Source organism: Nostoc sp. JL31 (assembly GCF_017114965.1).
Lineage (GTDB): Bacteria > Cyanobacteriota > Cyanobacteriia > Cyanobacteriales > Nostocaceae > Nostoc > Nostoc punctiforme_A.
This window is the reverse complement of record NZ_JABXKO010000022.1, coordinates 1-57,671: the sequence shown is the minus strand read 5'-3', so window position 1 is coordinate 57,671 and position 57,671 is coordinate 1. Positions and strand designations below refer to the sequence as shown.

Below are 57,671 nucleotides of genomic sequence, written 5' to 3'. Positions count from 1 at the left end.
TCACAATTAGAATCTTTTGACTTAAATAGCCCTCTTTTGTCACTTTCAGAAAATAATAATCGAAGCAACATTCTGAAACTTTTATGTAGCCCAGCTTTGAGCTTTTATTTTCTAACAGTAACTCAAATTTGTAGCCAAAACCTGGAGATGTAAGCCCTGAAAGGCTTTCAGCGATTGGGTTCTACCAAAGTGACAAAAGAGGGATAGTTATTCAATAGGCGATCGCCACTTTAACTAGAGTGTGCGATCATCTTCATTTTTACACTTAAAACTTCTATTTTCAAGCAACTATTCTATACTCTGTATCGTCTGACTCAGTATCCATATTTCTTGAAATACTTATTTAATTGTGCCAAGAGATAATACGGTGATTAGACTATTTATAGTCTATAAGTAAATATGCGTAAATAATCGAAGGTTTGCAGAGAGAAATTTAGCCCTTAATTGTTCGCGTAGCGTCTTTTCGGCGCAGTCTCTTGTAGAGAAGAGAGAACTGAAGCCCTTGTGATAAAATAATCTTAAAATTTTTACATTACTTAATCTACTTTGTTTCATTCTCGCCTACTTGCCTACTTCGTTTGACAGAGATTTTTTGACCATGACTATATAACTAAGGTAATGGTTTTTACAAAAAACCTAAAAATTGGGAACCTCATGCTTCAGTAAATGTCTAATTAATTAACAGTAAAAAACTAATTGTGACTGGAGTTAAAAATTAATGTTTACTTTAAATTGTTGGCAATCTAGAACAGCTGCACTTATGGCTTTGAGCGTCACAGTCGGTACTGTAGCGCCTTTCATTACAGCTTCGCCATCTTTAGCTCAAACTACTTTTTCTGATGTTTCATCTAACTATTGGGCAGCACAATTTATTCAACAATTGTCACAGCGAGGTGTAATTGCCGGATTTCCTGATGGTAGCTTCCGCCCAGAAGAACCGGTGACACGCGCTCAATTTGCCGCGATGGTCAACAAAGCTTTCCAAAAAGCACAGCAACGGCAGCCAATCAGTTTTGCTGATGTGCCTAGCAACTATTGGGCATCCAGTGCGATTCAGCAAGCTTATACCATTGGTTTTTTGTCTGGTTATCCTGGAAATCGCTTTGAACCTAACCAGGCTATTCCTCGCGAGCAGGTTTTAGTTTCCCTCGCTAACGGTCTAGCATATACTCCCAGTGGCAATACCGAAAGCACTCTGCAATACTTCAACGATGCCTCTAACATCGCTAGCTATGCCCGTAGCCCGATCGCAGCAGCAACCCAAAAGCAAATTGTGGTCAACTATCCGAATGTGAACTTCTTGAATCCAACTGCAACCGCCACTCGCGCCCAAGTAGCAGCTTTTATCTACCAAGCATTAGTTAGTTCTAATCAAGCCTCAGCAATTAACTCACCCTATGTTGTGGCTGTCGGATCTACTACTCCAACATCTGCATCAGTCACAATTCCCCAAGGGACTGCTATTGCTGTGAAGTATGACAAGGCAGAAAAAATTCTGGTAACAAAGGATGAAACATCGCCCTTGACATTGACAGTATCTCAAAACGTGGTTACGCAAGATGGATCTGTAGTGATTCCTGCTGGTAGTCAGGTTATTGGTCAACTCAAACCTGCTACGGGTGGTTCTCAATTCGTTGCCGAGAAACTGGTTTTGCCCAGTGGTCAAGAGTATCAGCTGAACGCTACTTCTGACGTTATTACCAAAACTGAAACCGTCAAGAAGGGTACTAGTGTTAGTTCAATTATCAAGAATACTGTATTGGGCGCAGGTGCGGCAACTGCGGTATCTGCTGTCACTGGCGATCGCGCCATTGCCACAGAAGAAGTCTTGGGTGGTGCTGGTATCGGTGCATTGGTTGGTCTGTTCTTCGGCAAGAATAGTGTTGACTTAATCGCCATTGACCCAAATACCGATTTACAAATGACAATCAATCAAAATTTGTTGGTTTCACTAAGATAGTCATTAGTCATTGGTCATTAGTATTTACAAAAGACAAATGACCAACTCTCTACTTCAGTGATTAGCCATTAGTCTTTACAAAGGACAAATGACAAATGACAAATGACTAATTTTGAACTTCCGGCAACCAAATAATAAACGTAGTTCCTGGCGCATTGGGTGAAGTGAATTTAGAGTTGATTGCAGGGCTGAAAACCTCGATTTCACCCTGCATTTGCTCTATTAATTGTTTAGCGATCGCTAACCCCAAACCTGTGCCGGGGATTTCTGTTTGCGCTTGTACACCGCGATAATGCCGTTCTCCAAGATGTTCTAAATCTTGGGGTGGAATGCCAGGCCCGTTATCACTAATAACTATTCCCTGAAAATGAGCTTTTTCTTGCCCCGCCTGAATTAAAATTTTGCCACCAGTGGGAGTGTATTTCAAAGCATTATCAATAATGTTAGTTAACACCTCTCGTAATGCTTTGATATTGGCACGTACTAGGGATGAATTCTGTTGAATTTCTGTTATTAATTTTAGCTTTCGCTCTTGGGCGATCGCTTTGGCTGATATTAATAATGGTTCTAATATATCTGCTAACGAGCAGTCAACTGCTTTATCTCCCGTTCCCGGTAATAATAGCGGCGGTTTAGCGTCTTTTTGGATAGTTGCTTCTACAAATACTTCATCTTCTGGTAGATGTAGTGGTGCTAAATCTGCCTGTGTCAAGTCAATTACTTGTTCAAATTGTTGCAGTAATTCTTTAAGGCGATCGCTTTCTCTGACAATACTATTTGCCACATCCCGGTTAGCGTCTGCTGGTCGTAGTCGTTTCAATAGCAGTTTGCCAAAAGTTCGTAACGCCGTTAATGGGTTACGAAACTGATGCAACAGGTTATCCAGCAAATCCCGCTGTTTTTCTTGGAGAATTTGTTGCTCGCGTAACTGCTGCTCAAACCATGCTCGCCGCTGATCTAAAATACAAGCGATCGCTAATGTTTGGGCTATCCGTTGAATCTGACTTTGTTCGTGTTCATTCCATACCCGGTCTTTCCTACCTGTCACTAGTAACCCCATCATCACACCCTCATAAATCAGAGGTAAAACAATTTGGTTGCCACTAAGTAAGTACTCCTCTTTGAGATCGGGTTGAGACGCATCTGGTATCTCAGACTCCCGTGACGAAGTTGGAGATTCTGAACCTGCTGTCAATAACCTTCCCTGATGATTGGGTAATATAAACGCATTTCCAAGTTGAAGTTGCTTGTATGCCGTCGCTTCAATAGTTTCCTCTCCTGGCGGCAATAATGCTGTTTCCGGGTAAATCACCACAGGAATCAGTTTGGCATCGCCGGACGGAGTATCTACCAATTCTTGTGTTAGGTACACAATACTTAAAGTTGCTCCCAGCCCTTGGGTTAGTAGCGCTATTTGCTCTCGACACAGAGCAAGAAAATCGGAACTGGCAGACATTAACATTTTTTAGCTCTTGCTCAAGATTATAGATTTTGAGGCATGATGTAAGAGAGGATACTTAATTTTTACCTCATTCATTTAATAAAGCTTAACTAAAATTTTCTTAGAGATGGTTTGTACTAGGAGATTATATTCTTAGGTGATTTTATTTTCTCTATGTTTCAAAGATATTAACTTTCTTATATTAAAAGGTTAAAAACTATTGATATTCTGAACTAGAACCTATATAATGACGACGGATTTTGTAGCTATCACTACAATCTATAGCTTGAAAGAGGAGGACAATAGATTGGCAAGGAGACGCAAAAGGAAGAGTCGTCGTCGTCAGGAAGGACGGCGCATTTTGGAGCATGTGCCTCAATATAGCATCGAAAGTGGCGAAGAAAAGCCTGTAACAGCAGCTAGAAGATTCATTCAAGCTGAAGGGATTTTGCCACCAGCGTTGCTACTTGTAAAGCGAAATGAACACACTACAGATCGTTATTTCTGGGCAGAAAAGGGGCTGTTTGGTGCTCAATACGTAGAGGAAAATCATTTCTTGTTTCCTAGTTTGAGGGTGTTAGAACCTTCACCAGGTCAAGAACCTCTTGCTTTAGCTAGTCGGTGAACCATAGATGGTCATCTTGGGCATTGAATGTGGCTCCTGACTATTATTAACTGGCAAAATTGCTAAGTTTATGCAAAATTTAATTTTTTTTTAGTTTGTAGCTGATTTGCCAGTAAATCTAGTCCAGGTAGTTGGAAAGTGAACCTGTTTCAAACCACGCTAGATTGCATGGGTTGATACTAATTTGATGATGCAGAAAGGAGTGGGTATAGAGCCAAGCGTGTCTAAAAGTGCTAGTGAAGTTGCGCTCTTATGCCGTAGATGGTTAAAGTTTGCTCTGTCAATGAATTTAAGTTGATGAATTTAAATTTTTTCCCCACGACCAAAGTCGTGGGGAAAACTGACAAAGCAGCAATCTTGATTTTCTTCTTCCTACTTTCCATTACCTAAAGAGTAGGTCAGGTCAGAAGTCTGCATATCATAGTTAAGAGATGGTCGCAAAAATCAAAAATTATTTCCCAGGCTTGAGCTGTAGAGTCCTCTGCAACTCACCGAGTTCATCTCGATGGGCGACTACAGTGATCTTACTTGAGGAGGTTTGTTCGCTCTGAGTTGTTTCTACTTTGAGCGACACCTTCTCAAGTCTTCCAGATTTTTTCCAATAAAATAGACCACTTAAAGGCGACAGCAGTACCATCGCCAGAACAAGGGTACTGAGGCTAGGAAAAAGCAGGGATGTAACCAGAGATAGACAAACAATCCCAGTCGCTGCCAGTAAAGTTAGAAATATAGCTAAGAACCAACTGGGGCGAACATTACCTTCAAAAGTTACCTGATTTTGTTCTCGGTTTACGGCTGCAACTCGGTAAGACCGCGATCGAAAATACTCTTTTAATTGAGACATTAAAACAGCTTCATCTTGCTCAGATACTAGTTGAGCCATTTCTGTGCGGTCTTTAGTCGAGGCACGAATAAAGAAAAACAGCCCAACCGATAACAACAAGGTTAGCAGGAACGTAGAAGGCAGAATAGCAGTATCCATAACTAATTGTTAGTGTTTGACTGGAGGAGACTTATTCATTATCAATGATTCGTTACTTTTTCCTCCCGTTGATGTAGTGTTGCCAAAGAAAAGCTAAATCCTGAGCTTGAACTTGCCATTCGGGAGAAACTTGGTACATCCGCCTGGGGCGTCCCCGTCCTTCGAGTTTCTTCCAATATCCAGTGATTGCACTTTGGTCTTCCAGAAATTTAATTGCACTGTAAAGTACGGTATCTGAAAGCCGATAGACGGGATACTCAGTTTCTAATTGCTCGATCAACTCGGTTCCGTAGGATTCACCTTGTAATAAAACAGACAGTATGTAACAAACTGCTAGTTCCTGACAAAGGTAAGTTGGCGGAGGATTCTCAAAAAATTGATATATATCCTCAAGTTTCATGGTTAGTGAATGGCTAAAAAAATGTCTTAGGGTAAAGTCTACAATCCTTGTAGCCAGTATACAGTGCTACTACTACGTGAGTAATACATATAAAGCTACTTAGACTAGATATCCATTGCGTAAACATCAAACAATTACCCACGCCTGTGAAGTTGTGGGGCGAGTTTGCGAGTTTTAAGGGCACAAAACAATGTACCCTCACTCAAGCTCGATACGGTGTGGTGAGGAGCGAACAGACAGTGAGAGAGTCACTATCTTGGTGTTAACTGATGCCGAGCTGCTTAGAACTGCTTAAGCAATAAAATGCCATCGAAGAAATTTTACAGGTAAAATGCTATTTTGTCTGTAAAACTTAATAAACACTTTGTTTTACAGTGATTTTCCCAATGTAAATTCTCAAATCTTCAGCGAAGGGATATATCTGGGATCAAGCTGCTACGTCAGTAGACACACTTAAGCAGTAACTATTTCTGATTTCCTCGATCGCAGAATTTCTTGTCTTATTTGGCAAGTGTAATAGTAAATTGATCAAAGAAGGCGCTACATACTAGGGGAAAGAAGACAGGAGAGGGGAGACGTAGGGAAAGAACTCTCCGTGTCCTCGCATTCTTTCGTCCTCTCATCCTCGTCTTCTTTTATCAAGCACCCAGCATATTAGCGATCGCTATGTCACAAACTCCCGATGCCCCATCATCTTCCTCAACTCTTAGGGCAATTGCCCAAACTTTTCGCCTTACAGGTTGGATTAGCTTCTGGATTCAGCTAGTACTAGGCGTTGTTTCTAGCATAATTGTGCTACTGTTCGCCATCTTTAATCAAAGAACTGGCAGTCCTAGTAATAATCCTGGGACTGGCTTTGGTGTATTTTTAGCAATTTGTGGACTGGTTGTTTTAGGTGGGGGGATTTATTTAGCTTACCGTTACACGAGAATTGGCAAGCAATTGGAATCCTCCAATCCCAGCAACCGCCCTCGGAAAAGCGAGACTGTGCAAGTATTACGCTTAGGTGTGTGGGTGAATTTAGGAGGAACCCTAGTGACCCTTTTGGGGGCGCAAGCGATCGTTGGCACACTGGTAGCGCGATCCATATCTCCACAAGCGATAACTACCCAATTTTTTGACCCTACCCGAATTATTAGCGGTCTAGATATGCTTGTAGTACAGGCAAACACCAACACCGTCTCAGCCCACTTTGCAGGGCTGGTGGCGTCACTTTGGTTACTCAATCGCATTAACCGACCTTAAAAAAGGGAGTCAACCCCTTCAGGGAATTCAAAATTCAAAATTCAAAATTATTATCCCCATAAATAAATTTAGGGGCTTGAAATAAGGATAAATTATTTCTCATGCTTCGTATCTCGAAATAAATCTTTTTTCTTGTCCATAAATAAATTTAGGGGCTTGTATCCTTTTCTGTTTTGGTCAGAAGAAAAGGTAATAGTCAAAAATTAGCAATTTCTTTGACTTCTTTTCTCCTCTTTTTCAGCGGTAGCAATAATTCAAATATGTTGATTGAAGTTTTCCGAAATTATTAAATTAGAGTGTGGATAATAATACCAGTTATATTAGCACCCATCTAAAGAGTGATATTAGAACCGTTATCAGGGTGAATTAATCTTTATTAGAGGTCTTACACTATGAAAAAACTAGAAATTTGGAAGTTTGGTATACAAGTACTTTTTAGCACATTGATGATTGGATTATGTAGTTCCCTAATCTTTATGGAACGCGATAATAGCCAAAATCAGGCAGTGTACTGGAGTGGTTTATCAGGTGTACTTGCCTACTGGCTACCCTCACCTGCAAACACTCAGGAGTCTAGAAAATCAGAAGATTAATCCCAAATTTTGGATTTTCAATTTTTCTAGCCCTGCCAATCTTGCCAGGGCTAGAAAAATTGAAATGCTTGCTTTTCTGCTCACACGAAGCCAAAATCAGTATATGCTGATGTGTTGGCAGGTAGATAATAGGCTAAAAACTGAGAAAAATCTGTGCTGGATATCAAGCAAATACGGGAAAATCCGCAATTAGTTCAAGAACGATTGAATAGTCGTAGTGGTAAATACGACATAGAACCGATATTACTGTTAGATCGGCAACAACGGGAACTTGAGGGGACGCGTAGTCAACTCCAAGCCCGTAGCAACGAAATTGGTAAAATTTTCGGTCAGAAGATTAAATCTGGGATCAATCCTCAAGACCCAGAAATTCAAGCTTTGCGGGATGAAGGTAACTCTGTAAAAGTGACGTTGAGTCAACTGGAACCCCAAGAAAAAAACCTCAAAGCCGAAATTGCTCAACTTGTGTTGGCACTTCCCAACTTGCCAAGCGACTCTACACCCCTTGGAAAGAATGAGGAAGATAACGTAGAAGTGCGCCGTTGGGGTGATCAGTACATTCCCCAAAATCCGAATATTCTCCCTCACTGGGAAATTGGCGAAAAGCTGGGTATTCTCAATGTTGAACGAGCTGTAAAAGTTGCCCAAAGTCGATTTGTGACATTGATGGGCGCTGGTGCGGCATTGGAGAGGGCATTAATTCAATTTATGCTGAGTCTCCATACTCAGGCTGGGTATGTGGAAGTCAGTCCACCGCTGTTAGTTAATACTGAGTCTTTGACGGCGACCGGTCAGTTACCCAAGTTTGCGGAAGAAAGCTTTAAATGCGCTGATGATGATTTATGGCTGATTCCGACAGCTGAAGTTCCAGTTACAAATCTCTACCGGGGTGAAATTCTCGCTGCTGAGGATTTGCCTATTTACCACTGTGCTTATACTCCCTGTTTTCGCCGCGAAGCTGGTAGCTATGGGCGTGATATGCGGGGATTAATTCGCCTGCATCAGTTCAACAAGGTGGAAATGGTGAAATTTGTCGAACCTAGTACGTCTTTTGATGAACTGGAGAAATTGGTAGGGAATGCAGAAGCAATTTTACAGGCGTTGAAGTTGCCATACAGAGTAGTAAATTTAAGTACTGGAGATTTGGGATTTGCCTCTACCAAAACTTATGATTTAGAGGTTTGGTTGCCCTCTTCTGGCAAATACCGCGAAATTTCTAGCTGTTCCAATACTATAGATTTCCAGGCGCGACGGGCTGATATTCGCTTTAAAGAGGCGGGGAAGAAAGGCACTCAGTTCGTACACACTCTGAATGGTTCGGGTTTGGCGGTGGGAAGGACGATGGCAGCAATTTTGGAGAATTATCAACAATCTGATGGGACGGTGAGGATACCAGAAGTCCTGCAACCTTATTTTGGGCGTGAACTTTTGTAATTTGTCCTTAGTCTTTTACCAATGCCCAATGCCCAATGCCCAATTAGAATGGAGATAACTATAGCTTAATATCTTCACTAAATTTACTCTATGTCAGTTTTAGCAGCGATCGCAGTCTTGGCTGTTTTGATCTTGGTACACGAGTTGGGACATTTTGTTGCAGCACGTTCTCAAGGCATTCTCGTTAACCGTTTTTCTTTGGGTTTTGGCCCAGTTCTTTTGAAGTACCAAGGTTCACAAACCGAATATGCTATCCGCGCCTTTCCTTTGGGCGGCTTTGTGGGCTTTCCTGATGATGACCCCGATAGCGATGTTCCACCCAATGACCCAAATCTGCTGCGTAACCGTCCAGTTTTAGACCGGGCTATTGTCATCAGTGCCGGAGTGATCGCAAATTTAATATTTGCCTATTTGGTGCTGGTTCTGCAATTGGGTATCGTTGGTATTCCCAAAGAATTAAACTATCAAGCTGGTGTGATTGTACAGCCTGTTAATCAAGAATCTGTTGCCTATCAAGCAGGAATTCGGGAAGGAGATATTATTCTGGCTGTTAATGGTCAAGAACTCCCGGCTTCTGATAAATCAACTCCTTTGCTGACAAAAGAAATTCAAACTCATCCCAATCAGCAAATAGAACTGAAAATTCTGCGCGAAAATCAAGAACAAACCCTGAAATTAACACCAAAGCTAGGAGCCGATGGCAAAGGTGTAGTTGGTGTGGCACTTAGTCCAAATGCTACAGCAGTTTATCGCCGTCCGAATAGTCCTTTTGAAATTTTCGGTCTTGCTGCTAACAGGTTTCAACAATTATTTGTTGGGACACTGAGCGGTTTTGGACAGTTGATTACCAATTTTCAACAAACTGCTGGACAAGTTTCTGGGCCAGTTAATATCGTCAAAATAGGTGCGAAATTAGCTGAGGACAATAGTGTAAATCTGTTGTCTTTTGCGGCAATTATCAGCATTAATTTGGCTATTATCAATATTTTGCCTTTGCCAGCCTTGGATGGCGGACAACTGGCTTTTCTGCTGATTGAAGGCTTGCGCGGTAAGCCTGTACCGTCCCGGATTCAAGAAGGTGTAATGCAAACTGGTTTGGTATTACTCTTAGGCTTAGGAATTTTTCTGATAGTCAAAGAAACTACCCAATTAACTAGCCAATTGGAGTGGGTACAAAAATTGTTCCAGTGAGCATTACCCGCAAATCGTTATCTAAAAAGCAACGGGCAATAGAAATTTTAGCTCGTCTGAAGCGTCTTTATCCAGATGCTACTTGCTCTTTGAACTACTCAACGCCAGTACAATTGTTGGTGGCAACGATTCTCTCTGCTCAGTGTACTGATGAGCGAGTGAATAAGGTGACACCAGCTTTATTTGGTAAGTTTCCTGATGCTGAGAGTTTAGCGATCGCTGACTTGGTAGAATTAGAAAGTTTGGTGCGTTCAACTGGGTTTTATCGCAATAAAGCCAAGAACATTCAAGCCGCCTGTCGGATGATTGTCACTGAGTTTAACTCTGTTGTCCCCAACCAAATGGAGCAATTATTAAAGCTTCCTGGTGTGGCGCGCAAGACAGCAAATGTCGTTCTGGCTCATGCTTATGGTATTAATGTTGGCGTGACAGTAGATACTCACGTTAAGCGCCTCACCGGACGTTTGGGTTTAACTGAAGCAAAAGACCCGGTTCGGATTGAGCAAGATTTAATGGGTTTATTGCCTCAGCCTGATTGGGAAAATTGGTCAATTCGGCTGATTTATCACGGTCGTGCTATTTGTAAAGCACGCTCTCCCGTCTGCATTGCTTGTGAGCTTGCTGATTTATGTCCTGCTGCAAATAAGCCAGTGGTTGTCGGATAAGCGACACAAGTAACCCCAGAATTGATGGAGAGACTGTAGAATGGAAAACGGTGTCTTTAAATAAGTTAGAGAATATATGGCTAAAAAGAGCATGATTGAGCGCGAGAAAAAGCGCACTAGGTTGATAGAAAAGTATGCTGACAAGCGGGAAGCTCTTTTGGAAGAGTTCAGAAGTGCAGCATCTCCTTTGGATAAGCTAGAAATCCACCGGAAGATTCAACAGCTACCCCGGAATAGTGCGCCTACCCGTCACCGCAACCGTTGCTGGTTGACTGGTCGTTCTAGAGGTGTTTACCGCGATTTTGGGTTGTCTCGGAACGTACTGCGAGAATGGGCGCATGAAGGTCTTTTACCTGGAGTTGTTAAGTCTAGTTGGTAGTCAAGAGTCATTAGTCATTAGTCATTGGTAAATAACAAAGGACTAATGACAAAATATTATTGACCACAACACTTATCAATTCCCAGACTTTCTAAGAGTAGATCGCTGACGGCGTTGGCGATCGCAAACTCTCCGTAGAAGCTATTGGAAAAATCATAGGACTGCATCTCTGTGACAATGGCAATTACCAGAGAACCAAGGTCATTTTCTCCTTCCATCCGTTGACGCACAAAAATCTGTGCGGCTCGTTGGGCAATATTTTGGTTGACTGCTTCGGGGATAAATTCTGTATCTAGCCACCGTTGTAAGCGTTCTCGTAACCATTCACCTTCGAGTAGGGGGTTTTCGGGCGGTGGTAGGGTGATGGGTGGAATTGGTTGAGTCATTTTTTTTAACGCAGAGGGACGCGGAGGGAAACGCAGAGGAACGCTGAGGTTGACTCTTAGCATCAAATTGCGTTTCTAAGAGTGTTTTTTTATATTTATTTATGCAATATGATATCGCCGCTATTGTTGAGGGCTATGCCCAAGGCTATTTTCTCATGGCTGATGAACGCGATCGCCTGAGTTGGTACGGAAGTCGCGATCGGACTTTTATTCCTTTGGATGAGCGGTTTCGCTACCCCAAGTCTTTACAGCGCGTTCTGAATCAAGAACGGTTTACTGTGGCAATTAATCGGGACTTCCAAGCTGTAGTGGCTGGCTGTGCTGACAGAGAGACAACTTGGATTTCACCGGAATTGGAAAAGATTTACTGGCTACTTTACCAGAAGGGTTACGCTTACAGTTTTGAAACTTGGCAGGGTGACGAATTAGCTGGGGGAATTTTAGGGATTGTGATTGGTGGGGCTTTTATTGGCGAGTCGATGTTTTACCGCATTCCCGAAGGTTCAAAGGTGGCGATGGTCAAGTTGGTAGAAAAATTGCGTCAGAGGGAATTTGTATTTTTTGATGCCCAAATGATGAATCCCCATTTGGAAAGGTTTGGCGCTTATCGGGTTGGGGATAAAGAATATCAATATTTACTTCAGCAAGCGTTGCAACGTGCTTGTAGCTTAGTATAATTTTATAAAAAAGCCTCGGATGTGATTGTTACTGATGTAGTAATGGCGGGAATGAAGGTATTGCTATAAAAAATGTTTCAATCATTAGAATAGCGATCGCGCCCATTTTGTTTGGCATGGTACAGTGCTTTATCTGCTGAGGCAATGAGTGTATCTGGCTTGATATTCCAAATGGGTATGCGAGAGGTAATTCCTAAACTAACGGTGATGATATTCTTGACATCAGACTGTACATGAGGAATAGCCAGAGCATGAATTGCTTGCTGAATACTTTGGGCTACTTTAATCGCTCCCGTTAAGTCAGTATTAGGCAAGAGTACCAAAAATTCTTCTCCACCATAACGCGCCACTAAATCGGCAGGACGATAAATTGTCTGTTGAACTCTTTGCGCTATCCTCATTAGACAATCATCGCCTGCAAGATGACCATAGTAATCGTTGTAAAGTTTGAATTTATCAACGTCAAACATAATCAGTGACAGGGGTTGTTGTTCTCGTGCAAGGCGTTTCCATTCTGCTTTTAGTCGTGCATCAAAGCAACGACGGTTAGCCACCTGAGTCAAGCCATCTAAATTTGCCAGTTGTTCTAGTTTCTGATTGGCATCTTGGAGAGCCAATTCAATTTGTTTACGTCCAGTAATGTCGCGTATGGTAATAGCAAAACCATCATCTAGTTTGACTGCAACAAAGTGATACCAGCAAGAATTGCCTAATGGATGGTAAAAATCCCGTTTTAAAGCTTCCCCCGTTTCAACAAGATTAACAAAGTGATTAAAGAGTTCTGGTTCTAGATGGGCTAAGAGTTTTTTGAGTACTAATTTGCCAATCATCTCTTCACATTTGCTTCCGAAGGCTCTAGCAATGACAGAGTTCACAACTAAACAACGAAAATCCTCAATGTACCCGGTTGTAGGGTTGCGAACAGCTTGCATAGCGGCAATACCATCTAGTGAACTATTCAAAATACTGGCTAGCATTGCCCTGGACTGATACAGTATCTCTTCTGTTTCCTTACGCTTAATATTTTCTTGTTCTAGAAGCCTTTGCTGACGTTGAATGGTTAATTGATTTTCTAGGCGCGCTACAACTTCTTCCATCTGAAAGGGTTTGGTGATGTAATCTATGCCCCCTGACTCAAAGGCTATCACTTTATCGAAAACATCATCTAAAGCACTAATAAAAATAACCGGAATGGTGCGTAGAACTTCATCTGCTTTCAGAGTTCTACAAACTTGATAGCCATCCATTTCTGGCATCTTGATATCTAAAAGAATAATATCTGGTCGCTTCGCCTTTACTGTTTTTAGTGCCATCCGCCCACTTGTGACGCTGCGAACAGTGTAGCCGAGTTTGACCAAAGAATCACTTAATAAATGTAAATTCTTGGGACTGTCGTCTACTAAGAGAATATTACCTTTATTTTCTTTATCAGAATCAAGATTCATTGCTTCTCAGGGGTTCGGCTAAATCAACCAATTCCTCAAATTCAAATTGACGAGCAAGTTTTGTTAAAGATTGAATTAAAAATGTTTCTGTTTTGGGAATATCTCTAATTAATTCTATGACCCGATTAGTATTTGCTTCTAAAGCAGCTTTATAGAATTGATTAATCCACTCTGGAGACATACAAATTAGATTGTTGGATGTTAAAGAAGTTTTTTCTATATATTCCAAGTTTGAATAATTATTTTCAGCAAATATATATTTGACACCAAGATGTTTGGCTAGTGTGTCAAAAATTGTATGTTCTGCAAAAGGTTTGCGGAGAAAGTCATCACACCCTGCTGAAAGGACGATCGCTTTTTCTTCTTCTAAAACACTTGCCGTCAGAGCAATTATAGCTGTAGCATTCCCCTTTGTAGTGGACTTGATATATTTTGTAGCTTCGTAACCGTCCATGACAGGCATTCGCATATCCATCCAAATCAGGTGGGGTTCCCATTCATTCCAAATAGCGATCGCTTCTTTGCCATTACTAGCTTCTTTCATCTCAAACCCTAACGGTTGTAAAAGTTTAATTAATAATTGGCGATTAATCGCTTTATCATCTACTATTAATAATTTATATATAGGTTGTCCTGGTGCAAGTTCTAAGACTTTTGGATGTACTTCTAAAGTATTTATATTGGTTGGCTGGCCTAATTTTGCTTGAATATAAAATTTAAAAGTTGTCCCGATTCCTAATTTACTTTCAACAGAAATATCTCCTCCCATTAACTGAATAAATTTGTGACTAATTGCTAAACCTAAACCCGTTCCTTCTTGGGATTCTTTTCCAGCTTGGGCTTGGGAAAAAGCATTAAATAGTTTGGGTAATTCTGTGGCTGCAATCCCCACTCCTGTATCACAGACTTTAAAATCAAGAGTTAAAATATCTGTAATTTCTTCACTAGTATTATTTACTGTTAAACTAATTGTTCCTTTTTGAGTAAACTTAATGGCATTACTAATCAAATTAATTAATACTTGCCGAAGTTTTAAATCATCTGTGCAAATATAACATGGGACATTTTCACCACGTTGAAATATTAAATTTAAGCCTTGATTACTTGCCTGTAAATGTAGCATATCTTCTAAGTCATCCAGCAAGCGATACAAGTCAAAATCTCTGGGGTTAAGAGTAGTTTGACCCGCTTCTATTTTTGATAAATCGAGAATATTATTAATGAGCGTTAATAAATAATCACCACTATGATAAATTATCCCCGCATTTTCATAATGCTCGGCAGGCAAGTTTTTAGCACGTAACATTAATTGAGAAAAACCTAGAACAGCATTGAGGGGCGATCGCAATTCATGACTCATATTAGCAATAAATAAACTTTTAGCTTGATTTGCTACTTCGGCTTTTTCTTTAGCAATGGCTAACTCTGCTGTTATCTCCTGTACCCGTTGTTCCAAAGTCTCAAAAGATGTTTGTAGCTGAAGTGCCATGTTGTTAAACGATTTTGCCAGTTGACCTATTTCGTCTTTTGAGTTATTTTTAGCGCGAATATCTAAGTTACCTGCGGTAAACTGGAAAACTATATTGGTAAGATAAATTATTGGCTTAGTCAGCAGTTGCCCAATGACAAAAGCAATGATTGTCACTACTCCAGCGATCAATGCAAATAGAAAAATTGTGTCACGAATTTGCTTTTCTACAGGTGCTAGAGCAACAGCAAGGGGTCGTGCAAACAACACAGACCAAGGTTTATATTGCAAACTAGCGATCGCAATCAAATTAACCTGATTTCCTGTTGCTGACAAAGATGCAATTAAATAAGACTGTTTATTATCCAATGCTTGTTTAAGTTTTGACTCATTAGTTGCCAATTCTTTGAGAGAATAATTAGGCAAACGACCTTCCCATTGCAGTTGAGTTACAACATCATCAGGCAGAGGTACAATTGATTTAAACAGCAGTTCTGGTGCAGTACTATGTGCCAGATAAATATTATTGTCATCTAAAAGAATCGCAAAAGATTTTGCTCCAGCCCGTTCAGTTTGTCGAGTTACAAATTGCTGAACAACAGTAGCATTATATGAAACACGCAATATCCCCAATATATCTCCCTTGGCATTGCGAACTGGACTGCTAAAAAAGAGGGTAATAAGATCGGGAATTGTCGGCGATCGCTTCATGCTAGAAACAAAGGAGAAACCAGTTTGTAGCGGTTTTTTAAAATAATCTTGAACTGATTCATCTTTGCCAATATTCAGTGTACGTGTATCCAATACATTTTTACCGTTTAAGTCGAGCAAAGCATAAGAGAGAATATTGAGCATATCTTTGCGACTGAGACGGATTAATGTTTCTGTCGCCAATTGCATTTCGGGGCTGCCATCTCGCTTTTCTGGAGTAAGGCTGAGGTAGCGTGCCAAACCTGGTAAAATTGCCTCTACGCGCACGGCATTGAGATTTCCATCAATAAAGGCATCTATTCTGTTAGCGGTTTCGTTAGCCGCCGCAGATAGGGCTTGTCGGGCGTTGTCAGTTAGTGCTTTTTCGGTTGTCTGTTTGTTGACAAATGCCAATAACAGCAACGGAATCAAGGCAACAACGAGAAACGAGGCGATTAACTTTGTACGGATGCCGCCCAAAAAGGAGTGCTGCATAACTTCAAACTAGAGGGGATTCAAGAAGGAAGAATTGAACAAACTTTTTAGCTCAGGAATACGTGTAATGTTTCCAGAGCGAATAAAAAAGTCTGCATATATCTTGGCCGTTTTGTAAATGGAGTTAGGGTTGCTAGATTGAAAATATTTTTGATTTTCACCTAAATCAGTTAGGTTTATTCCCTCTAGAGAGAGAGTATTGAGCGGAATTTTTAACGCTTTGCTGACGATCGCGTTTCCTTCCTCAACATTTGCTTTCCAGTAGGTCGAGGCTTGCAGCCATCCTTGCACAAATGCACGAAGATCCTCGGGGCGATCGCGGATTGTCTCACCGCGAAAGATAATCAAATCTAAAATCAAGCCAGGGGTTTGTTTGCTCGTAAATAGGATATTTCCCCCTAATTTCATCGCTTCAGAGAGATGGGGTTCCCAAGTGTGTCCGGCTTGAATAGTATTATTTTTCAGGTGTTGAGGGATTTCTAAAGCCTCTAATTTAACCAAGTTCAGATCATCACTGGTTAAGTTGGCAGTTTTCAACATTTCAGTCACAAAAAGTTCGCTAAAACCGCCTAGATTTGCACCCAGCTTTTTCCCTTTCAAATCAGCGACGGTTTTAATTTTTGATTGGGCGACTACCACATCTGCTCCTATTGATTCATCTATAACGATCGCCCCTTGTATATCTGGATTTGTGGCACTCAAGATTATAAAATTTCCCAAGGACGATGTAATCCCATCATACTTACCCGCATTGAAGTTTGCTTGTTCCAATTGGGGGTATTGTTTATGAATTAGTTCTACATCTACCCCTTGGGCTTTGAAGAATCCTTTTTCTTGAGCAATTATGCCTGGAAACTCTCCAACAAAAGATGCAAATGTCACTTTCAATGGAGGGCGTTTTACTTCAGTTGGTGCTGAAATATTACAAGCAAGTAGTAAACAGGGAGTAATGAGGAAAATTCTAATGTATTTGAGTAGTTTCAGCATAGAATTTTTGATGTTTTTTAATTATTGTTAATCAAAGATTCAGCTAAACAAACTAATTGTTAAAATTTAAATTGTCGTGTAAATTTCGTCAGAGATTGTATTAAAGGAGTTTTGGTTGTTGGAATTGCTTCAAGATTGATAAATGCTGATAGCAAGGGCTGCTTGAGAATTTCATTCATAGGTATTGTTTTGCAGTCGCCCCAACAAGGGATAATGGTTCAAATCAATGAAAAAGACTGTAATTGCAAATAGAGCGATCGCTCTTTTCTACTGTTATATTAGTCTTTAAATAATTCTGCGCCTAATCACAACTGTATTTCAACAGGTTGAGATGGAGAATTTGTTCTAGCTCCCACAGAATCACAAGTTGGTCATCTCCCCCAGAGGCAAGGGTTTTACCATCAGGGCTGAAGGCAATTCCCCACACACCACGCTCATGTTTAAGAGTTCTGATTAAAGTACCATCTAGTTGCCAAAGCTTGACGCTAAAATCGCCACTGCCAGAAGCGATCGTTTGTCCATCTGGGCTAAAGGCAACTCGCCACACCGCAGATTTATGCCCTTTAAAAATGGTCAACAATTTACCATCGATCCTCCAAAGACGGATAGCGCCATCAATGCCAGCAGCGACTATCAGGCGGCTATCGGGTCTGAAGCGAACGCTATGTATGGTTGCAGTATGTGGTAGCGTTCTCACCAGTGTTCCATCCCGCTTCCATAGCTTGACTGTGCGATCGAGATGAGACAATCCACTGACCATCAGCGCTAAAATCAACGCCTAAGACAATCCCTTGATGCCCTGATAAGTGATTGAATTCATCAGCACCGTAGACAGCTTGTTCTAATACTTTGCGGGTTTGGAGATCCAGGGCATTGGCATCTGCCAAATTTTGCAGATCGAGCCGTTGAAATTTCTGTCTGGCTCGGATTGCTTGTACCAGTGCATCTAAGCGTTGATTGGAATTAAAACTCCCATTGGAAGCAGATGCGATCGCCCGTACCTCACTCAGCGATGCTTGCCCTGCGGCATAGAGTGTTGTGAACCCCAAGATAATAACTGCTACTATAGCCAAACTTACCCCTAGCAGGAGTCGTCGCTGAAGGCGGGCGCTCTTTTGTTCACTCGCCAATCGCGCTTCAGTTTCTTTGAGTCGTTCCACTTCCAGTTTTTGCTGGACTTCTCGACGTTCCAATTCTTGGCTGGCTGCTAAAAATCGATAGTCCAAATCGCTGAGACTTTTACGCTGAGTCCAGTCCAAGACCTGTTGTAAAGCATTACCCCGTAGCAGGCGTGACTCATCTTGAAAGCCCGATGCTACCCAAGCATTGAATGGCTGTGAATAAGGGCGCAGATTGTCTAACTGCTTTAATACCCATTCAGCATTAAAAATACTGCGGTAGATGGGATTTTTAATTCTGAGATAGCCGTTGTGTTTCTCGACCAATCCCGATAGTAAAAGCTCTGTCTGTTCTCGGCTATCATCGGTAGGCACGGGAGATATTGGAGGTAGAGGATACCAAGAGTCGCTAGTATTTTTATTCTTTGCGTCCTCTATTTCCTCTGCTTGCAATACCTGCTGATAAAGACTCAATAACCGTCCAGCTTGTTGTTGGTTAAAAAGTAGGCGATCGCGAATCGTGCGCAGGTGTTCGGGTTCATCTTGTGATTCCCAGTGTTGGATAATGTGCGATCGCACCAATTCTTCTACCCAATACGCCTCAGTTTTTGGGGATAGGATAATTTTCCGCTCTGATGTATTTAAGGCAGTTTGGAGAACTAATTGACAAAGTTTTTGAGTTAGAAACGGTTGCCCCCCTGTCCAATAGATCACCTCTTGCAGCACAACGGTTGGCTGATTGCTCCCTGTAACCCATTTAGCAATGGGTTAGCTTCATGCAATCGAAAGCCGTATAACTCTATAGCTGTCCCAATGTTAAAAGGTGTCCGGCGTTTGTCAGCAATTAAGTCAGATGGACTGGCGACTCCAAACAATGCAAATCCCAGGCGTTGAAAATTCGGATCGTAATTCAGGATTTAGAATACTACATCCATGCCACACTATCCCGTTCGTGAAGTCTCTTGTAGAGTAAGACGGTGAGGAATGGGTATGGAGTAGATGCGATACCTACGGCGGGCTACGCCTACGCAGATGCAGAAACGCCGGCGCAATGGTTTGCCTTTCGCAAAGACTATAATTTACTGATTTTAAATTGGATGTTGACCAAAGCCAGTGGGTTGATTAAATCCGCCAAATTTCTCAAAGCAATTTCGTCTTTGTCTAACCATCGCTAACCTTGACCCGGAAAACATGGCAGATTACTTGAATAAGTACCAAAAGTCTGACAGGAAAACCATACTAATGAGAATTTGGACTACTACTGCTGTGCTAGCTGCTTTTTGGCTAATATCTGGGATTATCGTTTCTGAGCCAATCAATGCTACTTCTGTTTTGGTAGAAAATGCCATATCATCTCCGACGCCAACGAATGCAAAACAGATTACTGTCAGTAACACCGAGTTTGGTCTGAAGAGAGTTGACTCCAAAGGAAACGTTACTATTTTCCAGACAACAAGAGTGCCACTTCAGGAAGGAAACATCTACGGGTGGCGGATTAAACTCAAAAACTACCAAGGTGAAGTGAAATGGCGTGAAGTCTTGTATTTACCAAAACCTCCAGAAACTTGGGGTACAGATAATGGTGAAGATTTCTCAATATCAGCAGACGGCAAGACATCTGTAACACGGCGCACACAGTCGGCTCCAGAAGGTGTAATCGAGAATTTTTGGACAATCGCCCCTGGCGATCCGGCTGGTAAGCATAGAATAGAAGTCTATATTGATAACCGTTTGATCGGTACTTTCCAGTTTGAAGTTATTCCAGTTAAGTAGAGATGAAGGGCATTGGGCATTGGGTATTGGGCATTGGGCATTGGGCATTGGGCATTGGGCAGAGGGGCGGAGGGGCGGAGGGGAAAAACTTACTGCAACTTCTCCCCTGCTCCCCTGCTCCCCTGCTCCCCTGAAGCTGAGAGTATCTTAGAGATAGAAGTTTGATTCTTGTTAGGTGGCGATCGTGAATACAGAGGAATTCCTGCGATTGATCGAAAAACAGCGTCTATGTCCTCAGACACTACCAAAAGGACTGCAAGCAATGTGGTATGACAACAAAGGTGATTGGAGCAAGGCTCATGAAATAGTTGCAAATGCCAGTGATGCTGATAGTGCCTGGGTTCATGCTTATCTGCACCGCAAAGAAGGCGATTTGAACAATGCCCATTTCTGGTATCAACGCAGTGGTCAGCCAGAATTTTCAGGAGAACTAAGCCAAGAATGGGAACAAATAACTTCTGTATTGCTAAAGAAGGTCAACGTGACGCATGAATGCTGAAGAATTAAAAAGGCGTTTTGCCGCAGGAGAAAGATATTTTCCAGCCGTCAACTTGAGTGGGGACAAGCTGATTGAAGCCGATTTGCCTGGAATTAATTTATGGGGATCTGACTTGAGTGGAGTTAACTTAGCTAAAGCTAAACTCTGGGGAGCAGATTTGAGTAGTACTAATTTAGCCAAAGCGAATTTGACCAGAGCTAATTTGAGCGGTGCCAATCTGAATGAAGCAAATCTTCGAGGAGCAAAACTCAACTATGCCAAGTTGTATGGAGCTAATCTGACTGGTGCTTACTATGATGAAAGTACGCGGTTTTCTAGAGGTTTTGACCCGATCAGTAGAAATATGCGGAAGGTGTAGGGAGCAGGGGAGCAGAGAGCAGAGGAAGAAGAATTATTAATTATTGATCAATTCTCAATGCCCAATGCCCAATGCCCAATGCCCAATACCCAATCTCCTTCAAATAACTGATAAATGTTGATGCGAACTATCCAACATAGACGATATCAACATTTGTTCAAAGACTTTGGAAAGAGCAGTTTGAAAACGCTGACGGTGTTTGATTTTGAAAAAAGGTCGAACTATTTCTGCGTAGGCGCAGCCCGCCGTAGGCATCGCACCGTTACCTTCTCTATTATCAATAACTCGAATTGCCCGCAGAGTCCCCAACTGGATTTCTTTTTTTACCATCAACTCAGAAATTCCAGTTGCGCCTACGCCATTTTCAATCGCGGCTTTTGCCATCTCACCACTGGTAAACACTAAAATTACATTCAGTTCGCTGAGATTGATGCCCCAATTTTGCAACGCTTCCTCAAACCTTTGCTGGGTTCCAGATTCGCGCACCCGCATCACCCAAGGAGTTTGGGTTAGTTGACTTAAATCAACTTCTCCCCACTCAAACCAAGGGTGTTTTTGACCGACCACAATTTGCAAGCGATCGCTCGCAACTATTTCGTACTCTAGAGTATTCTGAAGCGCTGGCTTTACATCACCTTCCACCAAACCTAAATCAAACTGTCCCATCGCTGTACCAACACAAATCGTTTCTGCATTGGCAAGAGTACAGTCAATCTGGATACCAGGATATTGGCTCTTAAACTCACTAATCTTACTTGGTAGCCAGTAGTTACCAATTGTCAGACTCGACCCTAATTTCAATTCACCCCGTTGCAGATTGTTCAATTCTCGCAATCCCCTTTCTGTCAAGGAAACTTGATCGAGAATTTTCTGCGCTTCCACTTGCAGTAATTTACCCGCTTCAGCAATCTCGATATGGCGACCAATCCGATGGAATAGTTTCACACCGTATTCTTGTTCTAGGTTGTGGATCGCTGCACTGACGGCAGGTTGTGTAATATAAAGCTCCTCTGCTGCGCGAGTAAAGTGTAAGTTCTGCGCCACAGCCAGAAATATTTTTAGCTGCTCAAGCGTCATTCCTGCCATTTATCGTATCCCTAAGACTTGGTGTCAAAATTTTAATCACTTTCATTTATCATTTTGACAAATAAAAGCATTTGATTCTATCGGTTAGTTTGACTAAAGTATAAATCAAAGCTTCGGCACGGACTCAAACGGCCAAGTAAAGAGCAGGGGGAGATGAGGGAGAGTAACCAATGCCCCATACCCAATGCCCAAGAATGAAAATAAGGACATCAACAAATGAGCGAATTAGGAACTGCAATTACCACAGGGATTACCGCATTCACTGCCACCAACATTGATGATATTGTCATACTGACGTTACTTTTTTCACAAATAACTAAAACGTTTCGCAGTCGTCACATCCTTGCTGGTCAGTATCTCGGTTTTGCAGCATTGATCGTTGCTAGCCTTCCCGGTTTCTTGGGTGGACTAATCATACCGCAGGACTGGATTAGACTACTTGGGTTAATGCCAATAATCATTGGTGTGAGCAGTTTACTAAAACGCGAAGAGGATTCACCAGAGGAAGCCGAAGAAGAAACTGAGCCGTCTTGTCCCTCTATAGTTAGAAGTTTTGTCTCTCCGCAAACTTGCAATGTCGCTGCGATCGCCTTTGCTAATGGAAGTGATAATATCAGCGTCTACGTGCCCCTGTTTGCCAACTCACAATTAGATAGTCTGCTGGTAATTACAGGTGTATTCTTTACCCTAGTGGGTGTATGGTGTTATACCGCTTATAAGTTAACCTACTTGCCTGCGATCGCCAACTTTTTAACTGAAAATGGCAACACTTTTGTACCTTGTATCTTGATTGGTTTGGGCGTGTTTATTGTCACGGAAAATGTTAATTGGACTCTTTTATCTGTAGTTTCTAGTTATATATTCTCATTGATTTTAGGTTTCAATACTCAGCCATCAAGTGAAGAACAAGAAAAATTAATTGTCTAATAAAGATGTGCATCATTAATTTTCTGAGCAAAATTAATTGCAAACGGCAAAATATCTTACCCATCAACAGGAATCAAAACATGAAAATCTGGAAATCTCTGCTAATTGTCTTAATGATTGTTGCTAATCTCGCCTTTGCTCAACCTTCTTTTGCTGATAGACCAAAATTTAGCAAAAACCCTGATTACATCGAAGTCACTAAAGCTCTTAAGCAACTCTCTCAGACAAAAGATACTCAAACTCAAGTTGAAGGTCTCACACCAGAAGAAATAAAAAAAAGAACTGAGGAATTAACACTGCAAAAATATGCTTTAGAGACGGGAATCAATTGGGGTCAGTGCAACAACCAAACAGGTAATACCATAGCGGTATACGGTAAAAGACCAAATGATGAAGACAATGAAGATGCCGTATACGAGAATGGTCTATATTTTCTAGCTGATGGTCAATCCACAAAAAATAACTGGGATTGTGATGGCATCTATCTACCAAATGATGTCCAGGTAGCAAATTTTACTTCTAGTCCTAATGGGCAAGGTGAAGAATTGACAGGAGCCGCTGCTCTGAAGATCCTTGATGGAACTCAGTTGGTAATTAAGAGGAATCCAGATACTGCTGCGATTGAATTGAATGTCCCGACTGTAAAAGTTCTAAACAGCAAAGAGGCTAACTGGTTTATCCCAGATATATCGCAGGATCTCATAAATACACGAGTTCCTAATGCGCCTAGCAATCAGTCTTGAAATAGAACTGCATAGTCTATTTTTGAATGATTGTTCTGAATTTAAATAGGGTAACAGCCAAAATCAGAGAAAAACAGGACAAACACTGGTGAAACATCTCTCTGATCTTGGCTATTTTTTTTTTGAATTTATCTATCCTCAATTTTAGGCTTGTTTTATTTTGATATCTGCATTAAAATAAATTTTGGAAAAAATGTACAATTACAACAGGCATATTTCATTAGCGCAACTATTGTGCTGGGTGCAAGTCATCTGGAAAGAGATTTTCTACTACCTTCGCATTTTTTTGATAAGAGCCGCTTTGGGGATAAGGGTGTTATTGATGCAGTTAAAATTGAAACCTACAGAAGAAGAAAAAGATAAAAAAAAGCCAGGACGACTGAATCCGTCCAGAATCCGAGATCACTTGGCAAATGAGCGTACCTATCTCGCTTGGATGCGCACAGGGATCGCTCTTTTAGGTTTTGGTGTTGTTATTGTACGTTTGCGTGCCTTCCATGTACCTTTAGTACCCCGTCCTGGCAACGGCTGGAAGTTAGGTTTAGTCTTCTCGCTGGTGGGTTTAATCACGGTGTGGCTCTCAACAGTACATTATTTTGCTGTGCGTCGTGATATCGAAGAAGATACTTACGAACCAACAGACCGTTGGGTGTTGCTGTTCAGTCTTGCTGTGATGATTCTCGGAACTGGGGTAATCTATTTTGTTTTTACAACTTCCTTAGATCCAATGAGTCCACTTATCCCTGAGTAATAAGATTTTTAAAATCGCACCTTATACACCTCGAATAATTCCCCTGATTTATGCGTTACGACTTTAGCACCAGCGGCCTTAATCGTTTTTTCCCACTTAGCCAAAGGCTCTAAAAACACCTCAGCACCCAAATAGGTTTCCAGAACTGCCCAATCTTCTGCTAAGGGCTGTTCTGGGTTGAGGATATCAAACACAAAATGTCCACCTGGTTTTAACACCCGCTTCACCTCTGCTAGTACAGCATCCCAATATTCAAGGGGAAAATAGCAGCTGAATCCGGTGGCGATCGCTAAATCAAATTGCTCTGATGGATAGTTTAACTGATGAGCTGCTCCCAACTCAACACCTTTGAACAGCTTAGAATTCAACTGTGGCCCACGAGAATTAAGGGTATCGCGCGCCACATTACTGATTTCTTGCCCATAAAATAACGCTTGCCAATCCCGCCAAGGATAGATTAAAAAGCTGATCCCACAGCCAATATCTATACAGTGCTGGTTTTTTTGAGGTTTAGCAATTTCCCAGAAAGGGGAAGCAATTCTCCCTGAGAAACTTCCAGAAATCCACTCACGGAATATCGGCATCGCTTGTACTTCTGCTGGGAGTTCAAAGGTTTCACGTTGATATTCGCGGTTAAAGCGATAGGCTATTTGGGCTAATCTTTCGTCCCAGTTGCTTGATTTGGGTGAACTAAAGAGATTTTGAAACTGAGAATCGGACTTTTTAGACATTTAGGTTTTTACTACTCTTTCTAAGAATTGTAGTCAAATTCGCCAAGCGATCGCCTACGGCGGCTGGGTACGCCATCGCACCCCCATCCAATCTCCTGCTAAAGTTTGTCCTAAGTCATGGGTACTAATGACCAATGACCAATGACCAATGACCAATGACCAATGACCAATAACTAATGACTAATGACTACTCAACTTTTTCATACCAGATACCTACTTTCTCAAAAGCACCATAAGCAAGCTTCAGAAAATTCACTATTCTCTGTTTTCCAATTATCCCAAATTCTTTATATTCTCTAGCCTCTGCAAAAGTCAGGCGATTTTGGTCAATTATGTTTCTTTCTCTGTATGCTAACTTCGGAAAATCTATAACTTTTATCTGATATTTATTTACTATGTTCTGATAGTTGGAGTCTGACTCTAGATGCTCCCAATCATCACACAGCCCTAAATTCCTCACCAGAATATGAGGGATTTTGTCACCGTAGGTATTCACTGACTGAGCAAACAGGTTGATGCTGTCGTATCCTCCTGTAGATACAAACCATTTGCAAAACATCACTCCCTGCGAACTTCCTAGTTCAAGTAATTGATTAGATTCAATCCACCCTTGTACTGCTCTATGCGATTGTGCAGCTAAATTCACAATTACTGGCTTCTCTATCGCCCACTCAAATATTCTATCTGCCTTATTTGCCTGTCGTTCATTCTCACTAAACACAGCATATTTACATATCTCCTTATATACCCCTGCTACATCTGGATTCGATCTATCTGTCTCCACTGGTATAAATGGGATTCTCTTATCCAAACAATACTGAATCATTGTCCTGGCAAAGAGAGATTTTCCTACCCCGCCTTTTTCACCATCCACAAAATGAATCGTCGGCATTACAGCCACCTCTAATAGTTATTAAAGTCTGATATATCTTTCCCAAACTAAGAACTTTTTGGCCATTGCCCCCAAATATTTTGGTGGTTTTATGAGAAAGTATAACCGTGATTTGGATATATTCCAACAGTCTCATTTTACACAGGCGAAGTCCGTCTGCGCGGACTAAGACAAAACAAGGGGCTTAAGCCCCTTGTTATAACCTGCGGAAGCAGGTTTTGTTTAGACGTGGTTTCTAACCATCTTTTCGCCGCGATATTAGCCTAAATCGAAAAGCAAGATTTCGCCGCCGATGTTGGTGCTAATTTCTAGCTGTTCTTCACCGTTGATTTGTACACCATCACCGGCTCTGAGTTCTTCACCATTTAAGTTAACTATGCCTTGCGCTATTTGTAACCAGGCATAGCGACCAGGTTTGACTTGATAGTTAACAACATCACCTGACTCTAAAACAGATGTGTATAAATCAACATCTTGGTGAATTGTCACAGCACCATCGCGCCCATCTTTAGCAGCAATTAAGCGTAATTTGCCGCGCTTTTCTTCGAGAGGAAAAGATTTTTGTTCATATCTTGGCGTTATTCCTTCTCGATCGGGAAGAATCCAGATTTGTAGTAAGTGTAGTGGTTCAGTTGGTGAGGGATTAAATTCACTGTGGCTGATTCCAGTTCCAGCACTCATAATCTGGGCATCACCAGGGCGAATCACTGAGCCAGTACCCAAGCTGTCTTTATGCTCTACAGCACCTTCTAAGACGTATGTGAGGATTTCCATGTCACGATGGCTGTGGGTAGGGAATCCAGCACCAGGGGCAATGCGATCGTCGTTAATTACCCGCAGAGAGCGAAATCCCATACGGTTGGGATCGTAAAAACTACCGAAGGAAAATGTGTGATAACTATCGAGCCAGCCCATTTTCGCGTGACCACGGGCATTGCGATCGTGAATTAAGTGGGTAATTGTATTTTGAGACATAAATTTACCTCGTTGTTAATTGTTTTTAGAAGAATTTAGAATTCAAAGTTTAGACTTCTGATTGATTAGACCTAATTTGTAACTATTTAAATAGTAAAGTATATACACATAAAATGAAAAGTACGCACTTAAAAGTGGCGTACTTACCAAAAAGATACTGTGAAATTTGACAGATGTTTTTAATTGAATAAAATACAATCTTGGAAAACTAAATTACTACAATTTAAATTTTTGCACAACAAGATTAGCTGCTAGGGCGTGTTATATACTTCTCAAAAATCCGATCGAGGTAACGTGAATTCCACGACTTATATAATGTCTGTCTAATTCGCTGAATAAATGCCCTCACCCTAAATCCCTCTCCCTGTGGGAGAGGGACTTTGAATTTAGCTCCCCTTCTCCCAATATTGGGAGAAGGGGTTGAGGATGAGGGCGAATTTTGCATTTGTGCAAGAGTTCTAATAACCTTTGCCTAGTTTTACAACGTAAAAGTGCCCCTTTCCGAGTCGGAGAGGGACACTTTTGAACTTTAGTTCTAGGTAGAGAATTTTGTAGAACTCACATTAAGATACCGTTATCATAGGGTTCGTTAAACTTTAGTCTAATGCACCCTATTAATGAATTAAGTGTCTCTCAAAAGTGCTTACTTTACACCAGCAGGTATCTTTTGAGTTTTAGTAGTAGCCGCTTTGCCATTCTCTGCTTTAATTTCTGCTACTTGCAGATGAGCTTCTAAGAACCAGAGTCGTTTGTCAATGGTGCGGGAAATTTCGGTGTAAAGGTCAGCAGTATCGAGGTCGCCTAATTCATCAGTTTTATCGATCGCGTCTCGGAGATGTTTAGCATAAAATGCGTAACGATCTGACAAGGCTGTTACATGGTCTTTACCATCCAAAATATCTAAGGGATATTCTGGCAGGATCGAATTACTAGCTGCGGCGCGGGCTGTTCCAAAAGCGTATCCGCCTAAAGCTGTAACGCGTTCAGCTACCATATCGATGTATCCTTCCAATTCCCCAGCAAGTTCATCAAATAATAGGTGTAGCTGGTAGAAGTCAGTTCCTTTTACATTCCAGTGCGCTTGCTTTGCTTGGGTTTTTAGATCCGAAGTAGCTGCCAAGGTTTGGTTGAGAAGTACCACGATTTGTACTCGCGCTTCGGCGGGAATATCAATGCGGGTAGGGTACAGACGTGATGTAATGGTGTTGTCGCTCATAGTTCTACGTTAATGCCTTCTGCATCTAACTTTACAGATTTTGGTTGCCTGTGCGAAACTCTCTGACGACAGATTATATTAATGGCTGAATGTGTTACTGTATATGACTATTAGTCAGATACGATGGTTATCTATGGTATTGAATGTACCACCGAAAAGGCGATCGCGAATTACGTCATTGTGCAAAAAGTCATGGGGAAAACCCAGTTCAATTTGACTCACTTCATCTAATCGTTGCAGATGTTCTGGTGAGAGGCTGACTTCTATTGAAGCTAAGTTATCTTGAAACTGCGTTAATTTACGTGCCCCAACGATCGGAATAATCACACCACTTTGAGCGCGTAACCAAGCTAATGCTACCTGTGAAGGTGTATGGTCAATTTCTGCCGCAACTTGACTAACAACTTGAGCGATCGCTAAATTCTTCTCAGAAATCCCTCCGCCCAAAGTTTCGAGTCGTCCTTGTTCAGCGCCTCCTTGAGGAGACCGATTATACTTGCCTGTCAACACACCACCACCCAAGGGCGACCACGGTGTTACTGCTAAATCGAAGGCTTTAGCCAGCGGTAGCAAATCTCGTTCTGGTGTTCGCTGAATCAAACTATACTCAATTTGGAGGGCGACAAACTGCGTCCATCCTTGATAATGGGCGATGGTATTTGCTTGGGAAACGATCCAAGCGGGTGTGTCAGAAATGCCGATGTAAAGTACTTTACCTTGACGCACTACATCATCAAGCGATCGCAAAACTTCTTCAATCGGTGTTGTGAAATCCCAAGCGTGCAACCAGAATAAATCAATGTAATCGGTATTCAGCCGTTTCAGACTACCTTCCAAAGATTGAATTAAATTCTTGCGATGGTTTCCACTGGCGTTAGGATCGCCCTTTTTCTCATTCATCCGCAAGGGAAAGGAATATTTTGTCGCAACTACAAAACGTTCGCGTTCTTTAGCAATCAACTCGCCGACAATTTTTTCACTGCTACCATCGGTATAACCGTTGGCGGTATCAATGAAATTTCCCCCTGCTTCTGCATAGCTATCAAAAATTTTACGACTTTCGTCAACAGATGCACCCCAACCCCAATCTTCACCAAAGGTCATGGTTCCCAAGGAGAGTTCAGAGACTCTTAACCCGCTTTTGCCCAAGAGTTTGTATCTCATGAATATTTTCTCATTAATGAAAAAACTAAGCAAATACCATTCCAAAGGCATGATAACTGGAAACTGGGAGCGATGTTTGACTTAATGCATCGACCTGCAATGTTAATACATAGACCTGCAATGCCAATGCATCGACTTGCTATGTTAATACATCGACCTGTTATGTTAATGCATCGACCTGTTATGTTAATGCATCGACCTGTTATGTTAATGCATCGACCTATTATGTTAATGCATCGACCTATTATGTTAATGCATCGACCTGTTATAGCAATCCTATTTGAGTTGTGAAAAATATAGATTAGGAAACGAACCGCCAAGGACGCCAAGGATACAAAGGAAAGAAAAAAGAAAGAGAGATAGATATAATTTTCACGAATGATTTAGGACTGCTATAAGTTTATCGGCAATCCCAAACAACCAACCTTTACCGTTTGTCAATTAGTTAACGGTGTGTACCAGCAACAACAATATCGCTTAGGAGATACTATTTCTTCTGATGTCTTGCCAAATTTACAACTTAAGCTAGACGACATTATGCATATTTGAACTGGGGATTGGGGGCTGGGGATGATTCGGTGAGGTAAAAGCGATCGCTACAGTTTTCTAAGCTAGAATACCAAAGCTGTGTTTAGACACATCTAACTTATCATTGCCAAAGAGCCATTATTTTTATGAATTACTACGTAATCTACGACGGGAATTGTAATCTCTGCGTTAGCCTGGTGCAATTGCTAGAAACCTTAGACCAAGGAAAGTTATTTCGCTATAGTCCCATGCAAGATGAGCAGACACTTTTACAGTGGGGAATTTCAGCCCAAGATTGCGAACAGGGAGTGATTTTAATTGATGGTAATGAACCTCAGAGACGCTGGCAAGGCAGTAATGCAGCAGAAGAAATTGGGCGGTTATTGCCAGCAGGAAGTATATTTGTAGACGCTTATCGAGCATTACCGGGGATGAAATGGGCAGGCGATCGCTTTTACGAACAAATCCGCGATAACCGCTATGCACTCTTTGGTAAACGTTCTAATACATATCAATCATCGTACTGTCTTGATGGTAGCTGCAAGCCGTAGGTAGTAAAGGTGAAGGTATTCCCAGTCTGAGGCAGGAAGCAGAGGGCAGGGGGAGCAGGGAGCAGGGGGCAGGGGGATGAAGGGAAACCCCATAAATAAATGTATTGGCTCTGAGACAAATACGCATTATTTATCGTCGCACTTTTCGCTCAAAATAAATATTTTTTCCTTGAGCATAAATACATTTATTAGCTCATAACCCTAGAGTGCGGGGGAATTCCAGCATCTTTCTCCCCCTGCCCCCTGCCCCCTGCTCCCCTGCCTCTTTGGTCATTAGACAGAATTTTTTCTGGTAAAAAATCCGCCTCCAGATGCTAGCAAAAAGTCTGCTAGACCAACCATTATGCTATCTGGCGTGTTTGTAAACATTGTGCAATCAATGACATTTGCGATCGCCACCGGAAAGGGCGGGTACGCCATCGCGCCGCAATTTGGCACAACAAACTGAACTGACGGGAGGATACTGCGTGAAAATTGGTGCTCAATACTTGGGTAACGGAGAGTGTGAATTTACAGTTTGGTCTCCGCTATTAGATAGCGTCACGGTAAAAATTTTGACGCCAGAACAGCAGTTAATTCCCCTCAAGCCTCAATCTGAGGGATACTGGCACACGAAAGTCAACGATGTATATCCGGGTACGCTTTATCGGTATGTCTTGAATGGCCAAGACAACTTTGCCGATCCGGCATCGCAGTATCAACCGGAAGGGGTGCATGGGCCGTCGCAAATTGTCGATCAACATTTTGAGTGGACTGATGAAGGGTGGACTGGGATTCCTGTAGAGTCGATGATTTTCTATGAAGTTCACGTTGGGACATTCACCCCAGAAGGAAGTTTCACCGCGATCATTCCCCGTTTACCAGAACTGAGGGAACTGGGAATTAACGCCATTGAAATCATGCCCATCTCCCAGTTTCCGGGAGACACTCATGTTGAGGCAACTCTTGCATATCGCAACTGGGGCTATGATGGCGTTTATCCTTATGCTGTCCAAAATTCCTACGGTAGTCCAGCCGAACTCAAGCAACTGGTAAATGCTTGCCATCAAAATAATATCGCCGTTGTGCTGGATGTGGTGTATAACCACTTTGGGCCAGAAGGCAACTATATGAGTCAGTTCGCGCCCTATTTTACTAAAACCTATAAAACGCCGTGGGGCGAAGCACTGAATTTCGACGATGCCCATAGTCAGGGTGTGCGAAATTATTTTATCGAAAATGCGCTTTACTGGTTGGGTGAATTCCACATTGATGCATTGCGCCTGGATGCCATTCAAGCAATTTACGACTTGGGGGCGAAGCATTTTTTATGGGAATTGGCGGAAGCAGTTCATCATTTTTCACAACAAGGGCAAAAATGGAAACGCCATCTAATTGCTGAAAGTGACTTGAATAATCCGCAAATAATTCGTCCGGCCGAATTGGGTGGATATGGTCTTGATGCTCAGTGGAGTGATGATTTTCACCATTCATTGCACACACTGTTGACAGGCGATCGCCAAGGATATTATCAAGATTTTGGGCAGTTGGCTGATTTAGCAAAAGCTTATAGTGATACTTTTGTCTACGATTGGAAGTACTCGCCCGATCGCAAACGGTTTCATGGCGTATCTTGCCGCGATCGCCCTCTGTCACAGTTTACAGTCTGCATTCAGAATCACGATCAAATCGGCAATCAAATGAAAGGAGAACGCCTCACCCAGCGGATCTCTTTTGAGGGATTAAAGTTAGCTGCTGGGGCTGTGTTGTTGTCACCTAACTTACCCTTATTATTCATGGGAGAAGAATACGGCGAAACTGCACCCTTCATTTACTTTGTCAGTCACTCCGATCCCGATTTAATTCAAGCAGTTCGAGCCGGACGCAAACAAGAATTTGAAGCATTTCACTATGCAGACGATCCCCCAGATCCCGAATCGGCAGAAACTTTCCTCAAGTCTAAACTTAATTGGGAATTACGCAATCAAGGAAAGCACAAAATTCTGTGGGATTGGTATCGTCAGTTAATTAATTTACGCAAGACGCATCCAGCACTTCTCAACCAAGACCGCAATTTCATCGAAGCGACTAGCGATGAAGATAAGAAGTTGGTCATCGTGCGCCGTTGGTGCGAATCAAGTGAACTAATATTTGTGATGAATTTCAATTCGTCTCCAGTGACAGTGACTCTGCCGTTTAAGCATAATGCTAATAAGTTGTTGGACTCTGCTGATACCTCATGGTCTGGGCATGGTTCTGAAGCTGCTGAACATTTGTCTGTGGGCCAAGAAGTGAAATTGCAACCTACTAGTTTAGTACTCTATGAAAAAGGATAAGGGAGAGAGTTAGAACTTAAAGTTTCAGCCTCATAACTTCAAGTTTCAAGCAAAAAGGCTCAACTTTCGAGCTAAAAGGCTTAATGTTTGAGCTAAAAGGCTTAATGTTTGAGCTAAAAGCCTTAAGGTTCAAGCTAAAAGCCTTAAGGTTCGAGCTAAAAGGCTTAATGTTTGAGCTAAAAGCCTTAAGGTTCAAGCTAAAAGCCTTAAGGTTCGAGCTAAAAGGCTTAATGTTTGAGCTAAAAGCCTTAAGGTTCAAGCTAAAAGCCTTAAGGTTCGAGCTAAAAGGCTCAACGTTCAAGCTAACAGGTTGTTTGAAAAGTGGTTGGCTGTGATTTTAGGTACTTATTGATCCCCCCTTAAAATTTACCCCACCCTAACCCTCCCCTTGTAAAGGGGAGGGAACTATATTTTTTGTTTCCCCCCTTTATAAGGGGGGAATAAGGGGGGTAATACACTTTTGCTACCGTGAAGAGGACTTTTCAAACATCCTATAAAAGGCTCAACGTTCAAGCTCAAAACCTCAAACTCCCCCATTTCCCTCATTCCCTTTACTCTCCACTCAAAAAAAATATGCGAATTCCCACCGCCACTTATCGAATTCAGTTTACACCTCAGTTTGGCTTTGACAACGCCAAAGCGATCGCAGCCTATCTAGCAGATTTAGGTATTTCTGATTTATACGCCTCCCCCATTTTCAAAGCACGATCCGGGAGTACACACGGCTACGATATAGTAGATGCCACTCAACTTAACCCAGAATTGGGAACTAATGAATCCTTTGATGCATTAGTTGATGAAATCCAATCCCTTGGTATGGGCTGGTTACAAGATATTGTGCCCAACCACATGGCTTATAGCAGCGAAAACGATTACTTGATGGACGTATTGGAACACGGCCCAGATTCCAGCTATACCGACTACTTTGACCTTTCTTGGAATGCTCCCTTTGGCGATCGCCAAGAGCGAATTCTCGCGCCACTACTGGGAGATTTCTATGGTGCATCCCTGGAAAACGGACATATTCAACTGCAATACGAAGAAAACGGTTTAACCGTCAACTATTACAGCTTGAAATTGCCGTTGCGGTTAGAATCTTACACAAAATTTATCACCTATAATTTAGGGAAACTCACGCGTACACTGGGACGCAATCATCCCGATTTTATTAAACTATTGGGAATTCTCTACATTCTCAAAAGTGTGCCTTCAGAAGTTGCAGGAAAACAGCGACAAGACCAAATCGCATTTATTAAAGGATTACTTTGGGAACTCTATAATACAAACGATGCTATCCGCGAGTTCATTGACGAAAATATCGAAACTTTTAACGGAGAACCCGGTAATTCAGAAAGCTTTAACCTCCTAGATGAATTACTGAACGACCAGTTTTACCGCCTCGCCTTCTGGAAGGTTGGCGCAGAGGAAATGAATTACCGTCGTTTCTTTACTGTCAATGAACTGATTTCCGTTAAAGTTGAAGAACTGCGGGTTTTTAATAATACCCATAGCTTAATTCAAAAGCTGGTTGAGGAAGGCAAATTTACAGGTTTACGCATCGATCATATTGATGGACTTTATAACCCAATCCAGTATCTCGAAAGGCTGCGGGAAAAGACAGGAGATGTTTATATCACCGTCGAGAAGATTTTAGAACTCACCGAAGAACTGCCAGAAAACTGGAAAATTCAAGGTACGTCTGGATATGACTTTTTAAATTATGTAAATGGGGTATTTTGTCAAACAGAAAATGAATTATCCTTTGATAAAATTTACCAAAACTTTATCAGTTCCAGAGTAGATTATGCATCGGTAGTAAAAGATAAAAAGCACCTGATTTTGGAAAAGAATTTAGCAGGTGATATTGACAATCTGGCTCTTTTGTTAAAGAACGTTTCCAGCAAATATCGCTATGGCAATGATTTTACATTGAATGGATTAAAAAGAGCGATCGCCGAAGTTTTGACACTGTTCCCAATTTACCGCACCTACATTACCCCCGATGGAATTGGAGATAGCGATCGCGCTACGATTCAAGAAGTAATTCGCCAAGCCAAAGAACAAGCGCCCCTATTGCAAAACGAACTGACCTTTATTGAAAAGTTAATGCTGTTAGAGTTTGATAATTCTCTGACTCAAACAGAACGCGAACAGTGGATATATTTTGTCTTACGGATGCAGCAATACAGCGGTCCGCTAATGGCAAAAGGCGTAGAAGACACCACATTATATGTTTACAATCGGTTGCTGTCGCTGAATGAAGTCGGGGGAAATCCTGGTCATTTTGGCATCAACTTAGCCAAATTTCATGCATTTAACAAACAGCATCAAGAAACCTGGCCTCACACAATGAACACCACAGCTACCCACGACACCAAACGCGGCGAAGATGTGCGGGCCAGATTGAATGTCCTCTCAGAAATCCCCGATGAATGGGATCAGCAGGTAAATACCTGGAGTGCGATTAATCGGGGACATCGTAGCGATCGCCACGGCTTCGCTATACCCGATCGCAACGATGAGTATTTTCTCTATCAAACCCTAGTAGGGGCGTTTCCTTTTGCCGAACAAGACCATGCATCCTTCGTGGAACGAGTAAAGGACTATATAATAAAGGCAATACGAGAAGCGAAGGTGCATACAGCCTGGTTACGACCTGATAGCGAGTATGAGGAAGCTTGTACCTCCTTTATTGAGAAAGTACTAAATCCTGCTATCTCTGGCGAATTTCTAGAAGCCTTTCGTCCCTTTCAAGCGCGAATTGCAGAGTATGGTATCTTCAATTCCCTTTCCCAAACTCTACTGAAGATTACCGCACCCGGCGTACCCGACTTATACCAGGGAACGGAACTTTGGGAACTGAGTCTAGTCGATCCAGATAATCGCCGTCCCGTGGATTTTGAACAGCGACGTACTTACTTAAGCGCCATCCGCGAACAGGTAAAAACAGACATTCTCGGATTAATTCAGGAGTTACTAAACGACAAAACAGACGGCAGAATCAAACTGTTTTTAACGGCTCAATTACTCCAAGCCAGAACAAACTATGTCTCATTATTCCAGGATGGCGACTATGTACCGTTAGAAGTTCAAGGAACCTACGCCAATCACATTATCGCCTTTGCACGGCGCGAGGGGAATCAAACAGCGATCGCGATCGCACCTCGCTTTTTAACCAGCCTCATCCAGCCAGGAGAAAACCCCAACGGCTTGTCAGTATGGCAAGATACACGCCTGCTACTACCCCCTGAAACTCCCCTCACCTGGAAAAACGTCATCACTCAAGAACCCTTACAGGCAACAGAAACATTATCTATCGGATCTGCCTTCGCCCATTTTCCAGTCGCTCTATTAGTTAGTAGCGCCGAGTAAAAAGATAAATCTATCTCACGCAGAGAAATGCCGTCAAATCTCTGCGTATCTCTGCGATTCCCTTCTCTTCGAGACGCTTTGCGAATGTGTTCCTCTGCCTTAAAAAAAATTCTTCCAACCTCCTCACACCCCGTCAAATTGAATTATGATCACTCCCCCAGCACTTACCACCACCCGGATTGACAGCGTGCGGGCCCATATCAAAAAAACCTGGAAAACCTTAACGCGATCGCACGAACACTTATTACAATCTGCCAAAGATACCAAACTAGACCACAAACCAGGCACTCCCTGGATCGTCTACATTTCCCCCTTAGAAGATTGTCCCAACATTCAGACAGTGTTAGAGCGATCGCTATCTTCCAAAGATATGCAACAGCTAGAAATTCGCACTTTGCCCGCAGAAGTCGAAGCGATTAAACAGCATGGGTTACTATACCTACCAGGCCCTTACGTCGTACCAGGTGGTCGATTTAACGAAATGTATGGCTGGGACAGCTACTTTATATTACTAGGACTTTTGCACGATGAAGAATGGGAGCTAGCGCAAAGCCAGGTTGACCAATTATTGTACCAAGTGCAACATTACGGCACGATCCTCAACGCCAACCGGACTTATATGCTGTCGCGATCGCAACCTCCCGTCCTCAGCATGATGGTTTTGGCACTATTCCAGCACACCCAGGATGAAGAGTGGTTGAGATCAACCGTACCACTGCTAGAGCAATTTTACTATTACTGGGTAGTACCGCCCCATTTGAATCCCGGAACCGGCTTATCCAGATTTTATGCCTTTGGCGAAGGCCCCGCGCCAGAAGTTGTGTTCTCCGAGCGAGATGAGGAGGGAAAAAGCCACTATGATCGCGTCAAGGAATATTACCAAACCTTTGAGATTGACGATTACGACGTTAATCTTTACTACGATCGGGAAGATGACAAACTGACCCATCTATTTTACAAGGCCGATCGCACCATGCGCGAGTCCGGTTTTGATATCACCAACCGATTTGGCCCCTTCAGTGCTGATATCCTCCACTATGCTCCTGTGTGCCTCAACAGTTTGCTATATCAGGTAGAACAAGACTTAGCGCAAATTAACGCTATTTTGGGAAACGAAGAACTAGAAAAACAATGGCGCGATCGCGGTGCATATCGGCGCGATCGGATCGATCAATTTCTCTGGAATGAAGAACGAGGACTCTATTGCGACTATCACTTCCAGAGTGGAAAACGCCGTTGCTACGAATTTGCTACCACATTCTATCCCCTGTGGCTAGGAATTTCTTCTCAAGCCCAAGCGCAGCGCGTCGTGGAAAATCTCTCTTTGTTTGAAGCCCCAGGCGGAATTCTTACCAGTACTCATATCACCGGAAACCAATGGGATGCTCCCTTCGGTTGGGCACCATTGACGTTCATTGCTGTCCAAGGACTTCACCGTTATGGGTTTCATACAGAAGGCGATCGCATTGCCAACAAATTTCTGGCTATGGTAATTAAAGAATTCGAGCGTCACAATACCCTAGTTGAGAAATATGATGTTGAACGCTGTTCTGCCAACGTTTCCGATGAAATCTCCTTTGGATATAGTTCTAACGAAGTTGGCTTCGGCTGGACAAATGGAGTCATTCTGGAACTCTTAGCAGGCGGTGGGAAAAAAGTTTAAATAAAAAGGCGTGAGTTTTTCCTCATGCCTTTATTTTATTTATTACACTTGACTCTATGAGCATCTCGCCCAATCGACTTAAAGAACTCCAAAATATCCCTGATACAGCGATTGATACTTCAGATATTCCTGAATTAGATCGGCAATTGTGGGATACAGCCAAAATGGTAAAAGCTGTTAGCCAAGAAGCTACATTAATTAAACTAGATCGAGATATTTTGGATTAGGTTTAAAAGCAAAGGAAAAGGCTACGAATCTCTAATTAACTCCGCTCTTTGCTCTTATATTGAGCATAATTCATCGCTATAACGCCTTACCTTATTGGCTCGTACCTTGAGGAATAATCACAATGGTTCAATCAGCCCCAAAAATTCTAACCGTTGATGAATTTATTAGCCAGTACGCTGAGTGCGATCGCTATGAACTAATTGATGGTGAATTAATTGAGATGGAACCAACCGACCCACACGAGCAAGTATCTGCATTGATTGGGCGAAAACTGAATGTAGAAATTGATCGTCAGGATCTAAGCTATTTTATTCCCCATCGCTGTCTAATCAAACTCTTAGGAACAGAAACAGCTTTTCGTCCCGATGTAATTGTGTTAGACCAAACTCAATTGATTAATGAACCGTTGTGGAAACAAGAGCCTGTAATTACATCTGGAAACTCAATAAAACTGATTGCTGAAATTGTTAGCACAAACTGGCAGAATGATTACGCCCGGAAAGCTGAAGACTATGCCCTGTTAGGAGTTCTTGAATATTGGATTGTTGATTATTTAGGTATTGGTGGCAGAGAATATATTGGCAAACCTAAACAGCCAACGGTGACAATTTGCAACCTAATAGAGGATGAGTATCAAAAACAGTTTTTTCAAAACAACGATCGACTTATCTCCTTAATCTTTCCTAACTTGCAATTAACGGCACAACAAATATTTTCGGCTGGACAATCTGTTGCCAAGTAGTTTATATAAATCGCAACGCAACTATAGCAATTCTATTTGATTGCCCCTCCACCGAGAAAATCAGATCCCCAACTTCTTGAAGAAGTCGGGGATCTTTTTGTTCATAAATGTTTTTCACATGCCGTATCAGCACCTACTATATCAGCACCTAATTATTATCATCTTTACGCTTATCGTAAGGTTCACCTATAAAAGGTTGTACGCCTGTAGCAGGATAAGCGTCATCATTAGGCCCAAAAATCCGCATTGCGGCTTCAGAAATATACTTGGTTATGTTCGCAATGATGTTGGAAATAGCCATAATATTGGACTCCTTATTTTCGAGTCGCTTTAATTGTGCTAGCTATACTGTAATACTGATATTCAAGCCTTGCTCTTATTCTCAATATATTGAGACTATATGCAATGTTTATTCAGATAACTTTGCAATACTTTAGCTTGTCAAAAAGTCAAACTCTTCTCTTCGATTCTAATTGTAACATAGTTGTTTCTTTCAACCTATTTGGGAAAATAGCGAAGCAAAACAAACTTTCTCTGACAGGATATTATTTTCCTTGATTAGCCACCCGCTCTAATTAACATTATTGCGCGCCATCACTATTAAAAAATATTAAGTATTTGATGAAGTTAGTATTAAGCTACCGATAAATCTACTGTTCTACAGCAATCTCAGGCAATATACTTGCAGGGAGTTGACATTATTTATGGTAAATATTACCATAAATAAAAGAAGCATCTTGTAAGGAAGCTCTTGCATGACAACTTTGCCAGATTTGGACTATGTATATAAACAGCAAAGCCAGCAGAACCAGGAACTAAACCTTTCTGCCGATGACTACAGCTTGCTGACCGACCTTTACCAGTTAACAATGGCAGCTTGTTACACAGGCGAAGGTATAGAACAACGACGGGCAAGCTTTGAATTGTCTGTCAGACGATTGCCAGAGGGTTTTGGTTATTTGATTGCAATGGGGCTGACGCAGGCATTAGAATATTTAGCCAAAATCCGCTTTAGTTCCGCGCAAATTGCGGCATTACAGGCAACGGGAATTTTCGCTCACGCAAGCGATCGCTTTTGGTCACTTTTAGCTGAGGGAAAGTTTACGGGTGATGTTTGGGCAGTACCGGAAGGGACGGCTGTGTTTGCCAATCAACCACTGTTGCGGGTGGAAGCACCCCTTTGGCAAGCGCAACTAGTGGAAACTTACCTTTTAAATACGATTAATTACCAGACTTTGATTGCCACAAAAGCAGCCCGGTTGCGGGATGTAGCAGGGGAATCAGCAACACTTTTAGAATTTGGGACAAGACGAGCATTTAGTCCCCAAGGGTCTTTATGGGCGGCGCGGGCGGCGTTAGCGGGTGGGTTAGATTCCACTTCCAATGTGTTAGCAGCGCTACAACTGGGAGAAAAGCCAAGTGGTACGATGGCACACGCCTTGGTGATGGCATTGTCAGCAATAGAAGGCACTGAAGAACAAGCTTTTAGTGCATTTCATCGATATTTTCCGGGTGCGCCATTGCTGATTGATACTTACGATACCATTGCTGCTGCCCAGCGCTTGGCGGAAAAAGTAAATTCCGGGGAAATGCAATTAACAGGAGTGAGATTGGATTCAGGAGATTTAGTTACCTTATCAAAACAGGTGCGATCGCTCCTTCCCGGTGTGCCAATTTTTGCCAGTGGTGATTTGGATGAGTGGGAAATTGCCAGATTAAAAGCTGCTGGGGCCGAGATTGATGGTTACGGATTGGGAACACGACTAGTTACAGGTTCGCCCGTAAATGGAGTTTATAAACTTGTAGACATTGATGGTATCCCAGTGATGAAGCAGTCTAGTGGTAAAGTTACTTATCCAGGGCGCAAGCAGATTTTTCGCTCGTTTACGGGAGGTAAGGTAAAAGCAGACAGGTTGGGACTTTTAGGTGAAAGTTCTGTGGAAGAAGAACCTTTGTTGCAGTTGGTAGTGCAAGAAGGTAAACGGGTGCAGGCGTTGGAGTCGTTGGCAACAATTCGTCAGCGTACCGCCGCCTCTGTTGCTAGTTTGCCACAGGATACACGGCGCTTGGATTATCCGGTGGCTGTAGAAGTGGAAATTTCTGAGGGGTTACGGGTGTTGACTGAAGAAACTAAGAAACGAACCGCCAAGGACGCCAAGGACGCAAAGTAAGATGATGAGAGTTGCTTTGTTTGGTACTAGCGCTGATCCACCAACTGCGGGACATCAAAAAATTCTGAGTTGGTTGTCTGAGCGTTATGATTGGGTTGCGGTTTGGGCGGCGGATAATCCGTTTAAGTCTCATCAAACACCCTTAGAACATCGGGCGGCAATGTTGCGACTGTTGATTGCGGATATAGACGCGCCACGGCACAATATTGCTTTGGAACAAGAATTGAGTAGCTTCCGAACGCTGGAAACAGTGGAAAAAGCGAAGCTTATTTGGGGTGAAGACGCTGAATTAACGATGATCATTGGTTCAGATTTACTGAGTCAGCTACCACGTTGGTATCGCATTGAAGATTTGTTACAGCAAGTGCAACTACTGATTGTACCGCGACCCGGATATGCAATAGATGAATCTAGTTCAGAGGTAGTGCAAAAGCTGGGAGGGAAAATTGCGATCGCTAGTCTGACCGGTCTAGATGTTTCCTCAACAGCGTACCGCGAACATGGAGATCCCCAAGCCCTCACAGCCCCTGTAGTTGCCTATATTAATCGAGAGCATTTGTACGAATGCCAGGACGTTCACAAAAAAAGATACCAACTCCGTTAAACCAACAACCTTTGGCCGATTTCAAGGTTGGTGTTGATAATGTAATTTTTTCTGTAGATACTGTACAAAATCGGCTGTTAGTTCTACTCGTAATGCGACAGCAAGAACCATTTTTAAATCATTGGAGTCTTCCTGGTACTTTGGTACGTCCAGGAGAGTCTTTAGAAGATGCCGCTTATCGCATTATGGCGGAGAAAATTAAGGTCAACAATCTCTATTTAGAACAACTGTATACCTTTGGCGGGCCAAATCGCGATCCACGGGAAGCAATTGATAGTTATGGTGTGCGTTATTTATCAGTTAGTTACTTTGCCCTAGTGCGATTTGAAGAAGCCGAATTGATTGCCGATCGCATGACTGGTATCGCTTGGTATCCGGTAAAACAAGTGCCGCAATTAGCTTTTGACCATAACGAAATTCTGGCTTATGGACACAGGCGATTACGAAATAAATTAGAGTATAGCCCGGTGGCTTTTGAAGTCTTGCCAGAAATGTTCACCTTGAATGATTTATATCAGTTATACGCCACAGTTTTAGGTGATAACTTTTCCGATTATTCTAATTTTCGGGCGCGTCTACTCAAGTTAGGTTTTTTATGCGATACCGGAATTAAGGTATCACGGGGTGCTGGCCGTCCGGCTAGCTTGTATAAGTTTGACGCCGAAGCTTTTGCTCCCTTAAAAGATAAACCTTTGGTGTTTATTTAATCAATCTCGACCCCAAGTCCAGAGTTAAAAGTCTTAAGTCCAGAGTAACTTATGACTCTTGACAAATGACAAATGACCCATGACAAATGACAAATAATATGAAAATTGCGATCGCTCAAATTAATCCTACAATTGGTGATTTGCTTTTAAATGCCCAAAAAATCCTGGAGGCGGCACAACGCGCAGCATCTAGCGGTGCGCGTTTGTTGTTGACACCAGAACTTTCTTTGTGTGGCTATCCACCAAGAGATTTATTACTAAATCCTAGTTTTGTGGAAGCAATGGGCATCACTTTACAAAACTTGGCTGAGGATTTACCACCAAATTTAGCTGTGTTGGTAGGAACTGTTGAACCGAACCTCAATGCACATATTAGTGGCGGTAAAACTTTATTTAACAGCATGGCTTTGTTAGAAAATGGCCAGGTTAAGCAAGTTTTTCACAAGCGACTTTTGCCTACTTACGATGTCTTTGATGAACGTCGCTATTTTGAACCAGGCTTGCAAGCTAATTATTTCACTTTAGATAATATCGATATTGGCGTAACTATTTGCGAAGATTTATGGAACGACGAGGAATTTTGGGGCAAACGTAGTTATACAGTAAATCCGATTGCTGACTTAGCAATTTTGGGTGTAGATTTGATTGTCAATTTGTCTGCTTCGCCCTACACAGTTGGCAAGCAGCAGTTTCGTGAAACTATGCTCAGGCATAGTGCAGTACGTTTTCAACAACCGATGATTTACACTAATCAGGTTGGGGGAAATGATGACCTAATTTTTGATGGGCGGAGTTTTGCCTTAAATCGTCAAGGTGAAATTATGTGTCGCGCTCGTGGTTTTGATACCGATTTAGTAGTAGTTGAATTTGACGAAGCGCAACGGGATTTTCAATTAGGTACTATAGCACCTGTTTATGAATCGGAAGATGAAGAAATCTGGCAAGCTTTGGTTTTGGGAGTGCGAGATTACGCTCGTAAGTGTCGCTTTTCTAAAGTAGTGTTGGGTTTAAGTGGCGGGATTGACTCTGCAATAGTAGCTGCGATCGCCACTGCGGCACTTGGTAAAGAAAATGTCCTCGGTGTTCTCATGCCTTCGCCTTACAGTTCGGAGCATTCCATCAGTGATGCTGTGGCATTAGCCAAAAATTTGGGAATTAACACTAATCTTTTACCAATTGGCGAGTTAATGCAAGGCTTCGATCAAACATTGGGTGATTTATTTGCGGGTACAGAGTTTGGACTGGCTGAAGAGAATATCCAATCTCGGATTCGCGGTAATTTATTAATGGCGATCGCTAACAAATTTGGCTATCTGCTTTTATCTACAGGTAACAAGTCAGAAATGGCTGTGGGTTACTGTACTCTTTACGGCGATATGAATGGCGGGTTAGCAGTGATTGCAGATGTTCCTAAAACCCGTGTGTATTCACTTTGCCATTGGTTAAATCGCAATAATGAAATCATCCCGCAAAACGTTTTGACTAAAGCACCCAGCGCCGAACTCAAACCAGGCCAAGTGGATCAAGACTCTCTACCGCCTTACGAAATTTTGGACGATATTTTGCAACGCCTGATTCACAACCACCAATCAGCAGCGCAAATTGTTGCAGCCGGTCACGATCCGGTGATTGTAGACAGAGTAATCCAAATGGTGGCGCGGGCTGAATTTAAACGGCGACAAGCACCTCCCGGCTTAAAAATCACCGATCGCGCCTTCGGAACCGGTTGGCGAATGCCAATTGCTAGTAACTGGGTTGGTGTTAAAAAAGCTTACCAGGCTAAAACTACAGCTACACCTAACCTTAGTTTGTTGTGATGGACAAGATGCACATCCGCAAATCAAGTAATTAGTTATCAAACCTCTCCCTACCTTGAACTTTTATTAAAATCTGTCCTTCTCCGATGCGAAGAGGGACAGGTTTTGCGTAGTAAAATCTTTTTTACGCCAACGCCACAAACTTTCTAACCACCTTATAGTAGTTGTAAAAATATAAAAAGTATTTAGTCGTTATCTTCAACTTGATATGAGCGTAGTAGATTTGTTTCCAACCTTGCACAACCTATCTCGTGCAGATAAACTCAAGGTCATGCAGTTTTTAGTTCAAGAACTGGCGACTGAAGAAGCATTGTCGTTACAGCCAGGAGTCATTTATCATGTGTGGTCTCCCTATAATTCCCATGAAGCTGCTAATAAACTAGCCGCACTGTTAGAAGAAGACAGACAGGTAAACGATGCTTAATTCACAAAGATTTTCCTTTGTTAGATTGAAGCAATCATACGATCTCGATCGCTCCACCTCTGAACTCGAAGTTTGCACCTTTGAACATGAGTTGTCGAGTTAAAAGAGCGATCGCTTGACCTTCAACCCTCGAAGTTGCACCTTTAACCCTCAAAATTGCACCTTTAACCCTCGAAGTTGCGCCTTTTATCCTCGAAGTTGAGCCTTTTATCCTCAAAGTTGCACCTTTTATCCTCAAAGTTGAGCCTTTTATCCTCAAAGTTGCACCTTTTATCCTCAAAGTTGAGTCTTTTATCCTCAAAGTTGCACCTTTTATCCTCGAAGTTGCGGCTTTAACCCTCATAATTCTACTTTTGAACTTAAAGCTTGCACTTTAGAACATAAATTGTCTAGTTAAAAGGGCGTAAGTCTAGCTTGTCGGAGACATTGCTCAACCTCTGAGCTTAATCAATAGGTTATTTTTACTCATCTAAACGGTGTGCGATCGCATTCAGCAATTCTTCAAATCCTGATTTGCTGTGAATATCAGGAGTGAGCGTGTTCATATCTTTCAGCAGGTTGGTGAGTTCTGCGATCCTGCTGCGAATCTCGGTGTATTGGTCAATTTCTTCACGAAATCCCTTTAAATTAGCTGCGGAAACGCCTTTCATCTCTTCATCAAATTCTTTGATTTCTTCTTCCCAATACTTAATATATTGAAGTCTTGCAGCAGGTTTATAAATTTGGGCATCCGCTAACACAATAGGGAAAATTCGCTTAGAAAGTTCACCATTTTTAGCAATTTGCAGTAGCTCAAACATACAATTGAGAGATTTTAAATACTTGTCACTAATAACCGCGATCGCACATTTCCCGCGTCCAATCCGTTCCATGAAAGCTTTAATTAGTCCTTTGTAGCCCAAATCGCGTTTATCGCGGATGATTTTGATCCCTTTCGCCTGGAAAGTTTCATCTAGTTTATTGACAAATTGCTCACTTTCTCCACCCCAAGCATAAGAGATGAAAATTTCCTTCTCGAATTCAATTGCAGATTGACTATTCACGATCTGTTTTTGTTCTTCTTCACTATCTCGTAAACGATGCGTCAATGATTCATTTCTCTCTTGCTCCAGTTCGCTTTGCAACTGTGCAACTTGGGGATTAAATTCCGCATCTGCTTTAATGGCTTGAAACATGACATCATCAATTAACCTGCGGACATCTACCATTTCATAGCTGTTTTCGCACTCAATTTGGTAACGGCGATCGCTCAAGCGCTTATTGAGTTTGTCTAAAGAATAGGAATAAGGTATGGGCAGATTTTTACAAGTTTCGCAGTTACAAGGAACTAAAGTTTGATATTGCAAACGTTCGTAAGAGTTGTGGATTTTTTCGAGTTCATGGGTGATGACAGCCATCAGTTCTTTTTTGCGGTTTCCGGCTACACGGATTTTAATTTCGCCGTTGATGATAGTTTTCAATGATTTCTGCACGAGTTTGGTCTTTGTTGAGAACAATACCGCTTTTCCAAACGAGTTTTTGCTGTTCAATCCAAGGGTGCGTCTCGACAATAAAACGGGTGAGGATGCCTTTTGGCATGAATGTATAGGTGTAGCGCAGGATCAGGTTGTTGCGATCGTCCCAAGTATAATCAGCTTTTTCAATGGGCAGCAATTGAGGGGCAATATAGTTGGCAGGGCGACCGGGAATTTCGTAGCACAGCTTGAACCGCATCATTAATTGCAGTAGTTCGTCTCGCATCTCAGCATATTCGCCACTTTTCCAAATATCTTCCAGGTCGTTCTTAGTAAAACAACCCAACTTTTTTTTAACATTGTCATTATCCAAAACTTTGTAAACGGCAGTTGTCCCCCATTCTGGTTTGAGGATGACGTAGTGTTTAAGTGTAGAATCATCTTGAAAGTGGAGGCAAACACCGAGGTCGTGGAGATAGCTGCTCAAGCGCAGCATATCTTTACGGTCAGTTAAATTATTGAGTCGGCAAAGGCTACAGTATTCTTCAAGGCTGATGTAATTGCGGGAATAGTTCTCTAAAACTGCTCTGACTCTTACCCAGAGTTTTGGTAGAGGTGTACCAACATGGTCAAGTCTGCTGATGTAGAGCTGAATAGCGTCTTTAATCTCTACTAAACCGCGATTAGTATCCAAATTGGTTGCCAGAATTTTTTCCAAGTTGTCAAATTCTCCTCGTAACTGACCCCCATCGACTTCGCACTGACGGTCTTGTTTTTCGTTTTTAATGATGAGAACTGGACTCTTGTCGCTTAAAAGTTCAACAATCTTTAGCCACCAGTAAAAATCAGTGTTTTCTTTGCGAGTATCAGCAACTAAAGCATAGAGAGAACGCTTGCTCAGGAAAAACTGATGGGTTTGGTGGTAGATTGCCTGACCACCGAAGTCCCAAATATTGACGCGAAAATCTTTGCCATTGGGCTGTGTAAAGTGCCAGTGGATGACTTCAATACCTTTGGTTGATTCCTCATTTGGTTGCAGTTTGTAGGTTTCATCTGCAATTTTTTTGGCTAAAGAGGTTTTACCTGCTCCTCCTTCGCCAACAATCAATAATTTTGCCTCATAGAAAAGTTCAGTTTCAGCTGGGTCTTGCACCCGGAAATAGAAATCGAGAATTTCATTGACATCGCCAGGATCTTGCGATAAATCCTTTATCCCCAAAATCTCAGGTGGAATCGGAAGTGGGTTTCTGCGAAGATCCAGCTTGTTCAGGTTTGGTAGTTGTCTGATTTCCGGTGGCAAACTGCTTAGTTGATTTCTGCTGAGGTTTAGCAATTGCAAATTGGTGAGTTGAACAATTTCTGGCGGCAGATTGTTTAGTCTATTAACACTGAGGTTTAGCGATTGCAAATTGGTGAGTTGAACAATTTCTGGCGGCAGATTGTTTAGTCTATTAACACTGAGGTTTAGCGATTGCAGGTTGGTGAGTTGGACTACTTCGGGTGGCAGACTGGTCAGTTGATTTCTGCTGAGGATGAGCGATTGCAGGTTAGTGAGTTGGACTACTTCGGGTGGCAGACTGGTCAGTTGATTTCTACTGAGGATGAGCGATTGCAGGTTAGTGAGTTGGACTACTTCCGGCGGCAGAGTGGTCAGTTGATTTCTACTGAGAGAAAGCGTTTGCAGGTTGGTGAGTTTAACAATTTCCGATGGTAAACTGCTCAGTTGATTATTGCTAAGGATGAGGGTTTGGAGGTTGGTAAGTTCGACTACTTCTGGTGGCAGACTGCTCAGTTGATTACTACTGAGGATGAGCGATTGCAGGTTAGTGAGTTGGACAATTTCTGGCACTAGCGTTGTTAAGCTGTTACCTGAAAGGTCTAATGTTGTCGCGTTGTCTCTGGCAGCTTTTTCAATAATTTGCAGCAGTTCTTCGTTAGTCATTTTGGGTTTTACAGAGGCGATGCCTGACGACGATTTGCTGCTTGGACGCGCAGCAGAGAAATTGAGCTAATTAATAATGTAGCTTGTATGAAGTATTGCATTCAGGCAATGTGCGTTAGCGTAGCTCGTTGTAGATATCGCAGACTCCAGATGACATCATATTTGAGGTTAGAGTATAGTTTTAGACGACATCAATTTTTAAAATGATGTTTATACTTAGAACTCAATAAATGAAAGCAGGTGCATAATGAAACTACAAGATTTCTTGGGAAAAGATGAGAAATGGTCATTTGATGCGATCGCAGAAGATGCAGACTTAGCTCGTCAGATTCAGATATTGTTAAACGGCTTAGGTTTGCTGGAACCTCCAGCCGATGGTAAATTTGGCCCTGTTTCTGTGATAGCTCTCAAAAAATTTCAAGAATTAACAAAGACTGAAGAGAGTGGCTTTTTAGGAGCAGTCACAGCCAAAAAACTAATTGAAACCAAAATAGACGATCTTCCTAAACCCCCCTTAAAACTAGGCAATGACATCGCTAGTAAGATTGTGAAATACATGCTATCCAAAGGTTATCAGGTATTTACCAATCCCAAAGAATACAACATTGTTTATGTAGAGGGCATAGATGCAGACTGGACTCTCAACAGTGATACACCCAATCAATTTAACGATCGGCGAATTGTGATTGAAGTAGTAAATGGCGTTCCCAAAATCGTAGATCACTGGGAAGCAACTACAGAACCAGGGAGGTACTACACTTATAATCCGATGAATCCCAAAGGAGCAGCTAGGATTCAGTTTGGACAATACAAAGCTTGGGCTGTTGGTACTCACGGCACAGCCGAACCTCATGAAGCGTTAGTGCAAGTTGGAGATATAACTGTTTGTAGAGATTTCAATAAAGATTTTACACGGACTGGCGACAAACTTGATACAGGCGATAATTTTTACGTTAATCAACACTACGGCTTTGATTTCCCCCGGAATGATATTCGCCTTGCTAGCGCGGGTTGTTTAGTGGGGCGTACCCGTGAGGGACATAGAGAGTTTATGGCAATTATTAAACAAGACCGCCGTTATGTGGCTAATCGCAAATATATTTTTTACACTACCGTGATTCCTGGAGATGATTTACTGTAAACGTTTCCAGGATGAAGTAATAGTTAATTGGTAGCATTTATTGTTGTGATGCAACGTTTAGTAAGGTAGCACGACTGTGCTACCTTACTTTGTCTAACTTTGTTCTTGTGGTTGCCCTATTTGTGCCGTCAATTTCTCTTTATCCAGCCTGCGTTTTTTGGCGTAAAGTTGAATAGTGACTGCCATCAAAATAATCATGGCGAAAATTGCCCAAGCTGCGATATCTGTAGGGAGATTATTCTTAAACACAGCCAGCAACACGATCGCTACTAACATAACTGTAGGCGCTTCATTTAAAGCACGTAATTGCTGACCACTCCAGCGACATTCATCTACTGCTAATTTCTTCATCAGCCGAGCGCAGTAATGATGATAGCCAATTAAAATAGCCACAAACAGCAGTTTGATATGCAACCAACCCTCTTTTAAAATATCTGGTTCAGTGCTTACTAAACCAATGGCCATTGCGATCGTCACAAACATTCCTGGGTTAGTGATGATAGAGTAAAGGCGCTTTTCCATAATTTGATATTGATTTTTCAGTATCGTTCGTGCTGGTTCAGGTTCAACGTTCGCTTCAACGTGATAGATAAAAAGACGTACTAGGTAGAATAAACCAGCGAACCAAACTACAAATCCGACAATATGAAAAGCTTTAAACCATGAATAAGCCACGAATCATAATCTCCTTTATTTGTGGTTGCGATCCATTTTTAATGGTAATAAAAAGTAGTCAGGAGCCAGAATTCAGAATTCAGAATATTCCACCTGTTAAAGGATGGAGTTTTAACAATAAATAACATTTGAATTCTGCCACTCAATCTTCCATTTAATGAACTACAGTGATGATTTTGCATCCTCTACTAATTGATTCTGACTCCTGTTAGCGGTAGCGAAGCGTTTAGCCCATTCTGAATTCTGACTCCTGAATCCTGACATCCATTTTTATAATATCGATTTTTGCCAAAGCTATATTGTCAATGAACATCTTTACGACGTACAAAGGGTAAAAGGTCTTCCAAAATCGCCTCGTGGTAATGTTCTTGAGGATAATGTCCGACGTTATTAAGTTTTATTAATTCAGTATTTGGTACGGAATTGGCAAAGTTTTCGGCAATATCTACAGGTAGCCAAGGGTCAATCATACCCCATTGAATTAGAATTGGTTGTTGCCATTCTTTAAAGCCAGTTTGTATTTCTGTCATGGCTGAATCAAGCTGTAAATTGCGAATACTTGCTAAGAGACTTCGACCAGATGAAGAACTTTTTAAAAATGGTTTTCGATAAATATCTAAATCCTTATCTCCTATGCGATAACGGCTTCCGCCTTCTAGCGTCCGATCGACTAATAAGGGGTCTTGGGTCATGACTTCACCTGCTAAAGGTAAACCCATTTGTTTAATTTTCCAGGGTAATTTAGCATCTGTTGAAATTGGTGTATTTAAAATAGCTAAATTAGCAATTTGTTCTGGATGACGCAAAGCATATTGTAGTCCTACAGAACCTAAAAAACCTTGGACAACTAAAGAAAAATGTTCGAGTTCTAAAGCTCTAATAAATCCTTCTAAAGCTGTGATAAAAGCATCGGGAGTGTAAGCAAAATCTCGTTTTTCTGGTTTAGCAGAAAAGCCGTAACCAATCCAATCTGGAGCGATCGCTCTTGTCCCCTGATTCGCCAACGCAGGTATAATATGACGCCAACTATAACTTTGTGAAACCAAGCCGTGTAGCAACAACACAGGCGCTAAGTCACTTCTGCCGATTGGTAAAGATTCCCGATAAAACCATTCCAGTGAATCTACATTGATTTTATGTTCTGTTATTGACACGTTATTTTCCTATATTGGGGATTGGGTACTGGGGATTGGGTATTGGGGATTGGGTATTGATAAGAAGAATTCAGTCCCTAGTACTTAGTCCCAGTCTCCAGTCCCAGTCTCCAGTCCCCAGTCCCTAGTCCCCAGTCCCTAGTCCCCAGTCCCCAATCCCTAGTCCCCAAGTCCCTGAGAAATAATCATCTCACGAATCGCATAAGCTGTAGCGGGTGCTAGTAAAACGCCGTTGCGATAGTGTCCGGTAGCCAGCAGGATGTTACTAAACCCTGGCAACTTACCAATAACTGGGGCTGGACGACCTTCAGGACGGGGACGTAACCCCGACCAAGTGCGGATAATTTTTGCTGTGGCTAATTCTGGACAAAATGCGATCGCTTGTTCTCTAACAGATTCCAGCAGTTCTTGATTTGGCGGTATCTCATCGCCATTGCTAGGAAATTCCACAGTTGCGCCTATCCAATAATCTCCACCGCCCACAGGAACAATATGCACATCGTTACCCGTTATCGCTGGCTGGAAGTCGGGATTGCCTAATGGATGCCCCACACGCATTTGCAAAGCTTGCCCAAGTACGGGGCGAATATCAATTATCTGATTTAATTTTGCCGTCAGTGGTGTTGAACCTAACCCTGCTGCAACTACAAACCAATCTGCGGTTATTTTTCCTTCTGTAGTCTCAAGGCGATCGCAAAATTGGGGAGAAGAATCAAGTGGTGAGGTTTGGGCATCCAAAACAGTCACGCCAAATTTAAAAGTTACACCGTTTTGCTGGGCGGCCTCAATTAAAGCTAATGTGAGAGCAGTTGGATCGAGTTGACGATCTTGGGGAGAATAGACAGCACCAGTAACTTTTTCGCGTAGGTGCAGCCCGTCGTAGACATCGACTTGAGGACAAATATTCTGGAGTTTAGCCGTGTCCCAAATTTCTAAATTCCAGCCTTGAGAGTGGCGAACTTCTACTAGTTTTTCCCATGCTGACATCCCCTCTAGAGAGGAATCAGACAAAAGCATGAGAATTCCCTGACGATTAAAAGGAATTTTGCGACCTGTTAAAGCTTCTAATTCAGGAATCAAGGTTTCATAGCGTTGGATGCTGGTTTGTCGCATCTGCCAAGCTTTGCCCTTGATTTTTTGGCTGATTACGCCCATCAAAACACCAAGTGCAGCGCCTGTGGAAGCTTGGGCTGGTGGTTGGCGATCGCAAACTGTAATTTTCAGCCCTTTTACTAGACTCAGTTCGTAAGCGATCGCAGCCCCAACCACACCACAACCGATAATAACTACATTCATAACTTGTGTTTCAAGTGAGGAGTTAGAAGTTAGAAGTTAAAAATTCTTAATTCTTAACTCCTAACTCCTAATTCTTAACTCCTAACTCTCTTCTGTTTTCGGAAGCAGTTGGAGAAATTTGTCAATCTCTGCGAAAGCAGCTTGGGATTGGTTCAAGGCAACTAGAGGATTGCCAGCACTAGTAGCTTTATCGAGTTTAACCAGGTCTTTAAAAAAATCTCGCGTTATTTGACGTGCTTTGGGTTGGTCATTGGGTAGAAGGTTGGGAGTGACATAAGTCAGATTCAGCTTTGCTTCTGTTATCGGCCCATGTATAAAGTTACGCACATTGATCCAATCACCTTTTTTAATCAGGGTTGTCAATTCTTCTGAGCGATCGCGCACAGCCTGAATTTCAGGAACATAAGCCTGAATTTTTTCAAGTTGTAGTGCTGTGTAAGTTGGAGGTGCGATCGCAACACCAGGGCCACCACAACTAATCAGGAATGTGGCCAATAGTACTAGGAAAAATGAAAAAATCGAGCGTTGACGCACCATATATTCAACTTAATTGCTTTTGGTTTACCGATTCACAGTGTCATTTTAGATCGCTAGCGCAGTCAATCGTTCTTGTCAGCCAAGGATTTTGCAGAAAATCTTGATATTTTCTCCAAAGAGCAGAGTTCCATCTGCTTTTGAGTAATTTTTAAGTACAATTACTTAATAGGTGTTAGGCAGTCCCAACAAGAAGCGATTTTTGGCTTCTGTTAGTAACTGAACGTGAGTTAGATGAACCTCTCCCTCCCAGCCTCCCTCTCCGAAACTGAAAGGGAGGAGCAAGGAAAAATTCAGCTTTTTGCTCCCCTCTCCGTGTCGGAGAGGGGCTGGGGGAGAGGTCAAATAAAACTTGTCGAACTCACGTTAACTGATATTGTTAGGGAAATATGATTTAGAGTTGCTAAATCTCAAAGGTCTTGATAAGCTGAAACACCAATAATATAAGCCTTCTGGCGGTTTTTCTGTCTTCACATCCCGGAAGATGCCGACGCGATATAGGAGTGTTTTTTAGTGAACGCAGCTGAACAGGCAACGAACCTTGAACTCGCCAGCAACATAGCTACGGTAGTTAATTTGTTCAAATTCGAGTTTCCTGATGCCAAATCCGATCTCAAACCCTGGAAAAATGACCCGGAAACTAGGGAGTTAGTCGATCCAGATTCTATAGATATTGGCTTTCACTTTCCTGGTATCAGCAAATCTTGGCGAAGTCGTAGTATTTTAATTCAAATCCGATTTTATCAAGATCCCATCAATAATTCCCGGCGTGCGATCGGTGTGGAGGTAGCTGGATTCGATCATCGCGGTGAAGCGTGGCGACTTTCTACGGTAGAAAACTGGAATGTTGTCGGTGCATCTTCGCCTTCTGGTGAAATTGAGGATAAGCTCAAACAGATTTGCCGACAGATTTTAGAAGTTTTCAATAAACCAAGTGAATGAAAGGGGCAGGAGGCAGGAGAAAACCTCTACGATGTTCGCGCAGCGTCTTGTAGAGAGCATCTTGCAATTTTTAATTAATAATTTTTAATTTTTAATTGGAGCGAAGCGACTTGACCACCGTAATATTTGTACATGGCACAGGCATTAGGGAACGAGAATACAACGAAACCTTTCAGATAATTGAGCAAAAGATTCGCGCCCAACGTCCTGATATTAAAGTTTCTCCCTGCCTTTGGGGTGTATTAGGTGCAAAGTTCAATGATAATCGGGCATCAGTACCCTTGGGAATGCGACACTGGCTTTATCTGAGTCAGAAGAAGACGCAGATATTGTATTGTGGGGGCAATTATACCGCGATCCTCTGTATGAATTACGGCTGTTGTCTTTGAAACCGATTGAGTCAGGAAATCCCTTTGGGGAAGAACCAGGGGATGTTTTACAATCTCGTGTGGCAAGTCTCACTCCGACATCTCAACTGCAAGCTAAGTTGCAAGAAGCGGGAATTGCAGAGGTATTTGAGCCAGCACGAGAGGCTGTGATTCGCAGTGAACCGTATGAACGGGCATTGCTCACTGTTTCCGAATCTGATTTGAGTGAATATTATGCACCAATAGCTAGAGCTGTTGTGGCTCAAGCAATGTTTATTAGCGAACTGCAAGAGAAATTTCCCCCCATCCTCACCGATGCCCAATTGCGCGACAAAGTTGTGGAATTGCTGACTCTGGCTTTAGGAGAGGCGGAGTTAGGATTGGGTGGCTGGTTATTAAAGCCACTTGTTGGATTAGCGTTACCAATGGGAACAAATTATGTCAGAGGAAACCGCCTTGAGTTAACTGATAAAATTTCGCCTATGCCTGGTGATATTTTGTTGTATCAGACGCGGGGTGAAAAAATCAGGGCGTTTATCCAACAACAAATTGCCCAAGCAGAACCGCCAGTGGTTTTAATCGCCCATAGTTTGGGAGGTATCGCTTGTGTAGATTTGCTAGTGCAGCAGCAGTTGTCTCAGGTGGAATTATTGGTAACAGTTGGTTCCCAAGCACCATTTTTATATGAGATTAACGCCCTCTACAGCTTAGAATATGGGCAGTTATTGCCTGAGCATTTCCCGCAATGGTTGAATATCTACGATTTACGGGATTTTCTCAGTTACGTGGGTAATAGAATTTTTCCTGATAGAGTGCAGGATGTGCGAGTGGATAGCAGACAACCGTTTCCCCGTTCCCACGGTGCTTATTGGACAAATGCCAAAACCTGGGAGGCGATTATTTCGAGGTTGCCATAATGGTTTACTTTTTACGGTATCTAGAAAAACCCACTCCAAACCTCTCCCCTACAAGGCTACGGTGTACAGACAAGTCAAATTACCCCCCTCAATCCCCCCTTGGAAAGGGGGGAAGCCGGAAATCTAGTTCCCTCCCCTTTACAAGGGGAGGGTTAGGGTGGGGTAAAAACCAGCTTCTTAAACTACTTCAGACTTGTGTGTACACCGTAGGAGGAACGCTAAAAGCCCCTTTTTAAGTGGGTTGGGCGATCTCTTATGTGTAATTCCTCATAACGTGAGAGGCTAGGTCATCATGCAGTTGATGGCTAAACCTGAGCGAACATTTGGGTTAATTGTGGGTATTGAAAAGTACCACGAATCTGCTTGGAATGTAACTGGAGGGGGGCCAGCCGATGACGCGCTGAAATTTGCTCATTGGCTGCATCTGCACGGTGTACCGAAGGAGAATATCCGGTTATGTTTATCAGCACTGGAAGAAAATCATCAGTTAATTGGGGAATGTGGGTTAACTGTAGAGTTAGCAACAGAGCAAAATATCTCCGACATTGTGACTAACTTTTTATCCCCAAAGTCGGGCGATTTACTCTACATTTTTTGGGCGGGACATGGTTTGATTACCTCAGAACGAGAGCGTCGGTTGCTTTGTGCTGATGCTAATAAACAGAATTGGCAGAATTTAGATTTTAATTCTTTATTATTGTTGTTGGGTTCCGATAAATTTCAGATTCGTAATCATATTTGTATTATTGATGCCTGTGCCAATTATGTTTTAGAGTCAAAGGGAAGACCAACTAACTTAGGTGGCAAAGCTTTTCTGAGCGGACAGCCAAAGCAAGATAGTCAACAATTTGTGTTACTGGCTACGCGAGAAGGAGAGCAAGCTAAGGTATATTCTGAAAATAAAACAGGATACTTTTCTCAAGCTGTGCGGGAGGCTTTTGCAGCAACTAATGGGAATTTTCCCCCGAATATGAAGGAAGTTACTGAGGCAGTTAAGCAGCGATTTATTAGTTTAGATAAAAAACAACTGCCGACTTATTTTTATTCCCGCAGTTGGGATGGAGATATTGAAAAATCTCATTTCAACCCGTTTGATATCCCGCATAATATCCAACAGAGTCAAGCTCGTAAGTTTGTTGGCAGGGATGAGCAAATAGAACAATTGCATCAGCTATTGCAAGTTAATGATGTTGTGGCTATTACCGATGTGACTGGACAAGGTGGGGTGGGTAAAACAGAGTTAGCTATTCAATATTCAGAGCAATATTTGGGAGATTATTCTGGCGGGTGTTGTTGGTTAAACCCCCAAGGTATTGATTTGGGAACCCAGTTAGTAGAGTTTGGAGTTGTAAATTTACCTAACTTTAATCTGCCGGATGGATTAAGCCTAGCAGGTCAAGTTGCTTATTGCTGGAAGAAGTGGCAAGCTGGCAAAGTTTTATTGATATTTGATGATCTTAAAGACTGGAAGCTAATTCAATCCTATCTACCACCTAAAGGTTCTCGGTTTAAGGTGTTGATTACCACTCGTCTAAATACAGGGCTAGTATATCCATCACTGCCGTTAGGTGAATTGTCAGCAGATGGAGCCTTAGAATTATTAACAACCCTGCTGGGAAAAGAGAGGGTTGAGAAGGAATTAGAATTTGCAAAGGGACTTTGCAGATTTGTGAATTATGTACCAATTGGACTTTACCAAATAGCAGCACAGTGCCGAGAGCCAGGGAGAGTATTATGCTAGCAGACATCCTCGCACAGCTACAAAAGCAAGCATCAGCAGGCGAGTCTGGTGTAGCAGCAGCTTTTGAGTTGAATTGGCAATGCTTGGAACCAGAGGCGCAAAAATTAGCTTGTTTGTTGAGTTTGTTTGCTTTGGCTCCTATCCCTTGGTCTTTGGTAGAATCAGCAGCGAGTTATAGCTATTTGGAATTTGACTTAAAAGCTAACCGCACTATTTTAGTTGAGCGTTATTTGCTGCAAGAATTGGCAGAGGACACCTACCAAGTTCATGATCGCATTCGGGAATTATTGCAGCAGAAATTAGAAGAATTGGCTGAAGCTGAGGAACTCAAGCGCGGCTATTGTCAAGCAATGGTAGCCGTAGCAAAAGATATTCCTTACACACCCACATTGATAGAAATTGCTCAAGCAACTCTTGCCATCCCTCACCTTACCGAAGCTGCCACGGTTTACCAAGCGTGGTTAAGCGATGATGATTTAATCTGGCCTTTTATAGGCTTGGCTAGATTTTACAATGGTCAAGGAGCCTACGTCCAAACCTTACCGTGGCGTGAACAATGTTTATCAGCTGCTAAAAAACGTTTTGGGAATGAACACCCCGATGTGGCAACTAGCCTGAACAATTTGGCACTACTCTACGATTCACAGGGAAGGTACAGCGATGCCGAACCTTTGTATATTGAAGCTTTGAAGATCGCTGAAAAATGCTTGGGGGCAAATCATCCTAATACAATAACCATTCGTGAAAATCTGGAATACCTGCGGCGGAATCGTCAGCCTTGATTCAGGAGAATGGTTGCTTTTGTTTCCCGTTGGTTTCAGTAATTTAGATAATCTGCACCGGCTGTATTACCCGCCTGGGATTCAAATTCTAGTCTAAAAAGTAGGCAATATAATTAATTACACAATGTCATCGCAAATGCAGTGAAGCAAAATATTGCGATCGCAACCCCTAGAACTACTTCTCTACGATATGCTTTGCGAAGGGTGCGATCGCAATAACTGTAAATATTTTTGTTTATCTACTTAATGAGCCTTTGAACTCCATTAATGAGTCTTTGAACTCCATTAATGAGTCTTTGAACTCCAT

General features: G+C 42.1%; 57 protein-coding genes and 1 pseudogene. 34 read left to right on the top strand and 24 right to left on the bottom strand.

Annotated features, from left to right (window positions below):
• Positions 1 to 718: 718 nt before the first annotated feature.
• A complete protein-coding gene (locus tag HWQ43_RS03945; protein WP_292730507.1) occupies positions 719 to 1,960 on the top strand; it encodes an S-layer homology domain-containing protein in 1,242 nt (413 codons plus the stop codon).
• Positions 1,961 to 2,066: 106 nt separating this feature from the next.
• Here HWQ43_RS03945 and HWQ43_RS03940 read toward each other — a convergent pair whose 3' ends face one another.
• Positions 2,067 to 3,422, bottom strand: a complete 1,356-nt coding sequence (locus HWQ43_RS03940; protein ID WP_292730505.1) for an ATP-binding protein — start codon at positions 3,420 to 3,422, stop codon at positions 2,067 to 2,069.
• 286 nt (positions 3,423 to 3,708) lie between these two features.
• Between HWQ43_RS03940 and HWQ43_RS03935 the strand changes: the two genes are divergently transcribed.
• Complete coding sequence (locus tag HWQ43_RS03935; RefSeq protein WP_041566316.1) at positions 3,709 to 4,026, top strand: DUF3155 domain-containing protein; 318 nt, start codon at positions 3,709 to 3,711, stop codon at positions 4,024 to 4,026.
• A gap of 451 nt (positions 4,027 to 4,477) precedes the next feature.
• On the opposite strand, the gene HWQ43_RS03930 is transcribed toward HWQ43_RS03935, so the two are convergent.
• A complete protein-coding gene (locus tag HWQ43_RS03930; protein WP_292730503.1) occupies positions 4,478 to 5,008 on the bottom strand; it encodes a cofactor assembly of complex C subunit B in 531 nt (176 codons plus the stop codon).
• 52 nt (positions 5,009 to 5,060) lie between these two features.
• The gene (locus HWQ43_RS03925; protein ID WP_292730501.1) at positions 5,061 to 5,408 is read right to left on the bottom strand and encodes a PadR family transcriptional regulator; all 348 of its coding nucleotides are present in this window, start codon (positions 5,406 to 5,408) and stop codon (positions 5,061 to 5,063) included.
• 666 nt (positions 5,409 to 6,074) lie between these two features.
• Here HWQ43_RS03925 and HWQ43_RS03920 point away from each other — a divergent pair.
• From HWQ43_RS03920 to rpsN, 6 genes are all read left to right on the top strand, one after another.
• Positions 6,075 to 6,653: a DUF3611 family protein gene (locus HWQ43_RS03920; RefSeq protein WP_292730500.1), complete on the top strand. Its 579-nt coding sequence runs from the start codon at positions 6,075 to 6,077 to the stop codon at positions 6,651 to 6,653.
• 392 nt (positions 6,654 to 7,045) lie between these two features.
• Positions 7,046 to 7,246, top strand: a complete 201-nt coding sequence (locus HWQ43_RS03915; protein WP_194044275.1) for a hypothetical protein — start codon at positions 7,046 to 7,048, stop codon at positions 7,244 to 7,246.
• Between the two features lie 153 nt (positions 7,247 to 7,399).
• Complete coding sequence (serS, locus tag HWQ43_RS03910; protein WP_292730496.1) at positions 7,400 to 8,680, top strand: serine--tRNA ligase; 1,281 nt, start codon at positions 7,400 to 7,402, stop codon at positions 8,678 to 8,680.
• Between the two features lie 90 nt (positions 8,681 to 8,770).
• Positions 8,771 to 9,871, top strand: a complete 1,101-nt coding sequence (gene rseP, locus HWQ43_RS03905) for an RIP metalloprotease RseP (protein ID WP_292730494.1) — start codon at positions 8,771 to 8,773, stop codon at positions 9,869 to 9,871.
• Positions 9,847 to 10,536, top strand: a complete 690-nt coding sequence (gene nth / locus HWQ43_RS03900; RefSeq protein WP_292730492.1) for an endonuclease III — start codon at positions 9,847 to 9,849, stop codon at positions 10,534 to 10,536. Before rseP ends, nth begins: the two co-directional genes overlap by 25 nt.
• A gap of 76 nt (positions 10,537 to 10,612) precedes the next feature.
• Entirely contained in the window at positions 10,613 to 10,915 is a 303-nt protein-coding gene (gene rpsN, locus HWQ43_RS03895) for a 30S ribosomal protein S14 (RefSeq protein WP_012410383.1), read from the top strand.
• Positions 10,916 to 10,971: 56 nt separating this feature from the next.
• Here the strand turns inward: rpsN and HWQ43_RS03890 are convergent, their stop codons facing one another.
• Positions 10,972 to 11,301, bottom strand: a complete 330-nt coding sequence (locus HWQ43_RS03890) for a hypothetical protein (protein WP_012410384.1) — start codon at positions 11,299 to 11,301, stop codon at positions 10,972 to 10,974.
• Between the two features lie 101 nt (positions 11,302 to 11,402).
• Here HWQ43_RS03890 and aat point away from each other — a divergent pair, with 101 nt between their 5' ends.
• Positions 11,403 to 11,978 carry a leucyl/phenylalanyl-tRNA--protein transferase gene (gene aat / locus HWQ43_RS03885; protein WP_292730490.1) on the top strand — a complete coding sequence of 192 codons (576 nt, stop codon included), beginning with the start codon at positions 11,403 to 11,405 and terminating at the stop codon, positions 11,976 to 11,978.
• Positions 11,979 to 12,055: 77 nt separating this feature from the next.
• Here the strand turns inward: aat and HWQ43_RS03880 are convergent, their stop codons facing one another.
• The 5 genes from HWQ43_RS03880 to HWQ43_RS03860 form a co-directional block, all read right to left on the bottom strand.
• Entirely contained in the window at positions 12,056 to 13,423 is a 1,368-nt protein-coding gene (locus HWQ43_RS03880) for a diguanylate cyclase (RefSeq protein WP_292730488.1), read from the bottom strand.
• Entirely contained in the window at positions 13,413 to 16,076 is a 2,664-nt protein-coding gene (locus tag HWQ43_RS03875) for a hybrid sensor histidine kinase/response regulator (protein WP_292730486.1), read from the bottom strand. The genes HWQ43_RS03880 and HWQ43_RS03875 overlap by 11 nt, the downstream gene beginning before the upstream one ends.
• Before the next feature lie 9 nt (positions 16,077 to 16,085).
• Positions 16,086 to 17,063 carry an ABC transporter substrate-binding protein gene (locus tag HWQ43_RS03870; RefSeq protein WP_292730484.1) on the bottom strand — a complete coding sequence of 326 codons (978 nt, stop codon included), beginning with the start codon at positions 17,061 to 17,063 and terminating at the stop codon, positions 16,086 to 16,088.
• 301 nt (positions 17,064 to 17,364) lie between these two features.
• The gene (locus HWQ43_RS03865; protein ID WP_292730482.1) at positions 17,365 to 17,760 is read right to left on the bottom strand and encodes a hypothetical protein; all 396 of its coding nucleotides are present in this window, start codon (positions 17,758 to 17,760) and stop codon (positions 17,365 to 17,367) included.
• A complete protein-coding gene (locus HWQ43_RS03860; protein WP_292730480.1) occupies positions 17,726 to 18,907 on the bottom strand; it encodes a WD40 repeat domain-containing protein in 1,182 nt (393 codons plus the stop codon). The genes HWQ43_RS03865 and HWQ43_RS03860 overlap by 35 nt, the downstream gene beginning before the upstream one ends.
• A 251-nt stretch (positions 18,908 to 19,158) precedes the next feature.
• Here HWQ43_RS03860 and HWQ43_RS03855 point away from each other — a divergent pair, with 251 nt between their 5' ends.
• From HWQ43_RS03855 to HWQ43_RS03840, 4 genes are all read left to right on the top strand, one after another.
• Positions 19,159 to 19,356: a hypothetical protein gene (locus tag HWQ43_RS03855; protein ID WP_292730478.1), complete on the top strand. Its 198-nt coding sequence runs from the start codon at positions 19,159 to 19,161 to the stop codon at positions 19,354 to 19,356.
• Between the two features lie 67 nt (positions 19,357 to 19,423).
• On the top strand, positions 19,424 to 19,954 hold the full coding sequence (locus HWQ43_RS03850; RefSeq protein WP_292730476.1) for a hypothetical protein: 531 nt from the start codon (positions 19,424 to 19,426) through the stop codon (positions 19,952 to 19,954).
• Positions 19,955 to 20,138: 184 nt separating this feature from the next.
• On the top strand, positions 20,139 to 20,453 hold the full coding sequence (locus tag HWQ43_RS03845) for a hypothetical protein (RefSeq protein ID WP_292730474.1): 315 nt from the start codon (positions 20,139 to 20,141) through the stop codon (positions 20,451 to 20,453).
• The gene (locus tag HWQ43_RS03840) at positions 20,443 to 20,811 is read left to right on the top strand and encodes a pentapeptide repeat-containing protein (protein WP_292730471.1); all 369 of its coding nucleotides are present in this window, start codon (positions 20,443 to 20,445) and stop codon (positions 20,809 to 20,811) included. The genes HWQ43_RS03845 and HWQ43_RS03840 overlap by 11 nt, the downstream gene beginning before the upstream one ends.
• 99 nt (positions 20,812 to 20,910) lie before the next feature.
• On the opposite strand, the gene HWQ43_RS03835 is transcribed toward HWQ43_RS03840, so the two are convergent.
• On the bottom strand, positions 20,911 to 21,897 hold the full coding sequence (locus HWQ43_RS03835; RefSeq protein WP_292730468.1) for a LysR substrate-binding domain-containing protein: 987 nt from the start codon (positions 21,895 to 21,897) through the stop codon (positions 20,911 to 20,913).
• A 216-nt stretch (positions 21,898 to 22,113) separates the two neighbouring features.
• Here HWQ43_RS03835 and HWQ43_RS03830 point away from each other — a divergent pair, with 216 nt between their 5' ends.
• From HWQ43_RS03830 to HWQ43_RS03820, 3 genes are all read left to right on the top strand, one after another.
• The gene (locus tag HWQ43_RS03830; protein WP_292730465.1) at positions 22,114 to 22,824 is read left to right on the top strand and encodes a cadmium resistance transporter; all 711 of its coding nucleotides are present in this window, start codon (positions 22,114 to 22,116) and stop codon (positions 22,822 to 22,824) included.
• An 80-nt stretch (positions 22,825 to 22,904) separates the two neighbouring features.
• A complete protein-coding gene (locus HWQ43_RS03825; protein WP_292730462.1) occupies positions 22,905 to 23,567 on the top strand; it encodes a hypothetical protein in 663 nt (220 codons plus the stop codon).
• A gap of 322 nt (positions 23,568 to 23,889) precedes the next feature.
• A complete protein-coding gene (locus tag HWQ43_RS03820) occupies positions 23,890 to 24,318 on the top strand; it encodes a DUF202 domain-containing protein (protein ID WP_292730460.1) in 429 nt (142 codons plus the stop codon).
• Positions 24,319 to 24,326: 8 nt separating this feature from the next.
• Here the strand turns inward: HWQ43_RS03820 and HWQ43_RS03815 are convergent, their stop codons facing one another.
• The 5 genes from HWQ43_RS03815 to HWQ43_RS03795 form a co-directional block, all read right to left on the bottom strand.
• Positions 24,327 to 25,049 carry a class I SAM-dependent methyltransferase gene (locus HWQ43_RS03815; protein WP_292730458.1) on the bottom strand — a complete coding sequence of 241 codons (723 nt, stop codon included), beginning with the start codon at positions 25,047 to 25,049 and terminating at the stop codon, positions 24,327 to 24,329.
• A 187-nt stretch (positions 25,050 to 25,236) separates the two neighbouring features.
• A complete protein-coding gene (locus HWQ43_RS03810) occupies positions 25,237 to 25,941 on the bottom strand; it encodes a mobilization protein (protein ID WP_292730455.1) in 705 nt (234 codons plus the stop codon).
• A gap of 258 nt (positions 25,942 to 26,199) precedes the next feature.
• The gene (locus HWQ43_RS03805; protein ID WP_292730452.1) at positions 26,200 to 26,916 is read right to left on the bottom strand and encodes a pirin family protein; all 717 of its coding nucleotides are present in this window, start codon (positions 26,914 to 26,916) and stop codon (positions 26,200 to 26,202) included.
• Between the two features lie 643 nt (positions 26,917 to 27,559).
• The gene (gene dps, locus HWQ43_RS03800; protein WP_292730449.1) at positions 27,560 to 28,132 is read right to left on the bottom strand and encodes a DNA starvation/stationary phase protection protein Dps; all 573 of its coding nucleotides are present in this window, start codon (positions 28,130 to 28,132) and stop codon (positions 27,560 to 27,562) included.
• A gap of 114 nt (positions 28,133 to 28,246) precedes the next feature.
• The gene (locus tag HWQ43_RS03795; RefSeq protein ID WP_292730446.1) at positions 28,247 to 29,296 is read right to left on the bottom strand and encodes an aldo/keto reductase; all 1,050 of its coding nucleotides are present in this window, start codon (positions 29,294 to 29,296) and stop codon (positions 28,247 to 28,249) included.
• A gap of 396 nt (positions 29,297 to 29,692) precedes the next feature.
• Here HWQ43_RS03795 and HWQ43_RS03790 point away from each other — a divergent pair.
• Positions 29,693 to 29,845, top strand: a pseudogene (locus HWQ43_RS03790) (Uma2 family endonuclease); the annotation flags it as partial.
• A 125-nt stretch (positions 29,846 to 29,970) separates the two neighbouring features.
• The gene (locus HWQ43_RS03785; protein ID WP_292730443.1) at positions 29,971 to 30,375 is read left to right on the top strand and encodes a thiol-disulfide oxidoreductase DCC family protein; all 405 of its coding nucleotides are present in this window, start codon (positions 29,971 to 29,973) and stop codon (positions 30,373 to 30,375) included.
• A gap of 273 nt (positions 30,376 to 30,648) precedes the next feature.
• Here HWQ43_RS03785 and HWQ43_RS03780 read toward each other — a convergent pair whose 3' ends face one another.
• Positions 30,649 to 30,795, bottom strand: a complete 147-nt coding sequence (locus HWQ43_RS03780) for a hypothetical protein (protein ID WP_292730439.1) — start codon at positions 30,793 to 30,795, stop codon at positions 30,649 to 30,651.
• Positions 30,796 to 30,842: 47 nt separating this feature from the next.
• Between HWQ43_RS03780 and treZ the strand changes: the two genes are divergently transcribed.
• The 5 genes from treZ (at position 30,843) to HWQ43_RS03755 (ending at position 38,695) form a co-directional block, all read left to right on the top strand.
• Entirely contained in the window at positions 30,843 to 32,690 is a 1,848-nt protein-coding gene (gene treZ, locus HWQ43_RS03775) for a malto-oligosyltrehalose trehalohydrolase (protein WP_292730436.1), read from the top strand.
• Positions 32,691 to 33,263: 573 nt separating this feature from the next.
• Complete coding sequence (gene treY / locus HWQ43_RS03770; RefSeq protein WP_292730433.1) at positions 33,264 to 36,062, top strand: malto-oligosyltrehalose synthase; 2,799 nt, start codon at positions 33,264 to 33,266, stop codon at positions 36,060 to 36,062.
• Positions 36,063 to 36,207: 145 nt separating this feature from the next.
• The gene (locus HWQ43_RS03765; RefSeq protein WP_292730430.1) at positions 36,208 to 37,725 is read left to right on the top strand and encodes a trehalase family glycosidase; all 1,518 of its coding nucleotides are present in this window, start codon (positions 36,208 to 36,210) and stop codon (positions 37,723 to 37,725) included.
• A gap of 56 nt (positions 37,726 to 37,781) precedes the next feature.
• Entirely contained in the window at positions 37,782 to 37,952 is a 171-nt protein-coding gene (locus HWQ43_RS03760) for a hypothetical protein (RefSeq protein ID WP_292730427.1), read from the top strand.
• 122 nt (positions 37,953 to 38,074) lie between these two features.
• Complete coding sequence (locus tag HWQ43_RS03755; protein WP_292730424.1) at positions 38,075 to 38,695, top strand: Uma2 family endonuclease; 621 nt, start codon at positions 38,075 to 38,077, stop codon at positions 38,693 to 38,695.
• 148 nt (positions 38,696 to 38,843) lie between these two features.
• Here the strand turns inward: HWQ43_RS03755 and HWQ43_RS03750 are convergent, their stop codons facing one another.
• Positions 38,844 to 38,996, bottom strand: a complete 153-nt coding sequence (locus HWQ43_RS03750; protein ID WP_292730422.1) for a hypothetical protein — start codon at positions 38,994 to 38,996, stop codon at positions 38,844 to 38,846.
• Between the two features lie 454 nt (positions 38,997 to 39,450).
• Here HWQ43_RS03750 and HWQ43_RS03745 point away from each other — a divergent pair, with 454 nt between their 5' ends.
• The 5 genes from HWQ43_RS03745 to HWQ43_RS03725 all read left to right on the top strand — a co-directional run bounded on the left by HWQ43_RS03745 (position 39,451) and on the right by HWQ43_RS03725 (position 44,418).
• Positions 39,451 to 40,866, top strand: coding sequence for a nicotinate phosphoribosyltransferase (locus HWQ43_RS03745; protein WP_292730420.1), 1,416 nt, complete (start codon positions 39,451 to 39,453; stop codon positions 40,864 to 40,866).
• A 4-nt stretch (positions 40,867 to 40,870) separates the two neighbouring features.
• Positions 40,871 to 41,470: a nicotinate-nucleotide adenylyltransferase gene (locus tag HWQ43_RS03740; RefSeq protein ID WP_292730668.1), complete on the top strand. Its 600-nt coding sequence runs from the start codon at positions 40,871 to 40,873 to the stop codon at positions 41,468 to 41,470.
• Positions 41,431 to 42,177, top strand: coding sequence for an NUDIX domain-containing protein (locus tag HWQ43_RS03735; RefSeq protein WP_292730417.1), 747 nt, complete (start codon positions 41,431 to 41,433; stop codon positions 42,175 to 42,177). Before HWQ43_RS03740 ends, HWQ43_RS03735 begins: the two co-directional genes overlap by 40 nt.
• Before the next feature lie 98 nt (positions 42,178 to 42,275).
• Positions 42,276 to 43,994 carry an NAD+ synthase gene (locus HWQ43_RS03730; RefSeq protein WP_292730666.1) on the top strand — a complete coding sequence of 573 codons (1,719 nt, stop codon included), beginning with the start codon at positions 42,276 to 42,278 and terminating at the stop codon, positions 43,992 to 43,994.
• Positions 43,995 to 44,202: 208 nt separating this feature from the next.
• Entirely contained in the window at positions 44,203 to 44,418 is a 216-nt protein-coding gene (locus HWQ43_RS03725) for a hypothetical protein (protein WP_292730415.1), read from the top strand.
• Between the two features lie 34 nt (positions 44,419 to 44,452).
• On the opposite strand, the gene HWQ43_RS03720 is transcribed toward HWQ43_RS03725, so the two are convergent.
• From HWQ43_RS03720 to HWQ43_RS03710, 3 genes are all read right to left on the bottom strand, one after another.
• Complete coding sequence (locus HWQ43_RS03720; protein WP_292730412.1) at positions 44,453 to 44,761, bottom strand: hypothetical protein; 309 nt, start codon at positions 44,759 to 44,761, stop codon at positions 44,453 to 44,455.
• 118 nt (positions 44,762 to 44,879) lie between these two features.
• Complete coding sequence (locus HWQ43_RS03715) at positions 44,880 to 45,890, bottom strand: toll/interleukin-1 receptor domain-containing protein (protein WP_292730409.1); 1,011 nt, start codon at positions 45,888 to 45,890, stop codon at positions 44,880 to 44,882.
• Positions 45,850 to 47,814 carry a COR domain-containing protein gene (locus HWQ43_RS03710; protein ID WP_292730406.1) on the bottom strand — a complete coding sequence of 655 codons (1,965 nt, stop codon included), beginning with the start codon at positions 47,812 to 47,814 and terminating at the stop codon, positions 45,850 to 45,852. Before HWQ43_RS03710 ends, HWQ43_RS03715 begins: the two co-directional genes overlap by 41 nt.
• 247 nt (positions 47,815 to 48,061) lie before the next feature.
• Between HWQ43_RS03710 and HWQ43_RS03705 the strand changes: the two genes are divergently transcribed.
• A complete protein-coding gene (locus HWQ43_RS03705) occupies positions 48,062 to 48,955 on the top strand; it encodes a peptidoglycan-binding domain-containing protein (protein WP_292730403.1) in 894 nt (297 codons plus the stop codon).
• Positions 48,956 to 49,048: 93 nt separating this feature from the next.
• Here HWQ43_RS03705 and hemJ read toward each other — a convergent pair whose 3' ends face one another.
• The 4 genes from hemJ to psbQ form a co-directional block, all read right to left on the bottom strand.
• Positions 49,049 to 49,630 carry a protoporphyrinogen oxidase HemJ gene (gene hemJ / locus HWQ43_RS03700; protein ID WP_292723578.1) on the bottom strand — a complete coding sequence of 194 codons (582 nt, stop codon included), beginning with the start codon at positions 49,628 to 49,630 and terminating at the stop codon, positions 49,049 to 49,051.
• Between the two features lie 302 nt (positions 49,631 to 49,932).
• Positions 49,933 to 50,784 (bottom strand): alpha/beta fold hydrolase, encoded by an 852-nt coding sequence (locus tag HWQ43_RS03695; protein WP_292730401.1) that lies wholly within the window; start codon positions 50,782 to 50,784, stop codon positions 49,933 to 49,935.
• A 159-nt stretch (positions 50,785 to 50,943) separates the two neighbouring features.
• Positions 50,944 to 52,080 carry an FAD-dependent oxidoreductase gene (locus HWQ43_RS03690; protein ID WP_292730398.1) on the bottom strand — a complete coding sequence of 379 codons (1,137 nt, stop codon included), beginning with the start codon at positions 52,078 to 52,080 and terminating at the stop codon, positions 50,944 to 50,946.
• Between the two features lie 81 nt (positions 52,081 to 52,161).
• Positions 52,162 to 52,617 carry a photosystem II protein PsbQ gene (psbQ, locus tag HWQ43_RS03685; protein WP_292730395.1) on the bottom strand — a complete coding sequence of 152 codons (456 nt, stop codon included), beginning with the start codon at positions 52,615 to 52,617 and terminating at the stop codon, positions 52,162 to 52,164.
• 510 nt (positions 52,618 to 53,127) lie between these two features.
• Between psbQ and HWQ43_RS03680 the strand changes: the two genes are divergently transcribed.
• From HWQ43_RS03680 to HWQ43_RS03660, 5 genes are all read left to right on the top strand, one after another.
• Complete coding sequence (locus tag HWQ43_RS03680) at positions 53,128 to 53,556, top strand: hypothetical protein (RefSeq protein WP_179072792.1); 429 nt, start codon at positions 53,128 to 53,130, stop codon at positions 53,554 to 53,556.
• 110 nt (positions 53,557 to 53,666) lie between these two features.
• Positions 53,667 to 53,945, top strand: a complete 279-nt coding sequence (locus HWQ43_RS03675; protein ID WP_292730389.1) for a hypothetical protein — start codon at positions 53,667 to 53,669, stop codon at positions 53,943 to 53,945.
• Positions 53,891 to 54,841, top strand: a complete 951-nt coding sequence (locus tag HWQ43_RS03670; RefSeq protein WP_292730387.1) for an alpha/beta hydrolase — start codon at positions 53,891 to 53,893, stop codon at positions 54,839 to 54,841. The genes HWQ43_RS03675 and HWQ43_RS03670 overlap by 55 nt, the downstream gene beginning before the upstream one ends.
• 301 nt (positions 54,842 to 55,142) lie before the next feature.
• Positions 55,143 to 56,582, top strand: coding sequence for a caspase family protein (locus HWQ43_RS03665; RefSeq protein WP_292730384.1), 1,440 nt, complete (start codon positions 55,143 to 55,145; stop codon positions 56,580 to 56,582).
• Complete coding sequence (locus HWQ43_RS03660) at positions 56,576 to 57,364, top strand: tetratricopeptide repeat protein (RefSeq protein ID WP_292730382.1); 789 nt, start codon at positions 56,576 to 56,578, stop codon at positions 57,362 to 57,364. Before HWQ43_RS03665 ends, HWQ43_RS03660 begins: the two co-directional genes overlap by 7 nt.
• Positions 57,365 to 57,671: the final 307 nt, after the last annotated feature.

What these genes read in the sequence shown, in the direction of transcription:
- HWQ43_RS03705 (WP_292730403.1), top strand. Translation starts at nt 48,062, where the DNA reads ATGAAACTACAAGATTTCTTGGGAAAAGATGAGAAATGGTCATTTGAT.
- HWQ43_RS03765 (WP_292730430.1), top strand. Translation starts at nt 36,208, where the DNA reads ATGATCACTCCCCCAGCACTTACCACCACCCGGATTGACAGCGTGCGG.
- HWQ43_RS03890 (WP_012410384.1), bottom strand. Translation starts at nt 11,301, where the DNA reads ATGACTCAACCAATTCCACCCATCACCCTACCACCGCCCGAAAACCCC.
- HWQ43_RS03825 (WP_292730462.1), top strand. Translation starts at nt 22,905, where the DNA reads ATGAAAATCTGGAAATCTCTGCTAATTGTCTTAATGATTGTTGCTAAT.
- HWQ43_RS03750 (WP_292730422.1), bottom strand. Translation starts at nt 38,996, where the DNA reads ATGGCTATTTCCAACATCATTGCGAACATAACCAAGTATATTTCTGAA.
- HWQ43_RS03725 (WP_292730415.1), top strand. Translation starts at nt 44,203, where the DNA reads ATGAGCGTAGTAGATTTGTTTCCAACCTTGCACAACCTATCTCGTGCA.
- HWQ43_RS03780 (WP_292730439.1), bottom strand. Translation starts at nt 30,795, where the DNA reads ATGGCGTACCCGCCCTTTCCGGTGGCGATCGCAAATGTCATTGATTGC.
- HWQ43_RS03690 (WP_292730398.1), bottom strand. Translation starts at nt 52,080, where the DNA reads ATGAATGTAGTTATTATCGGTTGTGGTGTGGTTGGGGCTGCGATCGCT.
- HWQ43_RS03820 (WP_292730460.1), top strand. Translation starts at nt 23,890, where the DNA reads ATGCAGTTAAAATTGAAACCTACAGAAGAAGAAAAAGATAAAAAAAAG.
- HWQ43_RS03940 (WP_292730505.1), bottom strand. Translation starts at nt 3,422, where the DNA reads ATGTTAATGTCTGCCAGTTCCGATTTTCTTGCTCTGTGTCGAGAGCAA.
- HWQ43_RS03920 (WP_292730500.1), top strand. Translation starts at nt 6,075, where the DNA reads ATGTCACAAACTCCCGATGCCCCATCATCTTCCTCAACTCTTAGGGCA.
- HWQ43_RS03730 (WP_292730666.1), top strand. Translation starts at nt 42,276, where the DNA reads ATGAAAATTGCGATCGCTCAAATTAATCCTACAATTGGTGATTTGCTT.
- HWQ43_RS03805 (WP_292730452.1), bottom strand. Translation starts at nt 26,916, where the DNA reads ATGTCTCAAAATACAATTACCCACTTAATTCACGATCGCAATGCCCGT.
- HWQ43_RS03870 (WP_292730484.1), bottom strand. Translation starts at nt 17,063, where the DNA reads ATGCTGAAACTACTCAAATACATTAGAATTTTCCTCATTACTCCCTGT.
- HWQ43_RS03945 (WP_292730507.1), top strand. Translation starts at nt 719, where the DNA reads ATGTTTACTTTAAATTGTTGGCAATCTAGAACAGCTGCACTTATGGCT.
- HWQ43_RS03795 (WP_292730446.1), bottom strand. Translation starts at nt 29,296, where the DNA reads ATGAGATACAAACTCTTGGGCAAAAGCGGGTTAAGAGTCTCTGAACTC.
- HWQ43_RS03760 (WP_292730427.1), top strand. Translation starts at nt 37,782, where the DNA reads ATGAGCATCTCGCCCAATCGACTTAAAGAACTCCAAAATATCCCTGAT.
- treY (WP_292730433.1), top strand. Translation starts at nt 33,264, where the DNA reads ATGCGAATTCCCACCGCCACTTATCGAATTCAGTTTACACCTCAGTTT.
- HWQ43_RS03930 (WP_292730503.1), bottom strand. Translation starts at nt 5,008, where the DNA reads ATGGATACTGCTATTCTGCCTTCTACGTTCCTGCTAACCTTGTTGTTA.
- dps (WP_292730449.1), bottom strand. Translation starts at nt 28,132, where the DNA reads ATGAGCGACAACACCATTACATCACGTCTGTACCCTACCCGCATTGAT.
- HWQ43_RS03660 (WP_292730382.1), top strand. Translation starts at nt 56,576, where the DNA reads ATGCTAGCAGACATCCTCGCACAGCTACAAAAGCAAGCATCAGCAGGC.
- HWQ43_RS03665 (WP_292730384.1), top strand. Translation starts at nt 55,143, where the DNA reads ATGGCTAAACCTGAGCGAACATTTGGGTTAATTGTGGGTATTGAAAAG.
- HWQ43_RS03880 (WP_292730488.1), bottom strand. Translation starts at nt 13,423, where the DNA reads ATGAATCTTGATTCTGATAAAGAAAATAAAGGTAATATTCTCTTAGTA.
- HWQ43_RS03735 (WP_292730417.1), top strand. Translation starts at nt 41,431, where the DNA reads ATGCCAGGACGTTCACAAAAAAAGATACCAACTCCGTTAAACCAACAA.
- HWQ43_RS03710 (WP_292730406.1), bottom strand. Translation starts at nt 47,814, where the DNA reads ATGACTAACGAAGAACTGCTGCAAATTATTGAAAAAGCTGCCAGAGAC.
- HWQ43_RS03915 (WP_194044275.1), top strand. Translation starts at nt 7,046, where the DNA reads ATGAAAAAACTAGAAATTTGGAAGTTTGGTATACAAGTACTTTTTAGC.
- HWQ43_RS03840 (WP_292730471.1), top strand. Translation starts at nt 20,443, where the DNA reads ATGAATGCTGAAGAATTAAAAAGGCGTTTTGCCGCAGGAGAAAGATAT.
- HWQ43_RS03875 (WP_292730486.1), bottom strand. Translation starts at nt 16,076, where the DNA reads ATGCAGCACTCCTTTTTGGGCGGCATCCGTACAAAGTTAATCGCCTCG.
- HWQ43_RS03925 (WP_292730501.1), bottom strand. Translation starts at nt 5,408, where the DNA reads ATGAAACTTGAGGATATATATCAATTTTTTGAGAATCCTCCGCCAACT.
- HWQ43_RS03830 (WP_292730465.1), top strand. Translation starts at nt 22,114, where the DNA reads ATGAGCGAATTAGGAACTGCAATTACCACAGGGATTACCGCATTCACT.
- HWQ43_RS03740 (WP_292730668.1), top strand. Translation starts at nt 40,871, where the DNA reads ATGAGAGTTGCTTTGTTTGGTACTAGCGCTGATCCACCAACTGCGGGA.
- HWQ43_RS03745 (WP_292730420.1), top strand. Translation starts at nt 39,451, where the DNA reads ATGACAACTTTGCCAGATTTGGACTATGTATATAAACAGCAAAGCCAG.
- HWQ43_RS03815 (WP_292730458.1), bottom strand. Translation starts at nt 25,049, where the DNA reads ATGTCTAAAAAGTCCGATTCTCAGTTTCAAAATCTCTTTAGTTCACCC.
- HWQ43_RS03850 (WP_292730476.1), top strand. Translation starts at nt 19,424, where the DNA reads ATGAGAATTTGGACTACTACTGCTGTGCTAGCTGCTTTTTGGCTAATA.
- rseP (WP_292730494.1), top strand. Translation starts at nt 8,771, where the DNA reads ATGTCAGTTTTAGCAGCGATCGCAGTCTTGGCTGTTTTGATCTTGGTA.
- aat (WP_292730490.1), top strand. Translation starts at nt 11,403, where the DNA reads ATGCAATATGATATCGCCGCTATTGTTGAGGGCTATGCCCAAGGCTAT.
- HWQ43_RS03755 (WP_292730424.1), top strand. Translation starts at nt 38,075, where the DNA reads ATGGTTCAATCAGCCCCAAAAATTCTAACCGTTGATGAATTTATTAGC.
- HWQ43_RS03720 (WP_292730412.1), bottom strand. Translation starts at nt 44,761, where the DNA reads ATGAGGGTTAAAGCCGCAACTTCGAGGATAAAAGGTGCAACTTTGAGG.
- HWQ43_RS03810 (WP_292730455.1), bottom strand. Translation starts at nt 25,941, where the DNA reads ATGCCGACGATTCATTTTGTGGATGGTGAAAAAGGCGGGGTAGGAAAA.
- psbQ (WP_292730395.1), bottom strand. Translation starts at nt 52,617, where the DNA reads ATGGTGCGTCAACGCTCGATTTTTTCATTTTTCCTAGTACTATTGGCC.
- HWQ43_RS03785 (WP_292730443.1), top strand. Translation starts at nt 29,971, where the DNA reads ATGAATTACTACGTAATCTACGACGGGAATTGTAATCTCTGCGTTAGC.
- rpsN (WP_012410383.1), top strand. Translation starts at nt 10,613, where the DNA reads ATGGCTAAAAAGAGCATGATTGAGCGCGAGAAAAAGCGCACTAGGTTG.
- HWQ43_RS03835 (WP_292730468.1), bottom strand. Translation starts at nt 21,897, where the DNA reads ATGGCAGGAATGACGCTTGAGCAGCTAAAAATATTTCTGGCTGTGGCG.